Origin of the sequence: Streptomyces sp. NPDC029044, from assembly GCF_040637495.1 — a bacterium.
In the GTDB taxonomy this organism is placed as follows: domain Bacteria; phylum Actinomycetota; class Actinomycetes; order Streptomycetales; family Streptomycetaceae; genus Streptomyces.
Window position 1 is genome coordinate 1 of the sequence record NZ_JBEZWN010000059.1, and the last position, 46,601, is coordinate 46,601.

The following is a 46,601-nucleotide window of genomic DNA, read 5'->3' on the forward strand; positions in this document are numbered from 1 at the left end:
GTCAGCGACATCTGGGGGCGCGGGTCCAGAGCGGCGACGCGCTCGACGATGCCGACCAGGCCCGGGCGCAGCAGCGGCTCGCCGCCGGTGAAGCGGACCTCCTCGATGTAGGTGTCGATGAGCGCTGGGTCCTCATACGGTCAGGAGCGCGGCCGGTGACGACACCCGGGCGACAGGGACGGAACGGTGAATGGGGCCGGGGACTCGGGACAGGGGCAAGCCGGTGCCCCCATGGGTGTGGGCGATGATCTCGGCAGTGATGGAGATCGCCGTCTCCTCGGGGGTCTGAGCACCGAGGTCGAGGCCGACAGGTGAGTGCAGGCGGGCGAGAAGCTCTGCGGGCACGCCGGTCTTACGCAGACGTTCCAGACGGTCTTCGTGGGTGCGTCGGGACCCCATCGCGCCGATGTAGCCGACCGGGAGTTCGAGGGCCGTGCGGAGCAGGGGGACGTCGAACTTGGCGTCGTGGGTGAGGACGCAGATCACGGTGCGGGCGTCGACCTCGGCGCCCGCCAGGTAGCGGTGCGGCCAGTCGGCGACGACCTCGTCGGCGTGCGGGAAGCGCTCGCGGGTGGCGAACACCGGGCGGGCGTCGCAGACGGTGACCCGGTAGCCGAGGAAGCGCCCTGCCTGGCTGAGGGCGGCGGCGAAGTCGACGGCGCCGAAGATCAGCATGCGGGGCGGGGCCGCTTGGGTGTGAACCAGGAGCGTCAGCTTCTCCGGGCAGGTGTCGGCGTCCCCACCGACCTCGACGCGGCCGGATCTGCCTGCCCGCAGCAGGGCGCGGAGCCGCGTGGCCACCGAACGGTCCGTCGGCTGGCTGCCAAGAGTCCCCTCGTAGGTGCTGCCACCCCCGAAGACGGACAGAGTGCGGCCGAGAAGACGCTGCGGTCCGTCGATCACCTGTGCCACGGAGATGGGAACACCGGCCAATACCTCTTCCAAGGCGGTGGTGAGGTGCGGCTGGTCAGCGGGACCGATCCGCTGGACCAGCACCTCCAGTTCACCGCCGCAGGTCAGGCCCACGGCGAAGGCGTCGTCGTCGGAGTAGCCGAACGAGGCCCGTATCGGGGGCTCGCCGGACGTCAGCACCTGTTGGCACAGCTCGTAGACGGCTCCTTCCACGCACCCTCCGGAGATGCTGCCGACCGCTTCGCCGTCGGCGTCCACGGCCAGTGAGGTGCCGGACGGCAGGGGTGCGCTGCCGCTGACCTGGGTGACGGTGGCGAGGGCGAAGGGACGGGCCTCGCGGCACCAGCGGTACAGCGTGTCCGCGATGTTCAGCATGAGTGGTCTCCTGGGGGAGGTGAGGGAACCCGCCGCCGCGCCGATGTGGGGGGATCGAGGCGCGGCGGCGGGCCGACCGGACGGCTGCGGGCCCGCCGGGGGGAAGGAGGCCCGGCCGTCCGGGGTTCAGAGCAGGGCTTCGGCGGTGATGGGCAGTTCGCGGACACGTTTTCCGGTGGCGTGGAAGACGGCGTTGGCGATGGCGGGTGCCACGCCGATCTGTACGAGTTCTCCGAGGCTCTTCACGCCGATGGGGGCCGCCTTGTAGTCCTCCCCGTCGAGGTAGACAGCTTTGAGGTCGGGGATGTCGGCGTTGACGGGGACGAGGTAGTCGGCGAGGTTGGCGTTCACGATGCGGCCGTCGCGGTGGTCGGTGACCGTGTGTTCCAGCAGGGCGGCGCCGATGCCGCCCACCATGCCGCCGAGGGCCTGGCTCTCGGCGAGCTTGGGGCTGATGATCCGGCCGGCGTCATACACGCCGAGCATCCGCCGCACCCGGACAAGACCGAGCCGGGCGTCGACGGCGACCTCGGCGAACATCGCGGCGTAGCCGTACATCGAGAACCGGCTTTCCTCCTCCGGCGTGTACGACCCGCGCGCCTCCAGGTGAGTGCGGTTGTTGCGGGCCAGGAGCTGCCGGTAGGTCTCCCCGCGCGCGGTGTTGCCCTTCACATGCAGTCGGCCACCGCGGACGACGACATCGTCGGCGTCGACGCCGTGCAGCGGTGAGCGCTCGTCCTCCACCGCGAGCTTGATGGCCTGCTCACGCAGTGTGTCGCAGGTGTCCTGAACGGCGGATCCCACGCTGAGCATGGTCTGCGAGGCGCCCTGGGCCGGGGCCGGCGGCATGGCGGAGTCGCCGAGCCGGAAGGTGACGTTGCGTACGGCCAGGCCGAGGGCGTCGGCGGCGACCTGGGACATGGAGGTGTACGTGCCCGTGCCCGTGTCATGGGTCGCGGACTGGACCACCACGGTGCCGTCCGCGTCGAGCCTGGCGTGGGCCTGCGCGTGTCCCCGGAAGACGTCGTAGCAGCCGGTGGCCACGCCGGTGCCGATGAGCCAGTCGCCGTCCCGCCGGGATCGCGGCCGGGGGTTGCGCCGGTGCCAGCCGAAGGTGCGGGCGCCGACGCGGAAGCACTCGCGCAGCCGCCGCGTGGAGAAGGGCTGCTGCGTCGACGGGTCCTCACCGGGTTCGTTGCGCAGCCTCAGCTCGATCGGGTCGATACCGAGCTTGTAGGCGAGTTCGTCCATCGCGGTCTCGATGACGAAAGCGGAGCTGCCGTAGCCGGGGCCGCGCATCCACAGCGGGGTGCTGACGTCCAGCGGCACGATCTGGGGATTCTGGCTGACGTTGGGCACTGCGTAAAGCATCTGCCCGAGCGCCAGGTTGGCCTCCCAGAACTGCTCGTAGCGGGAGGTCTCGTACGTGAAGTCGTGGGTCATCGCGGTCAGCCGTCCGCGCCGGGTGCTGCCCACGCGCAGTCTGTACTCGTAGGCGGGCCGGTAGCCCACCGTGAAGTACATCTGCCTGCGGGTCAGCACGAGCTTCACCGGTCGGCCGATCTCGCGTGCGGCGAGCGCCGCGATGGTGACGTGCGGCCATGTCTTCAGGGCGCTGCCGAACGCGCCGCCGATGAAGGGCGAGAGGACACGCACGTTCTCCAGCGGGATGCCGAAGACCGCGGCGAGTTCGTTCTGTGTGCCGATCACCCACTGGGTCTTGTCCCACACGGTGAGTTTGTCGCCGTCCCAGCGGGCGATGGTGGCGTGCGTCTCCATCGGATTGTGGTGGTTGCGCGAGAGCCGGTAGGTCATCTCCAGCCGGACGTCCGCGGTGCCCAGCGCTTCCTGGGCGTTGCCCCGTGCGTAGGGCCGCGCGAAGGGCGCGGGACCCTCCTGGGCCGGACCGCGCATGAGGTCGGTCGACGGCTTCTCGGCGTCGTAGGAGACCTTCACCAGGCTCGCGGCGTGCTGCGCGGCCTCCAGCGTGGTGGCCACCACGACGGCGACCGGCTGGCCGAAGAACCGGACGGCGTCGTCGTGGAAGACGTGCAGCCGCTCACCCGGGAAGGCGTTGCTGACCTGGTTCTGACGGTAGGCAAGCCTGGGCCTGTCGAGGTGGCTGATGACCCCCAGGACGCCGCGCTGGGCATCGGCGGCGCGCGTGTCGATGCCGGTGATCCGGCCGCGGCCGATACTGCTGTCGACGACGACAGCGTGCACCACGCCGTCGATGTCGTGGTCGGCGGCGTACTTCGCCTGACCGGTCACCTTCAGCCGACCGTCCACCCGGGACAACGGCGCTCCGACGGCTGACTGCGGCTGCGGGCTCACTTGCCACCTCCTACGACACGCAGTTGGCGCTCCACGGTCCGTGTGAGCAACTCGACCTTGAAACGGTTGTGCTGGAGGGGCCTGGCTCCGTCCGCGGCCCGCTCGGCGGCCTTGGTCCACAGGGCGTTCGACGGCCGCTTGCCGACGAGCGCGTCTTCGACGGCGGGCAGCTTCCACGGCACGGTGCCCACGCCCCCGGCGGCCACCTTCGCCTCCCGGATCACCCCGCCGCGGATGTGCAGGGCGACGGCCGCCGAGGTCAGCGCGAACTCGTAGGACTGCCGGTCGCGCACCTTCAGGTAGCCCGACCTCAGCGGGCGCGGAAGGGCCGGGATCTCGACTGCCGTGATCAACTCGCCCTGGCGCAGGGACTGTTCGCGGCCCGGGGTGCTGCCCGGACGGAGCAGGAAGTCGGCGAAGGGAACGGTCCGCTCCCCTGCCGGCCCCAGCAGATGCACACTGGCCTCCAGCGCCGCGAACGTCACGGCGACATCGGAGGGGTGGGTGGCCACGCAGTCGTCGGAGGTACCGAGGATCGCATGGGTGCGGTTGACGCCATGCAGGGCCGCGCAGCCCGAGCCCGGCTCACGCTTGTTGCAGGCGGCTGTCACATCACGGAAGTACGTGCAGCGGGTGCGCTGCATGATGTTGCCGCCGATGGTCGCCATGTTGCGCAGCTGCGCCGACGCGCTCAGCTCCAACGCCTGCGAGATGACCGGATACAGCGCGCGCACGCCCCGGTGGGCGGCGGCCTCGGACATCCGCACCAGCGCGCCGATGCGCAGGCCCCCGCGGCGGGTGACCATGATGTCGCGCAGGGGCAGGTCGCTGATGTCGACGATCGCGGCCGGGCGTTCGACGGTCTCGCGCATCAGGTCGACGAGTGTGGTGCCGCCGGCGATGTAACGGCCGCCGTCACGGCCCGCGTCGAGAGCTTGCCGAGTGCTCGCGGCCTTCGTGTAAGAAAAGGGATGCATCGGTCCTCACTTCCGGCCGGCGGCTTGCTCGACCGCCTGCACGATCTTCACGTAGGCGCCGCAGCGGCAGATGTTCCCGCTCATGAACTCCCGGATCTCCTCCGGTGAGCCGGTATGGCCCTCGTTGATGCAGCCGACGCCGGACATGATCTGGCCTGAGGTGCAGTAACCGCACTGGAAGGCGTCGTGGTCGATGAACGCCTGCTGCAGCGGGTGCAGCCGTTCGCCCTTCGACAGGCCCTCGATGGTGGTGACCTCCGCGCCGTCCAGCCGCACCGCCAGCGTCAGGCAGGAGTTGACCCGGCGGCCGTCGACCAGCACGGTGCAGGCGCCGCAGGCACCGGCGTTGCAGCCCTTCTTCGAGCCGGTCAGGCCGAGGTGTTCGCGCAGCAGGTCCAGGAGCGAGGTCCGGTTGTCGACCGTGACGGTGCGGCGCTCGCCGTTGACGGTGAGGGAGACACGGCTGCTGGGCGATGGCGTGGCGGCGTCCGCGGGCTCGGCGCCGAACACGGACGGACCCGCTATGAAGCCGCCAGCGACGACCGCGCCGCCGACAGCGGTGGTGGTCGCGATGAACGTGCGCCGGGACGGGTCGGACGCAGTCGCCCCGGGAGAACCCTCGGGTGGAGCGACTGTTGACTCGGGGGGTTCGATGGACATGTCACTCTCTCGGTCGGCGGAGAAGGGCTGTGACGGGGGCGGTAGCCACTGGTACCGCGAGCGGCTGTGCGGCGGACTCGGGTCGTGTGCAGCTGTCCCGCCGGGCGGCGTCGTGGCCGCGGTCTCCGGCAGTACCGATGGAAGGGCGTCCAGGGACACGACCACCACCCCGGCGGACAGCGTGGGCCGTCGGCCCGGAGGGGTGCTGTACGGCGTCCACTGTGCGGCACCCGGCGCCGGACAACGAGCAGACGGTTTTGGGACGACGCGGGGATGTAGCACCGCCGTTGGTACGTCTGTCAGTAGCAGGCAGAGCGGTTCGCGTGGGGGTGTACGTCTGGCTGGTGTCGTTCCTCCGGCAGGGCGAACCGGCGGACGTACACCCCGAACATGCCCGGCTCGGCCCGCACCGATGCGCCCCCTGCCGGAGGCACGATGCCCTGCCGCGGGGGCCGGGCCTGGCCGTTGGCCTCAGCCCCCACTGCTCACTCTCCCCGTACCCCGGCGTGCCGCGTGACCGAGCGCAGCAGGGGACGGCTCAGGCCGCCGGCCGCCAGGATCCCGCCGACGCCGGCGGCGCAGCACAGCGCGAGAACGAGCAGGCCGCCTCCGTCGAACGACGCGTCGCCGCCCGCCAAGGTCATCGATCCCCCGCACAGCAGCCCCGTCGCGACGGCACCGCCCGCCAGCACCGCGACCGGGATCAGCGTCTCCCGGCTGCGGGCGGCGTCCAGGACCCGCAGCGGGGTTCCGGCCAGGTGCAGCAGGGCGTAGGTGCGTCGACGGTCCAGGACGGCGGCGGCCGCCGTGATCCCGGCCGAGGTGATGGCGACCGTGAACGTCACCACGAGCACCACCCGCGTGATGGTGGTGAAGTCCCGGGTGAACTGCGCCTGGGACCAGTTCACGTCGATGGTGGTGAGCGGGTACTGGTCCGGCGTCAGGCCGGTCAGCGCGGTGCGGGCGCGGTCCAGTTCGGCCGGGCCGCCGGAAACGGTTGCGGTGATCTGGCGACTGTCGTAAGGGGCTGTGGCCACGAAGCCGTCGTCCACGCCGACCGTGGCGCTCACCCCGGCGGCGTGCAGGCGCTGTTCGGCCTGCGTTCGCATCTGCGTCACCTTGTCGGCCGGGGCGGCGATGGCGAGCTGGTCGGGCCGCCCTCCCCACGGGGGCGTGCTGTCCATGGTGAGCAAGGCGAAGAACCCGGCGACGAACCCGGCCAGGGTGAGGCCGGAGACGATCCGCCAGGCAGCCTTGGGATCGTCCAACAGCCTGCGCCCGGCCAGCAATGTCGCCGGCCGCTTGGCCAGGGCGGTGACGATCCTGCCGAGCAGCCGGACCAACCAGGGCCCGATCACGGTCAGGGCCAGGAAGAGCGCGGCGAACGCGTACAGCGCCACGACGTCGTCGCTGCCGTACTCCCTCGTGATCCAGCCGTAGGCGGCGACGACAGCCACGAAGACCACCGCCCGCACGGCGCTCGCCCCGCGACTGCGGGAGCGCCGTGCCACGCCCAGCGGGCCGACGACCACCTGACGCAGTCCGGCGAGCGCGCTGGCCACGACCAGCACCACCACCCCGGCCACCACCGCCAGCAGTGGCGGTGCGCCGATCCACAAGTCGCTCATGAACCAGGAGCCGCCCGCGAGCGGCAGGCTCGCCGCCACCGGCAGCAGCAGCCCGTATCCCACGGCGCCGAGCACCGCCCCCGCCGCCCCGGTGAGCAGCGCTTCGGCGGCCGCCATTGCGGCGATACGGCCCGGCGTGGCACCGATCAGGCGCAGCGCGGCCAGGCGCTGGTCGCGGCGGGACACCGACAGCCGCGCGGCGGAGGCCGCCAGCACCAGCAGCGGAACGATGACGAGGACGGTGGAGAACCGGGCCAGGAGCGTGTACATGCCGCCTGTGCCGTCGGTGAGTGGCGTGCCGGTGAAGGACGCGACGCGGGTGGGGGTGGCGATGTCGCCGACCCGGCGGGGGTCGGGAGCGCGCTCGGCGGTGACCGCCGGGTCGGTGGGGCGGTGTCCGATCACCGCGACGAGTTCGCCGGGGTGCGCCAGTGCCGCTCGGCCCAGCGTTCCGGCGGGCGTGCCGGGGACCGGGTGGCGGCCGTCGGGCAGCCGGTCGAGCAGGACGCCGAGCGCCGGGGAGACCCACAGTTCGCCGGGGGCGGGGAAGCGGTCGAGGCCGGGCGGGGCGGGCGCGGGGCGTCCGGACAGCCGTGCGACGTCCACGACGGTGACCGGCTCACCCCGGGTGAACGTGGTCCCGACCGCCTGGACGGCCACCGGATGGGAGGACTTCACCGGTGTGCGCCAGTCGGTGCGGTCCGCGCGGTGCTGGAAGCCCAGGTTCATCGCGACGCACAGCAGGAGCAGGGTGGTGGACACGGCCGCCGCCGCGACCGCGAGGCCGGTGGCGAGCAGACCGGTGCGGCCGCCCGCCCGGGTCAGCCGCCAGGTCAGAGCCCAGGTGGTGCGGTCCAGTGCCCTCATCGCCGGTACCCCGCCGTCGCCTCGGTGCCGGTCTGAGCCGCAGCTCGATCTGTGGCCAGTCGACCGTCGCGGACCTCCACCGTGCGGTCGCACCAGCGGGCCACGTTCGCATCGTGGGTGACCACCACCAGGGCGGCGCCCTGGCTGCGGCTGACCTCCACCAGCAAGCGGATCACCTCCATGCCGGTGGCCTGGTCCAGCGCGCCGGTCGGCTCATCGGCGAAGATCACCTTCGGGCTCCCCACCAGGGCCCGTGCGATGGCCACCCGCTGCGCCTGACCTCCGGACAGCTGCCCGGGACGCCTGTCCTCCAGGCCCGTGAGGCCCAGAGGGCCGAACCACTGCCGGGCCTGCTCGACGGCCGCCCGGCGCGGCGTGCCGCCGAGCATGAGCGGCAGAGCCACGTTCTCGTCGGCGGGCAGTTCCGGGAGCAGCTGGCCGGACTGGAAGACGAAGCCGAACGCGGTGCGGCGCAGCTCGCTGCGGGCCGGTTCGCGGAGCTGGTCGATCCGCTTGCCGTCCAGGAGCACCTCACCGGAGTCGGGCCGCTCGATGGCGGCCAGGCAGTGCAGCAGAGTGGACTTGCCGGAGCCGGACGGTCCCATGACGGCCAGCGACTGGTCGGACGTCACGTCGATGTCGACGCCGGCCAGTGCGCGGGCCAGGCCGTAGGACTTGAACAGGCCGGTGCCGGTCAGGACGGCGGAGGTGGTGTTCATCGGGTGCGCTCCCCACAAAGGGCGGTGATCATCGGATGCATGCCGTCCACGATCGGGGCGCACGGCCCCCGGCGGGTTCGGCCGGACGGCCGGTTGTGGGGGGGGGGGGCGGACATCGGCCGTTCGGCCGAGTCCGCGGGGAATCGCCTCTTCCGTATCCTGCCGAGCGTGTACTCCGAGACTTTGCTGCGCCGCCGGGCGCTGGTCGCCGTCGGCTGGCTCGTCCTCGGCCTGTTGGGGCTGCTGGACGTGTTCGCCGGCCGGGAGCCCGACTACCGCTGGACGAGCTGGCTGCCGATCGTGTCCGGCCCGTTTGCCTGCGCGGCGCTGCTGTGGCCCGACCGTGGGCCCAAGATGCAGGTACGTGCCCTACTCGTCGCAGCCGGCTCGCTGGCCCTGACGGTTGGGATCGTCGTGTTCGCGGGCCCGGACGGTGCCGGTACCTGGGGAGTGCTGGAGGGCGTCGCGCTGCTGGTGCTGCTGTCCCGTGCGGTGTGGGCGGTGCCGCGCCCGAGGACCGCGGCAGCGGTGTCGGCCGCACTGGCCGTGGCGGCCATCGCGATCCCACTGCGCTGGCTGCCGAGAGACATCCAGAACGACAGCCAGACCGCCATCAACTGGTGCCTGCTGATGACGCTCGGCGCGGGTACGGCTCTCGCCTGGGGTCTGCGGGCACGGCTGCTGGAGGAACAGCGGGCCCGCGACATCGCCGCCGTACGCCAGCGCCAGCGCCTGGAACTCGCCCACGACCTGCACGACTTCGTCGCCCACCACGTCACCGGCATCATCGTCCAGGCCAATGCCGCGCTGACCCTCCAGCACACCGCACCGGAACAGGTCGGGCCGCTACTGGAGAACATCACCCGGTCCGGATCGGAGACGCTGGACTCGATGCGCCGCCTGGTGCGGGTGCTGCGCGAGGACGACCATGCGGACGTCCGGCCCGGCGAGGTGTGGGCGGAACTCGCCCGCCTGGTCTCGGCGTTCTCCGAAGACGAAGCGGACGTCCAGTTGCAGGTCGCCGCGGCGGCCCGCGAGGCGCGTCTCGCCCCCGAGGTGGAGACCTCCGTGCACCGAGTCGTGCAGGAGGCCCTGACCAATGTCCGCCGGCACGCGCCCGGCGCCGTAGTGGCCGTACGGGTCGACACGGACGGGGCCCGGCTGCGGGTCGAGGTGCACAACACGGCACCGGCCGCAGGCCGCCCCGGCCCGGTCGGCGGACGCGGCGGCTTCGGACTGGTCGGCCTGCGCGAACGCGTCGAAGCGGTGGAAGGCACGCTGACCGCCGCCCCCACCGACGACGGCGGCTGGCGGGTGACCGCCACCTTCCCCGTGCTGGCCGCCGTGGCAGGATCACCGGCGTGAACGACACAGCGATCCGCGTACTGATCGCGGACGACCAGGAACTGGTCCGCATGGGCTTCCGGCTGATCCTCGACGCCCAGCCCGGCATCGAGGTGGTCGGCGAGGCCGCCGACGGCGCCGCCTGCGTGGAACTCGCCCGCCGAATGCGCCCGGATGTCTCCCTGGTGGACATCCGGATGCCGAAACTGGACGGCCTGGACGTCACCCGCGCCCTGGCTGGCCCCGGAGTCCACAGCCCGATGAAAGTCGTGGTGATCACCACCTTCGACCAGGACGACTACGTGCACACCGCGCTGCGCAACGGGGCGTGCGGCTTCCTGCTCAAGGACGCCCCGCCCGGTCTGCTGATCGAGGCGGTGCGAGCCGCCGCCCGCGGCGACGCTCTGGTCTCCCCCGCCGTCACCGTCCGGCTGCTGAAGCACCTGTCCGCCACCCGGGACGAGCCGTCCGCCGCCTCCCCGCTGACCGAACGCGAACTGGACGTGGCCCGGCTGGTCGCGGTGGGCCGCACCAACCAGGAGATCTGCGCGCAGCTGGTGGTGTCCCTGTCCACCGTCAAGACGCACCTGGCCAACATCCAGCAGAAGATCGACGCCCGCAACCGGGTCGAGATCGCCGCCTGGGCGTGGGAGTCCGGGATGGTTCGGGAGCGATAGGAGCGGCCGCACAGCGCTCACCGATCGGGCAGAGGCACCCGCACCCGCACCCGCACCCGCACCCGCACGCATCGCACCGGGCCCGGCGCGGCGCGAGATGGCCGAGGAAGGGCTTACCACCGCCCCTCATCACCGTGGCGACCTTCGCCCCTGTCCGGGCGGAGATCAGCAAGTCGTTGTCGGGGGGCGCTTGACGAGCGCGTCGGTCAGCGCGGCGCCGAACGCCGCGCCAACGCCCAGGGCTCCGGCAGGCGTCCGGGTTTACGGCGCGTGCCCCCGGACGCCTGCCGGGGCGACAGGTCGCACCTGACGTGTCCGACGTCGGACCACACGCGCTGGTACGGCAGCCCCCTTGGGCCTGCCGCCCGTGGCTGGCCCCCCAGTCCTCCATGTACACCTGCCCCGTCCACGCGATCCCCGTGGGAGCCGGGCCCTCGTCACGGGGGCCGTCGTCCACCGCACCGCACCCGGTCAGGCAGGCCGCGAGCACGACGCACAGCACGAACCTTCTGCGTCGCATCGCGTACTCGTCCCGTGGGGCGGGTCTGTAGACAGTGGTGGTAGGAGGTGTCGGGACCAGGGGCGGCAAGCCGGTGAACAGGTTTGCGGCACACCGGGTCGGGCGGTCCCCGGTCGTGCAGAGGCACCAGGGAGCGTGCAGGTTCCAGTGGTCAGGCCGTCGAAAGCGCTGACCTCGTCGGCTCGACCGGGCGCCCCAGGAGACACGCTCGCGGCTGCACCACCACGGCGTCACCGTAAGCACCCTGCGGGCCCGGTCGGATCGGCCGAACGGCCGCCTCTTCCGAGTGAGAACCGCGCCGACGTCGGCCGAATGGGCAGGGCGTCCGCTGGGTCCGCGAGGAAACAGGCGATGTCCGCCGCAGTTGTGGTTCGTCGCACGCTCGTGGTGCTCTGCGCCCGGGAAGGCACCGGCCGTCGTGCGTCAGGCGGGTGCGGGATGACCCGATCCGGCACCCGCAGACGTCGACTCCGGCACGCGCAGACCGCCGGCGTTCCTCGCCGCCACCCGCGGAACTCACTCGTTCGCGCCGCGGAGCACACGCAGGATGCGCTCCAGGTGACGACGGTCCTCCGCCGAGAGTGGTCCGGTGACGTGACTGCGGAGATGGGATACATGGGCGGTCAAGGCTCGATCGAGTGCCTCGGAGCCCTTGTCGGTCAGTACGGCGAGGGCGGCTCGTCGGTCGGCAGGGTCCGGATCGCGTCGGATCAGCCCCTCCTGCACCATGCGGTCGGCGAGCCGGGTGAAGCCGCCCGAACTGAAGGACACGGCCTCCGCCAGGTCCGTCATGCGCAGCCCGTGCCCGGGGGTGCGTCCCAGCCGCAGCAGCACCTCGAACCAGGTGTCCGGGACCCCCAGGTCGTGGTGCACGAGGGGCCTGAGGCGAGCGAACGCTTCCACGAACAGTCCGTAGAGCGTCACGTCGTCGTCGTTCAGCAGTTGCTCGTTCATCTCATGAGGATGCCAGAAAGCCGACAGCAGAAGAAGCTGCCGTTGCAATATCTGCGGAAGCAGCTATATTAGCTGCGTCGGCAGCTATTTCTGGGACAACGGATACGGAGCCCGATCATGCGCAAGCGTCTCCTCCCCGCATTCGGCGTCGCCGCCGCCACGGCCGGAGCCCTCAGCCTCGGCCTGTCCCTGGCGCCCGCTGCGGCGGACGCCGCCCCCGCGTCGCCGAGACACCGCACGACCATCGAGGCCGTCGAAACGGGCACCGCGATCAACATGGTCGACGTCGCCCCGGCGGACTCGGCCCTCGGCGACCAGCTGATCGGGACCGGCCGTCTCACCGGCAACGACGGCCGCGAGCTGGGCACCAGCAGCTTCGTGGGCGTCTCCACCGACGCCAAGCCGCGCACTGCCGAGCTGCTGACCTTCGTCTACGAACTACCGGGCGGCAAGATCACCACGGCTGGAACAGCCAGGCTCGCCTCTTCGAGGCCCGTCTTCGACGAGCGGTTCGCCATCACGGGCGGGACCGGCAGGTACCGGAACGCCGTTGGCGAGGTGCGCGTCCTGCAGGAAACGGTCGAGCGGGCCCGGATCACCTTCGATATCCAGCGCTGACGGCACCCACACATCCGAAACCAGCACGAACGGAGTCACCTGTGAAGATTCTCCTCGTCGGCGCGACCGGCATGATCGGCTCCCGCATAGCAGCGGAAGCGCTGCGCCGCGGTCACCAAGTCACCGCCGGGACTCGCTCGGGCCGTACGGACGCCCTGCCCCGGGATCCCGCGCTGACGGCCCTCGCCCTCGACGCCACGGTGCCCGCCCAGGTGGCCGAGGCCGCGGCCGGTCACGACGCCGTGATCTCGGCCGTCTCCCCACCCCGCGACGGCTCCGACCCGTCCGCACCGCTGCTGGCGACGTACCGCTCCTTGATCGAAGGGCTGCGCACCGCGGGCGTACCGCGACTTGTCGTGGTGGGCGGTGCCGGCAGTCTCAAGACCGCATCGGGTGCGGACCGCGTCGACACCGCCGATTTCCCCGCCGTCTACAAGGACGAGTCACTCGCCCAGCGTGAGGTCCTGCGACTGCTGCGCTCCGAGGTGACCGACCTGGACTGGACGTACGTCTCCCCGGCGGACGAGATCGCCCCCGGCGACCGTACGGCCCGGTTCCAGCTCGGCGGCGACGAGCTCCTCTTCGACGCGAACGGCCGCAGCTTCATCAGCGCCGAGGACTACGCCGTCGCCCTGGCCGACGAACTGGAGAAGAACCAGGCCGTCCGCCGTCGTATCACCGTCGCCTACTGAGCTGCGTCCCCGGCCTGCCACCCCTTCGGTCTCAGATCATCTACCGCGAGTACCTGTGCTGGGGCTCTGCACGGCGCCCCGGGAGGAGTGGGCCATCAGCTTGTTCACCAGCTCGCGCAGGATCAGACGCTCGACCGGGGTGAGCGGCTCCATGAGGTCTGCGGTGACCTGCGGAATGTGCGCGGCGAGGGCGCGTCCCAGTCGTTCACGACCTTTCGGGGTGGCTTCCAGGAGTGCGGCCCGGCGGTCGTCGGGGTGAGGGTGCCGCGCGAGCAGCCCGGCCTCCTCCATGCGGGCGATGAGCCGGGTCAGCCCGCCGGAGGTGAACGACAGGTCCTCGGCCAAGCGGGCGCTCGTGGTCCGGTTCTGCGGGTGCCTGGCCAGGCGCAGGAGCACCTCGAACTCGGAACCGGCCAGCCCGGAGGCCTCGCGCATGGTGCGCTCGGACCGGCCACCGATCACGTCCGTCAGCCGCAGTATGTCGCCGTACAGGACCACCGCCTCGTCATTCAGTAGCTCATCCATAAACCTGACGATACAGCTGCCGTAACCCTGCGCAGGAAGGTATCTGGCCCCTTCCCGCCGATCACACGGCAGCACCACAGTGAAGGGGAGAACGACCATGCCGGTCGGACGACGTCAGATACTCGCCGCGGGTTCACTCACGGTCGCCGGGGCCGCGCTGGGCGCCGGTACGGGGTACGCCGCGAGTCCCGGCGAGGAGACCAAGAGCCTCAACCAGCTGTACCGCGAGGCGAAGGCGGAGGGCGGGACCCTTACCGTCTATGCGGGCGGCGACACGGCCACCCAACAGGACGCCAACAAGGCCGCCTTCGAAAAGGCGTTTCCCGGTGTCACCCTGAACATCGTCGTGGACTACAGCAAGTTCCACGACGCCCGTATCGACAACCAGCTCGCCACCGGCACCCTGGTCCCGGACGTCGTACAGCTGCAGACCCTGCAGGACTTCCCCCGCTGGAAGCGCGTAGGGGCTCTGCTCCCCTACAAGCCGGCCGGTTTCTCCCGCGTCCACTCGGCGTTCAAGGATCCCGACGGCGCGTGGACCGGCATCTTCGTCGACGCCTTCTCCACCGTCTACAACGTCGACAAGGCCGGTGCAACGGCTCCCGCCTCGGCACGGGACCTCCTCGACCCGCGGTGGAAGGGGAAGATCGTCTCGACATACCCGAACGACGACGACGCGGTGCTGTACCTGTACAGCCTCATCGTCGACAAGTACGGCTGGGAGTGGCTGCGGCGGTTCGTCGCCCAGGACGTGGCCTGGGTGCGGGGTACGCAGGAACCCGCGGACCGGGTCGAGGCGGGCCGCGCGGCCCTCGCGCTGGGCACGGACGGCATGCTGATCCCGGCGGCGGGTGTGAAGACCCGCTTCGTCCTCCCGAAGCACGACCCGTTCATGGCCTGGGCCCAGCGCGCCGCCATCTTCAGGCACGCCAGGCATCCCGCCGCTGCGAAGCTGTATCTGAACTGGTGGCTGTCGAAGCGGACGCAGTCCGACTTCTACATGTGGTCGGTGCGCACGGACGTCCAGCCGCACGAGGGTTACCGCCCCGTATGGGAGTACCGCAACGCCCACCTGGACGGCTTCGAGGACTTCATGGCCGACCGGGACCTCGTCGAGCGCTTCAGGCAGCAGCTCGCTCTCTACGTCGGTGAGGTCACGGGAGCTCCCTCCCCGGGATGGCTCGGCCTCCATCCCGGTCGCTGATCACCCGTGGTCGGACACGCTCGAACTTCCAAGTGATGCTGGTGGCGTCGGCCTTGACGACGGTGACGGGGATGGAGAGGTCCTTGCCGTCGTCGTCCTTGGCGGAGCAGATCACCTTCGCGCCGGCCACCGCCTTGAGGTCCGGGCACTTCACGACGGACGTGTCACCGCCGATCCATGGCAGCGGACTGTACTTCGACGAGGTGCGGCCGGCGACGACGGTTCCACTGGGCGCCTTGTGGCCGTCCACGGTCACGGGGTGGACTTGTCGAGCCCTGTGGTCGACTCCGAGCCCGTGAGCGGCAAGGCTGAGACCGGATAGTCGGCCTCCCAGCAGATGTTGTCGATGCCGATGTCGTGACGGAGCTTCACTGCGATCGGGTCGCTGATGAAGCAGGTCAGGAAGTGCTCGCGGAAGATCTCCGAGGGCTGCTTCCCGCCGAAGTCCTGGAGCGTCCAGGTGGCGTGCATCTCGTAGGTGCGGTCCAAGCGGTCCAGGAAGTAGGGGATCCAGCCGGTGCCGCCCTCGGACAGCCCGATCTTGATGTCCGGGTATTCCTTGACTGCTCGACGCCTCCCTCCGCGGAGACACCTCGGTCCTGCCCGCCCAACCACCTGACAGCCTCCCGTGACGCCCCGCGCGCCATGCCCGTGACGAGGTTCCCGCACGGTGACCGGCGGCCGCGCCTGAAATGCACAGGCCCACCATTCCGTTCACCTCAGACCTGATCCCCACGCTCCCGTGCCTCAGCTTCATGCAGGACCAAGCAACGGCTGCTGCCCGGTCGGCCCCACATGACCGAGTTCGACGCAGCGTAGGCAGCACCAAGTCAGCACGGGAGAGGTGAGAACGGGTGATGACATGGGCTTTTAGTCAGCACCAAACCAGCATGGGAGTCAGCACCCCACCTCCAGATCCTGCCCGAGCAGTGCAACTCGGACAGCGCTCTCGCGGGCTCGACCGGAGCTCTCGTAGGGGCGTCGGCGACGCAGACATGGTGGTCACACGCACCTCCGTACGCAGAACTATGGTGCCCCACCACATACGCCTCTGACCTGCACGTTCCTACGGTATGGCGACACACAAACGTCCCCGCCGAACAGCAGGAAGTGGTGCCGATGTCCACCCCCGCGACCGCTCCCCCACCCCCCGCCAGCCTCAAACGCATCGTCGCCGCCAGCCTCATCGGCACCACCATCGAGTGGTACGACAACTCATTCGATCGGGGCTAGGACGTGCGGCTTTTCCTTTTCGACGGCCTGTGAGCCAGCACGGAACCAGCACCGGAACTGGAGCGTGCTGGTTCGGGCGGTAGACGCGGGATCTATCAACCCGCAGCAGTCAGGACACCGCCCAGCTGGAGTCACAATCCGTAGTCAGTCCCCGATCACTGCACGCGGCCCCCGCGCGCCAAGCAGTCCACATCGACGTGTGCGTCACCGTCGCGGACGCCGCGCCTCGTACCGCCCCGTCGGCGAGGCGCGCTGCGCCGCCCAGCAATGCTCAGGTGCCCTTCAGGCTGATCCGCGATGCCGGGCTACTAGACCCCCGCGTGTTCCGCCGAGTAAGTACCCCGCCTGGATCCGTAGCGTTCCCTCATGCCACGAACCGCACCAAGCCGCGCCGATCAGCATCTGATGAACGCGGCAGCCGCCGCCGGTCACCCGGTCAGCGCCACCCGGCTCGAACGCTGGCGACAGCATGGCCTCCTCCCCCGCCCCCGGGTCGACTACATGGGCCGGGCCGGCACCAGGACGGAGTACCCGCCCGGTACCGAGGAACTGGTGCTCTCACTGGCCCGACATGCCGGCCCACGCCGCGGTGTGGACGACCTCGCCCTGATGGCATTCTTCGATGGCGCTCCCGTACCTGAGTCCGCGCTCAAACTCGCGCTGGCCCGTGTCTACTTCACCAGCCGGTTCTCCCAGGAAGACGAGGTCGCGAAAGTCGCGGCATCCGTGCCTCAGGAGTGGCGAGGCGAGCTAACGCCGCAATACGAAGAAGCTGAGGCCGAAGCCCGCCTCGATCTCGAACGAGGAGGAAGGGCCATCCGGCAGATGCGCATCAACCTGCGTCGCGTTCCCGAACTCTCCCGCGCACCCCGGGCGGAAGTCGACGAGCGCCTTCTTGGAGTACTCACCGGCCTCAACCTGCCGGAATTACCCGAAGACGACCTCGCCTTCATGGCCGACCTGGAAGCGGCGCTGGCCCTGGACTCGGATGTAGAGAGCAACGACCCCTTCCCGGTCTGGGAAATGGCCGCCATCAACCACGCATCCCAGATGGCGCGCCGGGAAGAGACGTCGCCCGAGGAGCGACTGGATCGCCTCGTCCACGCAAGCATGGACGAACTCGACGCCTTGCGTCAGGTCCGAACCGCGCTCGACCAAACCTGGACGCGGGCAACCGGCGGCCGGGAGGATCAGGCCCACCTCGACCGGCCCCGGACCGCTCGCGGGGCAGGATCCACCCTGGTGGAGTGGATGAGCGCGAAGCTCGCACACCCACCGGGATCGTCACTCTCCGACCGGTACTTCATCGAGAGTCTCGCCGACCTGCGGCTGCGCTGCTTCATCGCCACTGCCCATCGTATGTCGGACGGTACAGCCACGGGAGAGGGGAGGGCAGAGTTCATTGCCCACACGACTGGGGCAACCGGCAAGCGCCGGCGGCAATGACTGGCGTCGTGCCGACTGCCTTCACTCCATGTCGGGATGGGACATCAGCCGGTACGACTGGCCTGTAGCGCCCGGCCAGTACCAGGTGTAGCTCACCGGCAACGCGCACGACGTCATCGTCGCCGCCACCGTGATGTTGCTACAGGCCGCCGAGCGGGACTGGGAGGAGCGGCAGGACATGGCGTGTACGGGGCGCTCGCGGTGACCGATGGCTTGGACACCCGTCTCACCGGGGCCCGTCGGATCATCCGGAACCTACGCCAGCAGTCAGACCGACGCCCACGACACCGCGCACAACTGCCGCCTCTTGGCGTCCAGGCAAGCCCACTGGCCGCTATGCAAAGCGATGGCCCCTCAGCAAGACAACGCCCTGCGGCCTGTACGGGAGGACGACTGTCACTGGTCGGGCCTAGCCTTCTGGGGAGTAGGTCATGGCCCGAGGGAGCGGCGTGTGCAGCTGGACCGTTATTGCACTGTGGAGGGCGACTTTCCGCGCCTTGACGAAGACGGCTTCCTGATCGATCGCTGGAGAGGCCCCCTCTCCGAAGGGCTATCGCCTGGGCTCATCCCTCTCCTCGATGCGTGCACCGAGTCTGCAGTGCTTCTAGGCGAAGCCGGAGCGGGCAAGACCTATGCTCTCCAGACGGTCGTGGACGCCCACTCTGCCCGGTCAGCGACCGGCCCCATCGTGGCCCATCGCTGGGTAGACCTCGGCGAGGTGAGGACCTGGGAGGATCTGATCCGGAAGGCGTCTCCCGCCCTGAGCCATCTTCTCCAGCGCACGCCGGTTGCAGGCGTGGGGCCAGTTCCCGGCCCGCGGCCTTCCGGGCGAGTGCTGCTGGTACTGGACGGTGTGGACGAGTGCAAGGCCAGGCCCAAGGAGATCACCGGCTGGCTGACCGACCTTTCCGAGTACTTCGACTGCACACAGCTCCAGGTACTCATCGGTTGCCGAAGCATGGCATACACCGATGCGATGCGTCGGGCCGTGAAGAAAGCCTTCGGAATCAGTCACGCGCACGTGCTTGCCCCGCTGAGACGCCTTGACCTCGACCAGGCAGCGTTGTCACATGGTCTGGATCCGGAACGCTTTCGCACGGCAGTAGCCGAATCGGGGGCGGGCACTCTGGCCCGGACGCCTCTGACCTTGTCCTTGCTCCTCAACCTGTATCTGGCGGAGCGGCGCCTTCCAGCCCGCCGGGTTGAGCTCTACGGCCGTGCCCTTCCGCTCATGGTAATGGGGCAAGGTGACAACCGGAATCAGGTTGAGCTGGCGGGCAGTCACGAGCAGCGGTTCATGGTGGCCGCCCGGCTGGCCTGCTACAGCCTGCTGACCGGAGCATCGGCTGTCGACACCACCCGTCGGCCGTTCACGGACGATCACCACATTGCCATCGATGACTTGATCGGCGCCGTGGAAAGCGCGCCCCAAGGAGCATTTACATTGGACCCATTGCTGGTGGAGAGTGTGCTCAGCAGCCCACTGTTCGTCAGTAACGGCCCCGGTGTCGTAGGCGTCGCACATGCTTCCATCGCTGCATACCTGGCTGCCCGTTACCTGGCGGATCATCACCTGCCTGACGCTCAGCTGCGCGGACTGTTCATCCAGCGCGGCGAGATCGGCTCTCCCGGTATCCGCAGTGATTTGCGGGAAACGGCTGCCTGGCTGATCGCGCTCCGACCGGGCCTCGCACCGTGGCTCATCGAGGCAGACACCGAAGCTATCGCCTCCTACAGCGCATACATTGACGACTCTAACTGCCACCACTTGATCGTCGAACGGCTGCTGCGCCTGGCTCGTGACGGCAACCTCCACGCAGAACCATGGTGGAACCGCCACCGGTATCGACTCGACCACCCGAGACTGACGCACCAGCTTCGAACGGCTCTCAAGTCTCAGTTCGCCGATCAGCAACACGCTGCCGAATCTTCCTCCCGATATTCCGACGAGGAGGCCGAGCTCGCCCTGATTCTGGCTGCTCAGAATGAGCAGTCGGCCCTTCTGCCTGAGGTGATTCGGCTAGCCCTCGATACGCGACGGACCGCAGACATCCGGCGACTGGCGGTGAACGTAGCTGCTTCCCTCGACCCGCTGGCCACCGGCCCGCAAATGAAGCCCGTCCTGCGTGAACTCATGGATCACCCAGAGCGGGATCCCAACGACGGGCTGCGCGGTGCGGTCCTGCAAGCCTGCTGGCCCAATTGCCTTACGGTCAGCGAAATGCTCACCGCCCTCACTTCGCCTCGAAGGAAGAACTACAGTGGCGAGTACGCCCGGTTCTGCTCCGCGCTGCCCGATCAACTGGCCGAAGACGATGTGATCCCGGTGCTGGAGTGGGCTGGCGAGACTCTGATCGGTAGCTCGTCGGGATCGGTAACACGGGCTTGGGCGGGATGGGCACGCGCGGACGAAATGACGCAAGGACTCCTCGACCGGTGCCTCGACGGTCCGGCGGCAGTCGAGCGCATTCCCGCAGTTGCGCGTTGGCTGCATCGGGCCTTGAAGTTGTATCCATCGCTGTCGGTTCCTGCGCCTCTGTGCGTTCCTCTCAACTCCCCTACCGCGGACCAGGCTCGGGCTCTCCGACGCCTTCTGGCGGCAGAACTTATCAGTTTGGCGCAGGATGATGAGGACGGATACCTGCTGGTACAGGGGTGGAGCCGACGCTCCGCGTACCAGTTGCACCGACAACGCACCCAGCCTGGACCACTGCTGGATGACGAACGCGACCATCTGCTTGACGGAGAAGACCTCAGTTGGCTCCTGGACCTGGAAGCCGGCCTGAGTCTGGAGGCGGCACCGCGGGCATGGTCAGTCATCAGGTGGATCTGGTCATCGCAGGACTCGGAAGCTCAGGAGGCGGCTTGGGCCCGAGAAGGGACCCGGGTGTGGAAGGAAGTCTTCGCCTGGCATCTTGAGGCGGTGCCCTTGGACAGCCCGCGTGCTGAGGCTGAGCGTGAGAGCTACCTGACGCGCGCTGCGAGAAAGCCGGCCCCTCGTACCTGGGACGGCTATGAAGAGTACGTCCAAAGCACAGCCGACTTGCTGAAGGACGCTGAGGCAGGGATGACCGACAGCTTCTGGCGTCTGTGCACTCAGCTGCGATTCCACCCCGACACGGGTCGGGCCGGCACGGACATCGGCCACGACATTCTTGCCCTACCCGGCGTCCGCGTCCTTCCCGCAGGTGCCGACGACCGGTTGAGGACCGCTGCCGTGCACTATCTCACCACCGTTGAGCCTTCCCCTGAATGGATCGGCACGGACACCATCTACTGGCCGGCATGGGCCGGTTACCTTGCACTCGACTTGCATTCGCGACACCCAAGCGGTCCCACATCCATCTCTCCTCAGACGTGGCGGCGATGGGCACCCCTTGTTCTCGCCTTCCCTGCCGGTCTCGGTGGGACGGACGGGACAGAGCGCCAAGCTGACCTGCTCAGGCACGCCCGAACTCATGCGCACCAGGAACTGAGCGACACCTACCTGCACCTGATCCGCACTTGTCTTCGGGACGGCAGCCCATGCATCGAGGCAGCGCTGGCCCAGCACATGTGGACGCAGCACCTGGAGGACCAACTATCCAATTCCTTGGCCGGAATTATTCGGTTGGCGTTCCAGGCAGAGGGGCACTGCGACAACGACAGGCAGCGAAACGTCGAGTACTCGGTCACCACTGTCCTTCGCATGCTTCTGGCGCACTCCGAGCCAGCTGCACGGACCAGATCACTCAAAGCTGTCAGCGAGGCACTATTCGAGGGTCCACCCACCCCCGTTTCCAGACTTCACGCCGCACTCATGGCCGTGCTTCTCAACGAAGCACCGGAGATATACTGGCCCTGCGTAGCAGCGAGAATACGTGCCGACGACAGCGGGCTGAATCTCATCATCGCCCATCTCTTCGATCGTGCGGGGTCGGCATGGCTCATCGGACTGCCCACTTCATACCTGGCGGAACTTGCCGGTCTGCTGGTCGCTCAGCATCCTTTCCCTACACTCCCCATCGAGCCAACATCTGGCTGGATCACATCCGAAGAGCGAGCTCGGCAGCACCGGGACACCACCCTGGAACGCCTGGCAGCCAGAGGGACCGCAGAAGCAGTTCAGCTCTTGGTGCGCCTGTCGGCTACACAACCGCACAGCAAGGCACTTGCTGCGCTGGTACGGGAATCCGAGCGGACGCATCGGGAGAAGTCCTGGAAGCGCCCCACACCGCAAGAGCTGGCCGCCCTCATTCGAGACCCCCGCACACGCCTCATCCAGGACGGAGATGACCTCACAGACCTCGTCATCGAAACCTTCGCGGCCCTGCAGAATGACCTCACACAGGGAACTCACCCAGCCGCGATCTTGTGGAACGAGGTGCCGGGCGAAGCCCAGGGCAGCAAGGGCGCTCGGCAGCGCCTGCGCTTCCCCAAGGACGAAAATCTCATCTCGGACTACTTGGCCGACCTCCTTCGCCGCAAGCTCACCGACCAGGGAATCCTCATCAATCGCGAGGTGCAGATAAACCGCAATATCGGGGGAACCGGCGACCGAATCGATCTCCTTCTCCAGATCCCCGCATCATCACAGCCTCAGCCTGGACGCTCCGAACGCCCAAATCCCCCAATTGCTTCGGTGATCATCGAAGTCAAAGGGAACTGGCACCCCCAACTAAGCACCGCCATGGAACACCAGCTCGCTAACGACTATGTTGCCAGCGTGGAGACGGGACATGGCCTGTATCTCACGCTCTACTTCCCCGCGTCGCAGTGGACAGCCCCGGACAAATACAGGAGGCGCCCGGCTTCTATCAGAAAACAGACAGTCGCAGAGCTGCGTCGGACTTTGCATGACCAGGCTATGCGACTCAGCGCTATCTACAATATAAGACTGCGGTCCTTCGTCTTGGACCTCACGATCCGGGAAACGGCCGAGCGCAACAACTAGAACGTTTCCGGGCGTGTTCCCGCTTTAGCGCCGCGTCCTAGGTTGTAAAGGCTCTGACCTCAGGATTTCTCCTAGGTTCTCCTTCGATCTCCCCAGATCACTCCTGCGCTCGGGCCTCCGGGTCGTGCATCGGGACCCTTTTGAAGTGGTCCTTGGACACGTCCTTGGCTGGGCGCACGTACCTCTCCCGAGGGATGCGCGAGCCCTTCTTCCAGCGACCGGCCTCCTCGAGTTCTTCATCCGTCGCCCCGTTCGTACCTAGGTCCGTTGCTCCGCCGGCTCGAAGGCTGTGTGAGGACACGGGACGTCCGTCAGTCTTGAGCCCAGCCGCTGAGAACCACAGCTTCACCCGCTCGTTGACGGTCTGCGGACGCAGGTTGTCACCGCGTTTGGTGGCCCCGCGCTTCAGCCGAGTCTCCGACGACGCGACCTTGCCGCTGCGCAGGACCTCACGGAAGACGGGCCCATTGATGATGCCTTGCTCTGCCAGGTAGCCAACCCAGCGACGCATCCGGAACACGAGCCGCAAGTCCTCACGGTCGTGGAGGTAGATGGTCTGTTCCTCGCCCTTATGGCTCTTGTCCTCGGCGAGCCATACAACGAGCATGTCGTCGAGGATCGTCAGGTCCTCGAGGTCCAGGTCGACGTCTTCGATGCTGCGTCCGAGGAACCGGTACCCAAAGGCGAGCATCGCCGAGTCGCGCCAGCCGATCGGCCGGTCGTCCGCCTCCGCCTTCTCCATCATCGGGACCAGGTACGGCAGCGTGATCGGGAACGCTTCCTTCCTGCGCAGCGCCCGTTTGTTCTTCTTCCGGTACTGCGCCAGGACCAGCAGGAACAGGCTGTTGTCCGGCTTCTTCCCTGCCGGCATTGACGTCCGGACCAGCGACATGTAGTGCCGGATCGTCGTGGCCTTGAGGCCTTTCGCCATCAGGTGACGGCCGTACTCGGTGTACGTCGCCGTCGTGCACGGCATCGCCACCCGGCCCTGCTCCGAACACCACGCCTCGAACAGCCGCATCGCCGTACGCCGCTGGAGTGAACCCTCCTCCTCGGCCTCTTTGATCGCCTGGGCGGTCTCCTCGCTGACGTACAAGTCCCGTTCCGTGTACGTCGTGCGCGGATCCTCGCTGGTCGGGATCTCCTCGCCGGGCATCAGCACCGTGTGCGCGTCGACGAGCGGGCGGGCAGCCGGCACAGTGCGCCCCAGCTCCGCGTCCTCGACGAGTTCGGCGTCGACGGTCTCCTCCTCCGCGGCGTCAACACTCACGGCATCCTCGGGTCAGCGCTGGCCATCGGCCTTCTCCTCGCATATCGCGGCACAGTTGAAGCAGATGGCAAGGTTTGTCGTTTTCTGGGCGGCAGTGCTGGCGCCCATCACCAAAGTGTCCGCGCCTCCGCAGTTCGGGCAGCTCGTAACGGCTCCGTTGTCCTCACCGAGGACGCTCCACACATACTGAAGTCCCCCCAATTCAAGGCCGTAACTACCCAGGCAGAAGCGACAGGAGATAGGTTTCCAGCTCGCGTCATCGTTGACGACCAAGGCCCACTTGTGACACTCAGGGCACAGCACCGTGCGATGTTGGACTGAGGCTAGCTCGCCAGATATATCTTGCATGCGCTTTTGGACGAACTTCTGGATTCGGCCCAGCTTCACGCGCAGCTCATCCATAGTCTCGTCGACCTGATTCCGTTCGTTATGCGCATTCGCGAGCTCAACGCGTCGCGCGAGCGCCACCGTTTCCGGAATGTCGGAATTCAGGGGATCATGTGCTTCTAGTCGCCTCTTGAAGTCGGCGACTAGCATCGGCCTCAGATGCTCGGAGATGAAGTTCAGCAGAAAGCCGAGAACTTCTGCCGCCCTGGCCTCCACCCGGAAAGCATTAGCGGTATGGCCGTAGTGAGTGAGTGCATTTCGGTCGTCTGTCAAAACCTTGATCGCGCTGCGATCATCGAGGGATATTTTCACCTGCGCGATGCTGTCGAGCCTGTCCATGGTCGCGTCGATGGTACAACTCTCGAACTTTCCCTTTTCGAAGTCCTCGAGGGTTGCGCCACCAGGGTTCTTAAACACCAGGCTCCAGTGTTCACCGATCAGTCGCGCTTTGAGTAGGACCTCCGTCGCAGCGTGAAGGTGGAGCACGGCGTACTTCAGATCACGCTCGCTAGGGGGCGAGGCGCCCATGGTCAAGTCATCGACGGCCCTCGCGAGGTAGTCCATGCCATTGCGGATTGGGGTGAAGTTCAGGTCGGGTCGAGGGTTGGGTCGAACGGTCCGCTTGCCTTCGGTCTCAGTCAAGAACCTCACCGCCGGGGGTGTCGGCAGGGATTGGGTCGACGTGGGCGAGGAGGATGCCGCCCGTCTCCCCCTCGACCTTGACGACCGGGGCGCCGTGTCCGAGGGTCCAGGCTACGGACCGTGTGACGGTGTCCAGCCTCTGGCACGGGTCCGCTCCCCCAAGACGCAGGAAGCGTGCCAGCGGCGGCGCGCTCCTGGTACGCGACCCCGCGAGCGGGCCCTCCGGCCGCACGCTGGGGTAAGCCATCACACGCGTGCCGATCGGGTAGGGGGCGTTCCACTGCTCTGCGTCCACGGGGTTCCTTCGGTCGGGGAACTGACGACTCGGCAAGGTTACCGACAGCAATCACAGTTGTTGTCGGCTACTCACCAGTAACGCCATGGGCCCCTTTTCGAAGAGCGGAGAGCAGCGCCTGAACCCGTACGAAGCAGCACCGATTCCAAACGAGCAGGCTGCCCTGAAGTGCGAATTCATGGCAATCGTGTCGCTCGATCCTATTGGGAAGGGCCAGGCCCACTGAACCACGCGCTGGAAGACCGCGCTGCCGTCGACATCACTTCCGACTGCCGCCTGTCGGCGGCCCGTCAGTAGTCCCAACTCACGGAGCGACAACTTCCGTTCGACAGTCGCCATGTGTTGAAACGATCTCTCCTTTAGCGGCTGGTCTCGAGGTCGTTGAGAACGGCGAGTACAGGTCCCCAGCACATGCCGACGGTGTCTCGGTCGGGGACGACGCCGCGTTCTCGTTGTTTGCGCAGGTGGACGAAGTTCCGGTACTCGCGGACGATCGCCATGAAGTCGTGGGCGTCCATCTGGATCCAGCCGCGGGTTCGGGCCGTGTCCAGGAGGAGGGCGAAGCTGGCGCGCTCGGGTGCGACGCGCTTTCCGTTGTCCTGAGGGAAGCCCTGCTGCAGGGTGGGGTCGCGGTGGGTGAGGACGTCGAGAAGGAGGGCTTCGGTGAAACTGCCGATTCCGATGAGGGCCATGCCGTAAGCGCCGTGCTGTTCGCAGATCCGCGTCTCGGTGACGCGTGCCATGAGCTGTTGGAGGAAGTCTTCACTGCTGACGAGGGGGCGGATCCGGTCTTCGAGGTCGTCGGGGACGGTGAAGACAGTGGTGTGGCCGTCGGTGCCGAGTTCGCCCAGGACGGGCCGGTGGGATACGTAGGTGATGGCGAGGTTCTCGGCGGCGAGATGTGTGTTGAGTTCTTGGCGTACGGGGTCGGCGGAGGCGATGCCGTCGTCGTATTCGAGTGGGTCGCAGATGCGACACAGCAGCCTGGTGACGGCGGCGGGGTCGTCGGTGCCGGTGAGGATGTCGGTGAGCCATGGGATGCGGGGTGAGCCGTCGTACTCGGCGGGAGATGGCCAGGCGGCGCGTTGCAGGAGCTGGGCGAGTTGGTAACCGCGGCGTTCGAAGGGTCCGTCGATGTCGACGATGAGACGGGCGATGCGTTCGAGGGTGAGGGGGTCGAGGGGCTTCATCGCGTCTGTTCCTTGTCTGCAGTGTTTTGGGCTTGTTCGAAGGCGCGGGTGAGGCGTTCGACGATGACTCGGCCGCGCTTTTTGAAGCCCAGTTCAGTCAGGGCCTGGCTGATACGGGTGTCACGGTCGAGTTGGAATCCGTCGCTGAGCAGCCAGGTGGCGAGGTTGAGCAGGTCGGTGTCGGTGTAGTCGCCGATGCGTTGCCCGTCGGGGAGGACGGGACGCGAGCCACGGGTGTCTGCTGCCGGAGGGGGTGCGGCGTGAGGTGCGACGGGCTGGGGTTCGCGGGCGGGTGGGACGTGGTCGGCCTGTCGTGCGGCGTCGTGCCATGAGGTGAGCAGGCGATCGAGTTCGGTGTGGGGGTTGGAGAACCAGTCGGAGGCCCAGATGCGGTGGAAGCGCCATCCGAGCCTTTCCAGGTGCTCCTGGCGCAGACGGTCGCGGTCGCGGGCGCTGGGGGCGCGGTGGTAGCGGTCGCCGTCGGTTTCGACGGCGAGGATCATCTGGCCGGGGCGGTCGGGGTGGCCGAGGGCGAAGTCGATGCGGTAGCCGGAGACGCCCCACTGGGGTGTGACGGGGACGTGGGCTGCTTCGAGGGCGGCGAGGACCTGCTGTTCGAAGCCGTTGAGGTTCCAGTCGGTGCGTGCGGTCCCTGTGCGGTGGAGGTCGCCTCCGTGGGAGCAGTATTCGAGGTAACCGCGCAGCATTTCGGGGCCGCGGTTGCGGGTGGCTTTGAGTTTGCTGGGGTCGAAGTCGTGGTGGGTGAAGGAGCTGACGACGGTCATCGACTGGCGGGCGCGGGTGATGGCTACGTTCAGGCGGCGCTCTCCCCCGTCGTTGTTGAGCGGGCCGAAGGTCATGGACAGTCGGCCGGCTGCAGTTTTGCCGTAGCCGATGCTGAGGATGATGGCGTCGCGTTCGTCTCCCTGGACTTGTTCGAGGCTCTTGATGAAGAAGCGGCGGCGCGGGCCGGCGTCGGGACTGAAGTAGGCCTGCAGGTCGGGGTGATCTTGGAGGGCCTGGCGCAGGGCGAGGTCGATGCGGTCGGCGTGGCGCTGTCCCATGGTGATGATGCCGAGGCTGAGGTGGGGAGCGTTGGTGGCGTGGGCGAGGGCGAGGTCGACGACGCGGTGTACTTCTTCGTCGGAGGAGCCGTGGTGGCCCGGACGGGTGTGGGCGTCGACGGTCTCCAGGCGCAGGGGGCTGGCCTGGGTGGTGCCCGGGAAGGTGACGAGAGCGTTGTTGTAGATGGTGTGGTTGGCGAAGGCGATGAGGCGTTCGTCGCGGCTGCGGTAGTGCCATTTGAGGGTGTGGACGTGGGGCAGGTGGCTGCAGAGCATGTCCAGCAGTGATTCGAAGACGTCCGGTGTTGCTTCTTCGTCGTCATCGTCGTGGGCATGCTCGTCTGTTCCGCTGAGCAGTCGGTGGAAGAAGGTAGTGGGCGGCAGTTGGTGCGGGTCGCCGGCGACGATGACCTGCCGGGCTCGCATGATGGAGGTGATCGCGTCGTGCGGCAGGACCTGGCTGGCTTCGTCGAATATGACGACATCGAACAGGCGCGTGGCCGGCAGGACGCGGCTGACGACGAGGGGGGACATGGCCCAGCAGGGTTTGGCGGCCATGAGGACGTCGGGGGCTTTGTCGACGAGCCTGCGGAGCGGCAGGTGCCGGGACTTGCGGTGGGCCTGGGTGCGCACGAGGGTGCTTTGGTCGGGGTGGGCGTCGCGGGTCTTCCTGAGGCGGGTTGCGACTTCGTAGCGGACGCGTGCGGGGTTGGTGTCGCGGTGGGTGCGGTCGAGGCGTTGGAACTGCTCGATCGTGTGGTCGTGTTCGGTCCGAGTGAAGGAGCGCAGGTAGGGGGAGCTCATGCGCGCTTCATCGAGGACGGATGACCACCACAGGTGGTGAAGGGTGCCGACGGCTGTGTCGGGGGCGGCGTCCGCTTGTGCCAGCTCGTCCAGAAGGCCGCCGAGTCCGGCAGCTTCGAGGCGGTCGGTGAGCTGGTTGAGCTCGGGCATCCGCAGCAGGGTGTCGCGGTCCTGGTCGAGTCGCTGAATGGTTTTGTCCACCTCGTCGGTTGCGGTGGTCTCCCAGTCGCCCCAGCGTACGCATAGGGCTATCGCGGCCAGTTGGTTGCGCAGCTCGGTGAACGTGGCTGCGACACCGGTCAGTCCGGGAACGGTCCAGGGGCTTGTGTCGCGGGTCGTGGCGTGTGTCTGCCAGCGGGTGTACTGGTCGGCAGCCTGGAGAAGGGCGGCGTGCAGGGCGGAGCGGTCGCGCTGGCCGTCTTTGGACAGGCCCCGTGCTGTTTTGATCAGCTTTCGGCGTTGCCACCAGCCGATGTTCCGCTGGTGCTCCTTGCGCCAGCTTCGGTCGGCGGTGGCGGCGATGAGGTCGTCAAGGCCGGGGGCGAAGACGGCCGCCTCGAAGCGGGCCAGCGTCTCGGTGACGTCGTGCAGCAGCGTGAGCAGCGCGTGCCAGCCTTCGATGTCGTCGGCTCGGCGCAGTCCGGCGGTGTCCACCAGCGTCTCCAGGGCGCGACGGGTGTCGGTCAGGGCCCGGCCGGTCAGCTGGTCGAGGCTGGTCACCACGGCGTGCAGTTCGTCGTCGGTGCGGGCGGGCAGGTGGGACCAGGGTGACTCTCCGCGACGGACGGCGAGGCCCTTCTTGGCGACGAAGGCCCGCAGGTCCTGTTCGGCCTGGTGGAAGTAATCGCCGTGAAGGCGGTGCAAGTGGTGGCCGCGCAGGCGCAGGCGGGTGTGGTGATCGGGTGGGCTGCCCATCAGGCGGGTGATCAGCGAGTGTGCGCTGATCTGCCAGGGCTCAAGCGGCTGGTGGAACTCCTGTATGTGCTGCAGTGCCTGCTGGCGGTGATGGGCCAGGTTCGTGTGCAGCTCGGCGGGACGGGGCGGGGCTTCTTGGCCGGCGCGTTCCAGCGCGTCGTGCAGTTGCTGGGCGATCTGGCGGCGGCTGAGTTTGTTGCCGTGGAGGTCGAATACGAGCCCGCCCAGATTTACGCGGGCGAGGCTGTCGGTGACCGCCTCGATCGCAGCTCGTTTCTCAGCGACAAACAGCGTTCGTTTGCCCTGTGCCGAGAAGGCGGCGATCAGGTTGGCGATGGTCTGGCTCTTGCCCGTGCCGGGCGGGCCCTCGATCACTAGATGGCAGCCTGCAAGGGCCGCGTTGATGGCCTTTTGCTGGGAGGCGTCCGCGTCCAGGACCAGGTACTCCGATCGGGGCGGGATGTCGTCGGCACCGGCTGGCCGACTGGGACCTGAGTCTTCGACCAGAGTGCGGCTCGCTTCCCTGTCGCCAGCGAGAGCCGCGATCACCGGGTGGCTTGCGAGCAGGTCGGTGGCGCTGGTGAGGTCCTTGACCATGGGGAGCCGGTCGAAGCTGAAGACGCCCGCTACGACGCGCTCTTCCAGCTCCACCGTCAGGTTGCTGCGCGCGCAGGCGGCCTGAAGAATCCCGTAGGTAAGGCGCATGTAGTCGGCCGGATCCGCGCACTCCTCGAGGGCAGTGGTGATTTTGTCGGCCAGTTCCTCCGTGTCGCCGTCCAGGCCGTACTGGCGGTTGAGGGCATACAGCAGGACTGGGTTGGTCTCCGTCTCGCCCGCCGCCTCGAGAACAAAGTCGTTCTCGGTGGCGGTGCGCGGCTCGATGCTCAAAGGCTGCAGGAGTAGTGGGGCACGCAGGGCAGGGACAGGCGTCCTGCCGCGGGTGGGCGGGGGCTCGACTCGCAGCAATCCCAACGCCAGGCGGCCGGCCTCGATGCCCTGTTCCTCATCGAGCTCCACCATCTTGCGGCGCAGGCTGCGTGCCCGGGTACAGGCCACCATGTGGTCGGCGGTATCAGGGAAGAGGGCAGCCAGCCGGGTTCTGCGGCCTGCCAACAGCGAGGTCACAGACTGCGGTGCAGCACCAGTGACATCCAATGACGCCGTCTTGGCGTCCTTGAAGTGTAGGAGGGTGTTGTAGGGCCCGAAGTCGACAAGCGCGTCTGCCCACTGCCGCGCTCGGGTGGCCACCGTCTGCCGGCGTATGTGCCCCGCGATCGCTTCCACGTGTCGCCCCTTGAGTTGAACCGGTAAGACGATCCGGCCCACGCCGCACCGGAGCCCGCCCCCTGTTGAAGCGAACAGACCAACGTAAGAGACAAAGCCACCTTGAGGTAGGCGGAGTTAAAGCGTTCGTGGGGCGCAAAGGGAGCACGCACGGCGCACTACAGGCGCCCGGAGGAGATGACTCCGATGTTCGTCTCCGAGAAGTCAGGGATGCGGAGGAGGGGACCATGCGGGCTGATCCCGCCGCCAAGGCATGGGTGTGGCCGTGGGTCGAGTACTTCGCCCTGCGATGCGGGGGCACGCGCCGCACACTCAGATGCGCTCCCCACGCTGTGCTTCAACTCCCGGAGGAAACCCAGGGCATTGTGCTCATTACCAACGGCAGTGACAGGCCGTGTTCGACGAGAGCGGAAGGTGTCTGCAGACGCCTTTCGCTCTTGCAGACACCTTCGCGCGTCGCTGTTCGAGGCCGCCCGCGCGTGTTCACGGCAGGTCCTCAAGCCACCAAGCGGTAGCCGGTCAGAGCATCAGAGACTGGACCGGGCTATGCCGCCTCGACAACCGCTTCGAACTCGAGAGGCAGACTCAGTTCCGTCTCCAAGCTGAAGACCGCGTCCATGACCGAACGCAGGCGGTCCGGGGCATCGGGCATGACGTGAGCGTACGTCTGAAGAGTGATCTTCGGGTCCCTATGTCCGAGCCACTCAGCCATGTCCGTGACAGGCACGCCTCTGGCGAGCCCAGCCGACGCAAAGAAGTGGCGCAGCCAGTGCGTCGTAATCTTCCTTGTGATACCTGCAGCTTGCCTGGCGTTCCGCCACAACCGGTCCACCAGCGAGTACATGAGGATGTTGGTCCGCCCGACGTTGGCGAAAAGGTAGTCGCCCTCCATGCGGTTCAGTCCCTTCTCCACACGGAAGGTGCCGTACAACTGCAGGTGCTCCTTCACCTTCGCCTCGATCGTTCGTGGAAGCGGCACGGCACGCCCTTCGTCGTGGTCGCGCCACTTGAGATGGCGGATGGTGTGGGCTCGCCCGCGGCCCTTGGTGATGGCCTTCTGCCGCTTGGACTTCGGCTCCTCGTTCGCTCCGTCCTGCGTGATCTGACGATCGACGTGGAGAATGCCAGCTTCAAAGTCGAACTGCTGCAAGGTCACCGCCGTGGCCTCGCCAACGCGCAGGCCGCATCCCGCCATGAGCCAGACCAACAGCTGATACGGTCCCGGCAGGTGAGTCGCTATCGCCGCGATCTCGGCAAGGGTCGGAAGCCGGATGGTCTTCTTCGCTCTGCGCTTGACGCGCTGGCGGCCGACCCTCAGGTGATGGCATGGGTTCTTGGTGATGTAGTCGTTGGCGACGGCGTAGCTGAAGACTCCGCTGAGAGTCTCGTAGCGGTTGACTGCCGTTGACTCTTCGTAGCCGCATTCCTCGACCATCCACCGGAGCCAGTCCTTCAAGTCTCTGGGCTGCACGGCCCCGATGGGCTTGCTCGTGAAGTACGGCTCGACATGCAGCCGCAGGCTGGTCTCATACTGATACCGGGTTCCGCCAACACGGTCGCCGGACTTGATGAACTCCCGATACACCGCCACCAAGGGAGTCAAGAACCCCGTTGGTGCAATGTAGGTTCCGAGGTCCTTCTCACGTTCGACCTTGGCCGCGAACTTGTCAGCCGGACCGTACTTGTCGAACGACTTCTCCCGCTGGCTTCCTGTCCTGCCGCCAGGCTCCCGGTATCGCACAGTCCACGGGTGGCCGCACCTACGAGTGAAGCACGGATAGTGCTTACTCTTCTCGTCTTCCTTGCACTTCTGGAAGACCCGAGCCAATTTTTCTCCCTTGCCAGGCGGAACTACGTGCAGGCTTAGCCGTATTTATTTTCCAGGTACGCGATGACATCTCGCTCCCGAAACCGCAGCAACCTTCCAACCTTCTGCGGCCTGATCCCCCAGGCCCTGTACTTGTTCTTGATCGTCATCTCGCTTACCTGCAACCATTCGGCGACCTCCGCCGGGGTCAGCAGTCGATAGCTCCCTCCCTGAGGCAAGTCACACCCCCTTCTGCATGGCGAGCGACAGCAGTTGCATGGTCATCGGCGAGCCCCGGAAGGATCCGGGGGAGTCAACAGCCCGTCTACTGGCCACCAGGAGACGCGAGCCCGGAAATTGGGCAGGGGGTATCGAGAATCGGCGCATTAATGGGAGTTTTCTTCTCGGAGACGAGGAACAACAGGGCGGGATCGACAGCATCAGACCCACGCGCAGCGCGCGGTAGGTCGCCGCCTCAGAGAGGGCGGATGCTGTCGATGTCAGAAGGCACGGGCAAGTGCTGCTCCATACCTCCTCTCGTCTTCGCAGCGCCGCCCCTCCGTCCGCATGCGGATCCACCGCCAAGCACAGCCGAATGCGAACACCCTCAATGGTCGCGACGATCGCCGGTTTGGCTAACCGGTGATCGTCGGCTATGTTCCGCTCGTGCCCTGCCGGCTCCTCCTCGGCTGCTGGCCCTGAGGTTGCCCCGCAGTTAGAAGGGGCAGTGCGCGGTTCACCCGCAAGTGCGCCCAGGGCGCAGAAGGCAGGGGGCAACCAGCCAGACAGATCGGTGCACGTACATTGACAGAAACGACTCCTCATCGGGTCACCCGGTAGGCCGCTTGCCGACCTCGTTGCTGCCGGGGTGTTGTACGTTGACATAGCCCCGGAAGGGGTTCCAGTCCTGTGAGGATCTTTCTCGTCTGCCGTAGGCGAATTCTGATGCGAGGCGACTTCGACCCTGAACTCGACGGCAGTTCCGTACTCTCGGACACAGCAGACAGTGCTCATCCTAGAGGCAGACGGGTGACCAGGCGTTCTTCGCCGGTTGCACAACGACCAACCCGAGCCCGTGGAGCTCAACCGCGTAGGGTTCTCGACCTGGCCGGTCCGGGCAAGGCCGCTGTGGAGCTGTGGACGCCAACCACGGCAGCGGCACCCCCTCTCGGCACTATTCAAGTCGTCCAACCGGGCGAGCCGATCCGCTGCTACTTCGCAGCCTTTGAACCAGTCAGCGTCAGATCAGGTGGTCGCGTTGCGCCCGTCGTGGGGTAGATAGACGCTCTGAACAACGCGCCATCTGTACGAAGCACTCTCGCGTCGCATCTCAACGAGGTCGACATGGTCAATTAGCACCGCCGTGGGGGGCAGTGAGCGTAAGGACCTCACCGCGTCGTGCACGGGTCCGACCGGAAGCGGCCTTCCGCAATAACCGATGCCAATGTGCGGACGAAGTCGACTGCTGCTCTTCATGGGCGGGAGTCCACAGCTCGCCGACGCTGCGACCAGTAGCTGAGGGAGCCCGATGACGGGCGTCCACGGAGCGACGCTGTAGCGAAGTGCGCCACGCGATCCGGTGAGAGGTAGCGCTGAGAGCGTGAAGGCAGCCGGTGCGCTGGCTTGCACGGCTTCGGCGAGGCGGAAGAGCAGAGAATCGTTCACAGTATCGACGTCGGAGATCCGCCCGAGTTCAGGTGGAAGCTCTCGCTGTCGATCAGATCGAACGCTTGAAGGTGACGTACAGCCTGTTGGCACTGACGGGCCTGGGCGACGAATGCAGGCTCATCAGAGATGCCCCCCGGGGTCGTCAAGGTCCGGTGGAGGGACGGAAGGAAACGCGTCCGGGTGCGACGTGATCAGTGGGGGCATCCCGCGGCGTCCTTCCCAAGGCGCGAGGTGACGGAGGCATTGTGGCAGAGCAAACCAGTTGCCGCACGCGAGGGGTCGCAGACCATGCCTTGGGGTCGGCCACCCGCGGCTAGATAGGGTCGCGGTACCCGAGTTGGAGAGGTAATTGCATGGCCAACGAGATTGTGATCGCGCAGACGACCAGCGACAACGAGGATCAGGCGAAGGCGCTGGCCCGTGGCGCGGTCGAGAGCAAGCTGGCAGCGGGCGTTCACATCGATGAGCCGATCACCGCTTTCTACTGGTGGAAGAATAAGGTGGAAACGGCGCAGGAGTGGCGGATCTCGTACATGACTACTACGGACCGCCTCCCGGCACTGGAAGCATGGCTGCACGAGAAGCACCCGTACGACATCCCCCAGTGGATCACTCTGCCAGTGACCGGTGGGTCGGAGGCGTATTTGTCCTGGGTTGTTGAGGAGACGGCCCAGGGCTGAGAAGCGACGGGACTACGACGGCGTTCGCGTCCTGAGTTTGGCCCTGTATCGGTGCAAGGGGGTTCAGGAGGCGAACTGCCGCAGGTAGACGGCAAGGTCCTGTTCTCGGTCGGGGAGCCACGCTGCGATAGTCGATGCGCGCTCCTTGCCCATCGTGTTGGGTTTGGCCTGTGCCGCTGCGGCGAACTGGCGTGACACGTAGACCCCTTGGTCGACGTCACCTCCACGCAGAAGGGCCGAAGCGAGATCACCGAGGACCACGACGCCTCCGTCCGGGAGTTCGTCTCCGAGGCGGTCGACTGCGGTGTCTGCTGTAGCGGTGAGTTCGGGACGCCCCAACTGCCCGTACACAGAGAGGGCCAGCGAGTCCATGCGGTACGGGGTCACGAACCGGACCCACGCCTGCTCGTTGGTTTGATCCGCGAAGTCGTAGGCGAAGCGCGCTCGTTCCAACGCCCGGAGCGCCCCAATCTCGTCGCCGACCGCCGCAGCCTCCTCGGCGTGCCTGCCGAGGACCCAAGCGGCAGCAGTAGCGTTGCCGTGGCCTCGCACATCGCTGGCCGCCTGGGAAAGGGACTCCAACTTCGCCTTCGGCGTCGCGGCACCGTAGCTGCTGTAGGTCAGGGCCAAGGCTCGGAGCGGAGGGTGCCCGGCGGTCGTCGCGCACTGCAACGTCACCTTGTAGTAGGCGTCGGCTTTGTCGTGCTCACCCAGGTCCCAGGCAACCCAACCGGCCAGGGCGGCGGTCTCTCCGGCGGCGATAGTGAGAGCCCGCTCGTGCTCGCCGGCACGAGGCAGAGCCGCGCTGATCGCGTCAAGATGCAACTCGACCGTGCTTTGTAGCCGCCGGGCGCTGAGATTGAGTTCCTGGACGTGTAATGCAGCGGCCCGGTCGATGAGCGCGACGGCGGAGGACGAATCGATCTTGGACCCCTTGCTGAGGGCGAAGGCGAGGCGCCCCCAGGGCTCGGCAGCCGCGCTCACGCCGACAGCGGCGCCACCCAGCAGCGTGCGACGCTTCACGGCGTCCTGGTCCTCCTCTGCATTGGCATGCCCCTTTCTCTTCCGAGCTCGGGCAGCCTTGGCCTCCCGCTGTAGCTCCTCGAAGGGCACACCGCAGGCCGCCGCGATGTGGGCGATTGTGTGATTGGTAGGGACGTTCTCGAAGTTCTCATAGCGGCTGATCTCTCGGCGGGTCATGGTGTCCCGGCCGGAGACAGCGTTGATCGCGTCTGCCTGCTCCTCCTGCGTCCTGCCCGCCTCCTGCCGGAGCCGGAGGAGCAGGTCGGCGAACGGATCTGGCATGAGTGTGACCTCTGTTGGTGGGCGGAATCCAATCATGGCCTCAATTCCCCCTCCAACTTTCCCCCTTGACAGATATTTCCCCCTCTGGATTCCCCTGGCCCACGGCGTCGCCACGCGGTGCGATAGCCCCCATGAGCAGGCTCCAAGAGGAGACCCCGCCCGGCGGGGGCATCCGTACCTTTGCCGACGTGGCAGGCGTGTCATGCGCGAGGTCGGTTTACGAAGACCGGCACAGCACATCGGCGATGGCAGGCATACCGGCGGCATCCCATGGCTGTCAGGCGGCCTTTCTCCCTGATCTCATGAAAGTTGGCGAGATGCGGCAGACAGCCGGGGCGTTCCTTCGGCGGTGCCGTGTTTCGGAGCCGGTGGCGGGGGTCGTCGTACTGGCCGTCTCGGAGCTGGTCACCAACGCCGTGATTCACGGTGAGGGAGAAGTCGAGCTCCGGATCACGGTGGCCGTCGACGTGGTGCGCGTCTCGGTCACCGATCACAATCCGGCCTCAGCCGTGCTCAAGGAAGCCGGACCCGACGGTGAATCCGGTCGCGGGATCCGGCTTGTCGATGCGATCTCAGACGCGTGGGAGAGCAGCGGCAAGGAGACGTGGTGTGAGTTCCGGTACGCGAGGGCTGCGGGTTGAGCCAGACTTCCAAATGGTTCCCGGCCATGCGGTTGACGAGTCGGGCAGCTCAGCCACTTCCCCTACAGGGGATTCTCGGAGGGCCGTTCGCTTGCCTTCGCCCAATAGTTCGGTTCAAGCATCTCGCCAGGCCATGCGGGCTGACGGATCGGGCCCTGAGGCCCCATCTGTTCGAAGTACGGTGCCAGGTCGATCACGGGCGTCCCGTCGACGGCGTCGAGATCGGTGACCAGGAGGTCCCTGCCTTCGACCTTGAGCAACCGCGGGTAACTGACCGCCAGTTGGTTGGGGCGCCGGTGGTTGCGGTGGACGAACGTACCGGTCGCCGGCCAGTTCTGGTTTCCCCTTGGGCTGCGTGCGTGGAGCTGGACGTCTTCGGTTCGGGCCAGATGGAAGCGCCAGGTCACGGTCAGGTGGGAGAACTCCTGGATTCCTTGAAGTGTTTCGAGGGGATACGCGTCGTCGAGCCGGATGATCGATTCGACCCCGCCTTGGTAGTCGTCCTGTACGCGGGTGTGGCCGCCGACGACCGTTGCGATCGACTTGACCTCGTAGGTCGGCATCAGCGCTCGTTCCTCTCCCTGGGCGTAGCGTGCGCGGCGGCCTCCGGTCGGCGCCGCGAAATCGTTCTGTGGTCAGCCTATGGCGCGCAACATGCCTCGCGCGCGACGGTCCAGTTCGGCGACGTGGCGACCACCGCGCTGCCGGACGGGCGAGATGTCGCTCTGCATCCGGACGATGACGTCGCGGGCTCGCCCGGACTGGATACCGGCCATGGCGTCGAGTGCTTCGTTCCAGGTTGCGCATGCCTCGTCGAGGCGTCCCTGCTGGACTTGGACGGCGCCGAGGTAGCCGAGCGTCACGCTGTGGGTACGGGCGAACTGCTGGCGTCGGCGCGTGGCCACGCTGCGCTTGAAGTGGATCTCCGCATCCCGAGGCTGGCCCATGTCGCGCAGAGCGCAGGCGGTCTCGTGGGCGAGGGAGGCTTCCTGGAAGAAGCCAACACGCGCTGGCGCCTCGTTGGTGTCGGCGCGGGCGAGGTCCCGCTCCGCGCGGCTGATGGCCGCGAGAGAGCCGGCCCGGTCGCCGTCGGCCGCGAGTGCGCGAGCGTGGACGATCGCCAGAAGTGCCTTTTCGCGATGGCTGGCTTGGCCGTAGCGATCGCGGGACATCGAGGCGTCGGCCAGGGCGAGCGCCCTGCGTGGATGCCCAAGGTCCACAGCCTGGTGGGCGAGGGCGCGCAGGACATGGCCGCCGAGCGGTCCGTCTCCCGCTTCCGCCGCGATCCGGGCGGCGATGGTGAGGTAGCGCTGGGCGGTGCGGTGTTCACTGGCGTCGAACGCCATCCAGCCGGCGAGGTAAGTCATCTCTGCCACGGCCGAGTACGTGTCGCGGCGCAGCTGATCTGTGCGGAATCGACCGCCGAGCAGCGGCACTGCTTCGTCGAGCAGGTGGCTGGCAAGGGCTTTGCGGCCGGAGGCGCCGCCTCGCTGCTGGTCGCGCGCGGAGTAGTAGACCGTGAGGTCGCGGACGTCGTCGATGTCTGCTTGGGTCACCGGGCGCGGGGATGCAGGTCGGCGCTTCGCCGCTGTTGCGGGGGCGGCTGCCCACCACGAGGCTGTGGGCAGGGCGAGGCCGGCCGCGGAGTAGGCGGCGGTGGACAGCAGCTTGCGTCGGTGCATGTCGAGATCGTCGCTTCCCAGCTCGGCCAGTGCGGTCAGAGGGTCGACGCTCCAGTCGGATCCGGTGTCGGTCGTGCCTGTTGGCTCTTCTTCCAGCCCGAGGTCGGCCAGGGTGAGGTGGCGGCCGAGTCTGCGGGACAGCGTCTCGCGCAGGATATGCGGCGCTCTGCCACTCGGCTTCGTGCCGAGCACCCACATGGAGATGTGCGAGCGGGAGATCGCCTCCAGCTCACGCACTCCGCTCTCCGCGGCCACTCGAGCAACGGCAGCGGCTGCTTGTGGCTGGGACCAGCCTGCTTCGCGCAGGAGTGCGGCGAGGGCGACGTTTCGTTCACGGGCCATGGACTGCCCCTTGGGTCCGAAATGATCTTTGGCGCCTTTGGCGGCCTTCCGGTCCGCACAGGCATACCCCTCAGACGGGATTCACGGTTCGCTCAACGTAGCTGCCAGATCACTCACTTCGCACGCCAGCCGTCGGTGCCAACCGGCGATTTCGGCTCACTTTGGCTTGATCCGAACAGGAGTTGTGTCATGCGCCTTTCGCTGGTTTCTCGCGGAGGAGACATCCAGAGCGTGGGCGGGAGCGGAGCGCGAGGGTCCGTCACCGTGAAGCGGGCGCCGCAGCGTGATCACGTGGTGGCCGCATCGGAGACGGTGACGCTCGTGCTGGGCGAGGATTCACCGCTACCCGAGAGCGCTGCTGATGTGGAGGACCTCGTTCGCCGTCTGCGCGGTCATGTTGCTCAGTTGGGAGCACGAACCGCTTCGGGCACCCCCGTCCTGCTGCGCGCGCAGCGGCTCTGCTCGGACAGCGTCCCTGAGGGATACATGCCCAGCCGGGTGTACTTGGTCGAGCTCGCCGAAGCGACGCAGGAACTCGTCACGCATGTGGAGCGCGGTGATCCCGGGTCGCTGCGCCCGGAGCGCAGGCGGCGTTCGTGGAAGCCCCGGATCAACATGCTGCGCGGGGCGGTTTTCGCAGTCGCCCTCGCCTGTTTGGTCTGGGCCGCTTCGGTGCCACGGACGTGACAGTAACCGGGGTCGTCGTCATCGGCCTGATTCTCGGGCCGACGGCCTGGCTGGTCCTCCGCGGCGAGCGCGCAGCCAGTCCTGTCGCGGCCAACGAGGACTCCCCGCCGACCCTGAACGACCCGACCTCACCCCGGTGACCACAGGTGCCCCTCCTTCTCAGTGTTCCCGGCCGCCGTAGCGGCCCCCGATACCCCCCGGCCTGCGGGGTCAATGGAGATTCACAAGCGATGGAACGTCTTCCGCGTATCGAGCAGTACGGCCTGATCGGCGACATGCAGACCAGTGCCCACGTCTGCGACGACGGTTCGATCGACTGGCTGTGCCTGCCCCGCTTCGACTCTCCGGCCGTTTTCGCCGGCCCACTCGGGACACAGAAACACGGCACCTGGCAGATCACTCCGGCCTCGCCGCATCCTGGCCCGTCCGGCTTCGAAGCGGAAGCCAAACGCCAGTACTGCGGTGACTCACTCGTCCTCGAATCGGTGTGGCACATCCCGACCGGTTCGGTCCGCGTCCTGGATTTCATGCCGCCACGCGACGGGGCACCTCAGGTGATCCGGATCGTAGAGGGTCTCACCGGCGAAGTGCCGATGATTTCTGCCATGCGTCCGCGGCCGGGATACGGCAGCGTCAGCCCGTGGATCCACGAGGTCGGGGGCCGCATGGTCGCGGAGGCCGGCGCGGACGCTCTGTGGCTCGACACCTGCGTCCAGCAGGTGGAGAAGGACGGCGCCATCGTCGGCGCCTTCGCCGTCGCCGCCGGGCAGAGCGTGGCTTTCGTGCTCAGTTGGTGCCCATCCCATGCAGCCGCGCCTGACGTTCCCGACCCGGAGGTCGCGCTCACCGAGACTCTCACCTTCTGGCAGGAGTGGGCGCAGGAATGCACCTACGACGGCCCCTTCCGCGAGCCCGTGATTCGTTCCTTGATCGCGCTGAAGGCGATGACCTATGGGCCGAGCGGCGGGATCGTCGCGGCGCCGACCACATCACTGCCTGAGGAGATCGGCGGCGGACGGAACTGGGACTACCGCTTCACCTGGCTGCGCGACGCCTCCACGACCCTGGCCGCGCTGCTGGGGACCGGGTACCGGCAGGAGGCGCAAGCATGGCGGCGATGGCTGTTGCGTGCGGTGGCCGGTGATCCGGAGAACCTGCAGATCATGTACGGGATCACCGGAGAGCGTGATCTGCGGGAGCGGCAGCTGGCGTGGCTGCCGGGGTACGAGGACTCGGCCCCGGTGCGAGTCGGCAACGGGGCGGCAGACCAACTGCAGCTCGATGTGTACGGCGAGGTGATCGAGACGCTGTACCTCGCGCACCAGAGCGGTGTCGCCCACTGCGCCGACACTGCGGTCCTGCACCAGCGACTCATCGAGCACCTGGCGCAGCGCTGGCAGGAGCCCGACGAGGGAATCTGGGAGATCCGCGGGGCACGCCGGCACTTCGTGCACTCCAAGGTGATGGCGTGGGTGGCGGTAGACCGCACGATCCGCCTGGCCGAAGTCGGTGCCCTCGACGTGGACCTGCCCCCCTTGGTCGAACTGCGGGCCACGATCCACCACGAGGTCTGCACCAAGGGCTTCGACCCGGCGCGCAACACCTTCACTCAGTCCTACGGCTCCCAGGAACTGGACGCCGCCACGCTGCTCATCCTCCGCGTCGGTTTCCTGCCGCCGAACGACCCGCGCGTCATCGGCACCGTGGACGCGGTACGTCGTGAACTCTCCACACCGGACGGGCTCGTGTATCGGTACCCGACCCGCGGCAAGCGCACCGGAGTGGACGGCTTGGCCGGCGATGAGGGCACCTTCCTCCTTTGCAACTTCTGGCTCGTCGATGCGCTCGCCCTGACCGGCCGCCTCGGCGAGGCCCACGCCCTGTTCGAGCACCTTCTCGCGCTGCGCAGCGACCTCGGGCTCCTGGCCGAGGAGTACGACCCCGTCCAGCAGCGCCAGCTCGGCAATTTCCCGCAGGCGTTCAGCCACATGGGCCTGATCCAAAGTGCCCGGCTCCTTCATCAGCTGGCGACGCAGTCTTCCTGCCAGCGAGGCCCGGTCGAGGTTCCGGCGCCTCGCTCGACCTCACCGCTCCAGACCGGCACAAGCCTGACGCCGCAGCACGCCTAGCAACCCCGCCCCCTGACGAGGATTCCCATGCCTGACAGCGCCTTCCCGGCACGGCCGGCCGCTCCCGGCCACCGCAGACGTCGGCCTCCACGGATCGACCCGATCACGCTGCACCATGTCCGCCGCGCCGTGGCCTTGCCCATGGTGCTTCTGGCCACGCTGTTGGGTGCCGTCTTCGCCCTGTGGTCGATGTCTGCGGTAGGTCCCGGCTGGCTCCTGGCCGACCTTGTCTGTGGGCTGGCCGGGGTCGCGCTGGTGGCGGCTCGCGGAGTGCGCACGGCCGCAGGGGCCATGCAGGCAGCGGTGGAGGAGGCCCAGGCAGCGGCGCTGACAGCGGTCGCCGAGGCAGGGGCGGCCGTCGAGAAGTCGGTGCAGTGGTCGGCGGACGAGCTGTGCCGCGGGGGACGCCCGGCGCTGCCGGACATGCACACGCCACCGTCGGCCAGTCCGACCGTCGAGATCAACAAGGCGTTGAGTTCCCTCCAGGCCCAGGCCATCGCGTCGCTGATACGCGTGCACGACGAGTCACAGTCCGTCGTTCTCCTGGAAGTGCTGCGCCGTCTGGCGATGCGCGAGCACGCACTGGTCGGCAAGGCGCTCGAGGCACTGAGCCAGCTGGAGAAGCTGACCGACGACCCGGAGCTGCTTTCGAAGATCTTCGAGATCGATCACCTCGTGACGCGGATGCGCCGGCAGGTCGAGAGCACGGCGGTGCTGGGCGGGCAGTCCCTGCGCAGCGTGCGTCGGCCCGTCCCCGTCGCGACGGCGCTGCGCGGCGCGGTCTCCGAAGTTGTGCAGTATCCGCGTGTGGCCGTCGCGGCTGGTTCCGTGGGCGCTGAGCTGGGGCTTCCGGGACATGTGGGTCCGGACCTGACCCACCTTCTGGCCGAGCTGATCGAGAACGCCTGCGAGTGCTCCGATCCGGCAACGAAGGTGACCGTGCGAGCGCAGCGGGTTTCCAACGGGCTGGCGATCGAGGTCGAGGACCGGGCCATCCCTATGCATCCGCAGACACGCGCGCAGATGAACCACCTGCTCAAGGCCCCTGACGAGGTGGACGTCAGCGGTCAGGTACGAGCGGGACAGCTCGGCTTGCTGGTCGCCGCGAAAATCGCCCAGTCGCACGGGCTGTCCGTTCTCCTCCAGGAGAACGTGACGGGAGGCACCACCGCCCTGGTCGTCATTCCGGCACGGCTCATCGTCGCGATTCCCTCGCTCGAGGACTCGGGCGCGCTCCCCAGGAGACCCCGCCCCTCCGCGCCGCCTCGGCAGAGTGCCACGGCTCCAGCCGTCCCGGCGGGCCAGGTACCACGCCCGGACACCGCAGGGGCGCCGAGAGCCGGAGAGGCAGGTCACTCGGCTGATGCGCCCGCCCTTCCCACGCGTACGCGTCAGGCCGGCTCGTTCCGTCCACCACGCGAGCGGGAGCAAGCCCCCGTGACCGCGGCGACGCCAGGGCTCGCAGCCGCCTTCCGCAAAGGCATCCAGGCCAGTGGGACCGCTGGTTCTTCGCCCGCTTCGCCAGAGCAACCCGGGCCCTGATTTCGCCCTTCCTTCACGTTCCCGGTGGCCTGTTACATCCGCTGGCCCTTCCCCCTTCTGGAGCGATCCCTATGAGCACCCACCCCGCGATGAACAACGTGACCAGCGACGCGCCCGCATCCGAGACGACGGCAAGCGGTCAACGGGACAACATGGCCTGGCTGCTGCGTCACTTCACCTCCGAGACTCCGGGCGTCACGCACGCCGTCCTGCTGTCGCGCGACGGACTGCGGCTGCTGGACAGCGACGTCGACAAAGACTGGGCGGACGAACTGTCGGCCGCGCTCAGCGGAGTGGCCTCCCTCGCGACGAACATCACCGGCCCCAGCCACAAGAAGAGGCCGGCCAAGCAAGTCATCATCGAGCGAGACGACTGCCTGTTCTTCGTCCAGAGCGCCGGGTGCAGCGCAGCGTTCGAGGGCCATCCCGGCAACGAACGCGGTGAGGTGGACACGATCCTCGCCGTCATCGCCACCACGGACGCCGACGCGGGCACCGTCGGGTTCGAGATGGGGCGCCTCGTCCAGAAGTTCGCCCCTTACATGCAGATCCCCGTCCGCGTCGGCACGGGTGCTGAGGTCCGGTGACCACACACGGCCGCTCGGCCGAGGAATCGACGTTCGTGCGGACCTACACGCTGACGCGCGGGCGCACCAAGCCGCGGCACCTGCTGGGCTTGGAGACCGTGCTGAACGCCGGGTCGGGGCGCCCGGGCCCGGGGCAGGCCGCGGAGTGCGAAGAGATCCTCGCCCTGTGCCGAGAGCACCGGCGTTCCGTAACCGAGCTGGCGGGCCGACTCCGCCGCCCCGTCACCGCCGTCAAGATCCTCGTCTCGGACCTCTTGGACGCCGACGCACTGGTCATCTCCGTCACCGGTGCCTATGCCGCCTCCGACGCAGACGCGGATGAGCGTCCCACCACCCACCTATTGGCGGCCCTCTCCGTGGGCCTGAAGAGGAAGTGGCCCGATGCCATCGCCTACCCCCAGGCCGGATGACCCGACCGTGGCGCTGCGGAGTCCGTCGCGCCCGCAGGCCGGTGTACCGTCTGTGCTGAAGATCGTGATTGCCGGGGGCTTCGGCGCGGGCAAGACCACCGCCGTCGGTGCTGTCAGTGAGATCACGCCGCTGAGCACGGAGGAGTATCTGACCGAGGCAAGCGCGCACGTGGACAGCCTGGAAGGCGTCGAGGCGAAGCAGACCACCACGGTCGCCTTCGACTTCGGCCGACTCAGCCTGCCGGACGCGCCCGTGCCCCTGGAACTGTTCCTGTTCGGCACGCCCGGCCAGGACCGGTTCGTCGACCTCTGGTACGACCTCTCCCGCGGAGCCGTCGGCGCAGTCGTCCTGGTCGACACCCGCCGCCTGGAAAGCAGCTTCACCCCCCTCAGCTTCTTCGAAGACATCGGCCTGCCCTTCGTCGTCGCAATCAACCAGTTCGACGGAGCACACCGCTACCACCCCGAACAGGTTCGCACCGCCCTCGAACTCCCCACCTCTGCGCTGGTGGTCACCTGCGATGCCCGCGACTCGAACCACGTCGCCGGCGTCCTGCTGGCCCTCGTCGGCCACGCAGTGAAGAACGCATCGGCAGGCCCCGCTCGCCCAGCAGCCACTACCACTCTCCAGGACGCCTGATGTCATATCAGCCCAACGACCCCTACCTCGTGCCGCAGACCGCCCCAGCGACGCGGTCACTGCCGCGACGCAACATGCGAGACATCGCGCTTGAGCCGTCCGTCTCGGCCGACGTTGCCGTCACCGGCCCGCAGGACCTGCAGACGACCGAACTGGCGCTGCGGTATGAGCTGCTCGAGCGCCTGGGCGTGCCCACCGCTGCCAGCCAGGACTTCGACGAGCTGGCACGCGACATGGCCACGCAGGCCGGATTCCTGTACGGGTTCGTCAATCTCTTCCTGGAGGAGCAGACCTTCGTCGGGCTGCACCAGCCGCCCGCGGACAGCGGGTACGTCATCGTCGGCCGCACCATGAGCCGCGACCACGGCTGGTGCCCGGAGGTCATGGCCCGCAAGAAGGCCCTCCCGCTGCACGACGTGCACGCCAGCCCGCGCTTCAGCGGCAATCACGTGGTCGACGCAGTCGGGATCCGCTCCTACTTCGGCGCACCGCTCATCCACGACAGCGGCACCGTGCTGGGCACGGTGTGCGTCATCGACCCCGAGAAGCGGCCCCTGAGCGAGGCCCGACGGCTCAGAGACATCGTCATCAACGCCGGCGCCCAGGTGATGGACCACATCGCCCACGCGCCCGTCCGCTAGGCCGTTCCACCACCCCCACCCGGGAGCCGCAGGCGATCCCCGGCCGCTCCACTGTGCGACCTTCCCCCAGGGAGAGGGAGACGACCATGCCCGCCACACCCACCGCTCCGCCACCGGCGCTGCGTCCCTACCTCACCGCCCGCCACGAACTGCTGTGGGACGAGGCGGACGCCTTCGCGGAAGAGCACATCGCGCCGCGTGCTGCACGTATGGAGGCCGCTCCGGGCAGGGTGGAGCGCAAGGTCGCCGATCTGATGGCCGCACGCGGCTGGTTCGCCGTCACCGTCCCGGCCGCCTTCGGCGGTCTTGGCGCCGGCCATGTGGCCAAGACGGTCCTGGTCCACCGCGTCGCCTGCATGTCGGCGGCTGCCGCGGCCATCCTGCAGGCCACCCTGATCCCCGTCGGCGGGTTGTTGCACTTCGCCACTTATGAACAGAAGGGCCGCTGGCTGCCGCAGGTGGCGGACGGGTCACTTCTTTTGTCGATCGCCGTGACCGAACCGCGGGCCGGCGGACACATCGGCGGCATCGAAACCACCGCCGAACGCGCCGGCAATCAATGGGTGATCACCGGCAGTAAGGTCCACATCGGCAACAGCCATCTCGCGGGAGCCCACCTCGTCGTCGCCCGAACCGCCGAGGCGGGCGTAAGTACTTCCCAGGCGCTGACCGCGTTCATGGTCGAATCCGACCGACCCGGGCTCTCGGTTTCCGACCACCGCCCCGGGCTCGGCCTGCACGGCTTCTCCGCCGGCCGCCTCGACCTCGACCACGTCCGCGTCCCCGAGGACAACGTGGTCGGAGAGATCGGCCAGGGGCTGAGCGTGGCCCAGAGCAGCAGCATCCTGTACGGCCGTCCCAACCTGGCAGCGCTCAGCCTCGGGATCCACGAGGCGGTCGTGACCACCACGACTGCCCGCCTCAAGGCGCGCGCCCGCTACCGGGGCGCCCTGTCCGATCTGCCGGTCCTGCGGGACCGCATCGGTGACATGGAAGCCCGCCTGCGCGCCGGACGAATCCTGGCGTACCAGTCCGTGCACCTCCTCGACCAGGGCCTGCCCTGCGACGCCGACCTGATCAACGCCAAGTATCTCGGCCACCAGTGGGCCATGAAGTCCACCCAGGACGCCATGGAACTGCACGGCGCCCACGCCCTCGACCGCGACTACGTCCTCCAGCGCCTGTGGCGCGACATCCAGCACACCTACCCACCGGCCGGAACCGGCGAAGTCCAGCGCATACGCCTCGCCGACGCCGCCTTCGACGAGGACCACATCCAGTGGTCCGAACGCCTCGCCGCCGAAGCGGCCTGGGCACGCCCCGACCCCACCGCCGCATGAGCCCCCGTGCGCGGCACCCCGTAAAACCGCC

General features: G+C 67.7%; 39 protein-coding genes and 2 pseudogenes. 19 read left to right on the top strand and 22 right to left on the bottom strand.

Annotated features, from left to right (window positions below):
- From AB0E85_RS31885 to AB0E85_RS31915, 7 genes and pseudogenes are all read right to left on the bottom strand, one after another.
- Positions 1-107, bottom strand: a pseudogene (locus tag AB0E85_RS31885) (GTP 3',8-cyclase MoaA); the annotation flags it as partial.
- A gap of 25 nt (positions 108-132) precedes the next feature.
- Positions 133-1,287 carry an XdhC/CoxI family protein gene (locus tag AB0E85_RS31890; protein ID WP_361934541.1) on the bottom strand — a complete coding sequence of 385 codons (1,155 nt, stop codon included), beginning with the start codon at positions 1,285-1,287 and terminating at the stop codon, positions 133-135.
- A gap of 126 nt (positions 1,288-1,413) precedes the next feature.
- Positions 1,414-3,621 carry a xanthine dehydrogenase family protein molybdopterin-binding subunit gene (locus AB0E85_RS31895; protein WP_361934544.1) on the bottom strand — a complete coding sequence of 736 codons (2,208 nt, stop codon included), beginning with the start codon at positions 3,619-3,621 and terminating at the stop codon, positions 1,414-1,416.
- Complete coding sequence (locus AB0E85_RS31900) at positions 3,618-4,598, bottom strand: xanthine dehydrogenase family protein subunit M (RefSeq protein ID WP_361934547.1); 981 nt, start codon at positions 4,596-4,598, stop codon at positions 3,618-3,620. The genes AB0E85_RS31895 and AB0E85_RS31900 overlap by 4 nt, the downstream gene beginning before the upstream one ends.
- Positions 4,599-4,604: 6 nt before the next feature.
- Positions 4,605-5,258, bottom strand: coding sequence for a (2Fe-2S)-binding protein (locus tag AB0E85_RS31905; protein WP_361934549.1), 654 nt, complete (start codon positions 5,256-5,258; stop codon positions 4,605-4,607).
- A gap of 485 nt (positions 5,259-5,743) precedes the next feature.
- Positions 5,744-7,753, bottom strand: coding sequence for an FtsX-like permease family protein (locus tag AB0E85_RS31910; protein ID WP_361934551.1), 2,010 nt, complete (start codon positions 7,751-7,753; stop codon positions 5,744-5,746).
- Positions 7,750-8,472: an ABC transporter ATP-binding protein gene (locus tag AB0E85_RS31915; RefSeq protein WP_361934554.1), complete on the bottom strand. Its 723-nt coding sequence runs from the start codon at positions 8,470-8,472 to the stop codon at positions 7,750-7,752. Before AB0E85_RS31915 ends, AB0E85_RS31910 begins: the two co-directional genes overlap by 4 nt.
- A gap of 168 nt (positions 8,473-8,640) precedes the next feature.
- Here AB0E85_RS31915 and AB0E85_RS31920 point away from each other — a divergent pair, with 168 nt between their 5' ends.
- A complete protein-coding gene (locus AB0E85_RS31920) occupies positions 8,641-9,837 on the top strand; it encodes a histidine kinase (protein WP_361934557.1) in 1,197 nt (398 codons plus the stop codon).
- A complete protein-coding gene (locus AB0E85_RS31925; RefSeq protein WP_361934560.1) occupies positions 9,834-10,493 on the top strand; it encodes a response regulator transcription factor in 660 nt (219 codons plus the stop codon). Before AB0E85_RS31920 ends, AB0E85_RS31925 begins: the two co-directional genes overlap by 4 nt.
- 1,036 nt (positions 10,494-11,529) lie before the next feature.
- Here the strand turns inward: AB0E85_RS31925 and AB0E85_RS31930 are convergent.
- On the bottom strand, positions 11,530-11,967 hold the full coding sequence (locus AB0E85_RS31930; protein ID WP_361934563.1) for a MarR family transcriptional regulator: 438 nt from the start codon (positions 11,965-11,967) through the stop codon (positions 11,530-11,532).
- A gap of 117 nt (positions 11,968-12,084) precedes the next feature.
- Here AB0E85_RS31930 and AB0E85_RS31935 point away from each other — a divergent pair, with 117 nt between their 5' ends.
- The gene (locus AB0E85_RS31935) at positions 12,085-12,585 is read left to right on the top strand and encodes a hypothetical protein (protein WP_361934566.1); all 501 of its coding nucleotides are present in this window, start codon (positions 12,085-12,087) and stop codon (positions 12,583-12,585) included.
- Between the two features lie 41 nt (positions 12,586-12,626).
- Positions 12,627-13,277, top strand: a complete 651-nt coding sequence (locus AB0E85_RS31940) for an NAD(P)-dependent oxidoreductase (protein WP_361934569.1) — start codon at positions 12,627-12,629, stop codon at positions 13,275-13,277.
- A 36-nt stretch (positions 13,278-13,313) separates the two neighbouring features.
- Here the strand turns inward: AB0E85_RS31940 and AB0E85_RS31945 are convergent, their stop codons facing one another.
- On the bottom strand, positions 13,314-13,802 hold the full coding sequence (locus AB0E85_RS31945) for a MarR family transcriptional regulator (RefSeq protein WP_361934572.1): 489 nt from the start codon (positions 13,800-13,802) through the stop codon (positions 13,314-13,316).
- 97 nt (positions 13,803-13,899) lie between these two features.
- Here AB0E85_RS31945 and AB0E85_RS31950 point away from each other — a divergent pair, with 97 nt between their 5' ends.
- On the top strand, positions 13,900-15,006 hold the full coding sequence (locus AB0E85_RS31950) for an extracellular solute-binding protein (protein WP_361934575.1): 1,107 nt from the start codon (positions 13,900-13,902) through the stop codon (positions 15,004-15,006).
- Here AB0E85_RS31950 and AB0E85_RS31955 read toward each other — a convergent pair.
- Together AB0E85_RS31955 and AB0E85_RS31960 are read right to left on the bottom strand one after the other, a co-directional pair.
- Positions 14,957-15,256, bottom strand: coding sequence for a hypothetical protein (locus AB0E85_RS31955; RefSeq protein WP_361934578.1), 300 nt, complete (start codon positions 15,254-15,256; stop codon positions 14,957-14,959). The genes AB0E85_RS31950 and AB0E85_RS31955 overlap by 50 nt on opposite strands.
- A gap of 2 nt (positions 15,257-15,258) precedes the next feature.
- On the bottom strand, positions 15,259-15,495 hold the full coding sequence (locus AB0E85_RS31960; RefSeq protein WP_361934581.1) for a hypothetical protein: 237 nt from the start codon (positions 15,493-15,495) through the stop codon (positions 15,259-15,261).
- A gap of 1,110 nt (positions 15,496-16,605) precedes the next feature.
- Between AB0E85_RS31960 and AB0E85_RS31965 the strand changes: the two genes are divergently transcribed.
- Positions 16,606-17,685 carry a hypothetical protein gene (locus AB0E85_RS31965; RefSeq protein WP_361934583.1) on the top strand — a complete coding sequence of 360 codons (1,080 nt, stop codon included), beginning with the start codon at positions 16,606-16,608 and terminating at the stop codon, positions 17,683-17,685.
- 21 nt (positions 17,686-17,706) lie between these two features.
- Here the strand turns inward: AB0E85_RS31965 and AB0E85_RS31970 are convergent, their stop codons facing one another.
- Complete coding sequence (locus AB0E85_RS31970; RefSeq protein WP_361934585.1) at positions 17,707-17,865, bottom strand: hypothetical protein; 159 nt, start codon at positions 17,863-17,865, stop codon at positions 17,707-17,709.
- A gap of 271 nt (positions 17,866-18,136) precedes the next feature.
- On the opposite strand from AB0E85_RS31970, the gene AB0E85_RS31975 reads away from it, so the two are divergent.
- Positions 18,137-22,618: an NACHT domain-containing protein gene (locus AB0E85_RS31975; protein WP_361934588.1), complete on the top strand. Its 4,482-nt coding sequence runs from the start codon at positions 18,137-18,139 to the stop codon at positions 22,616-22,618.
- A 97-nt stretch (positions 22,619-22,715) separates the two neighbouring features.
- On the opposite strand, the gene AB0E85_RS31980 is transcribed toward AB0E85_RS31975, so the two are convergent.
- Both AB0E85_RS31980 and AB0E85_RS31985 read right to left on the bottom strand, forming a co-directional pair.
- Positions 22,716-23,888 (bottom strand): tyrosine-type recombinase/integrase, encoded by a 1,173-nt coding sequence (locus AB0E85_RS31980; RefSeq protein WP_361934590.1) that lies wholly within the window; start codon positions 23,886-23,888, stop codon positions 22,716-22,718.
- Positions 23,889-23,900: 12 nt separating this feature from the next.
- Positions 23,901-24,917 (bottom strand): hypothetical protein, encoded by a 1,017-nt coding sequence (locus AB0E85_RS31985; protein ID WP_361934593.1) that lies wholly within the window; start codon positions 24,915-24,917, stop codon positions 23,901-23,903.
- 440 nt (positions 24,918-25,357) lie between these two features.
- On the opposite strand from AB0E85_RS31985, the pseudogene AB0E85_RS31990 reads away from it, so the two are divergent.
- Positions 25,358-25,509: pseudogene (locus AB0E85_RS31990) on the top strand (IS256 family transposase); the annotation flags it as partial.
- Between the two features lie 62 nt (positions 25,510-25,571).
- On the opposite strand, the gene AB0E85_RS31995 reads toward AB0E85_RS31990, so the two are convergent.
- From AB0E85_RS31995 to AB0E85_RS32015, 5 genes are all read right to left on the bottom strand, one after another.
- Positions 25,572-26,402, bottom strand: coding sequence for a hypothetical protein (locus AB0E85_RS31995; protein ID WP_361934595.1), 831 nt, complete (start codon positions 26,400-26,402; stop codon positions 25,572-25,574).
- Positions 26,399-30,469 (bottom strand): AAA domain-containing protein, encoded by a 4,071-nt coding sequence (locus AB0E85_RS32000; protein WP_361934598.1) that lies wholly within the window; start codon positions 30,467-30,469, stop codon positions 26,399-26,401. The genes AB0E85_RS31995 and AB0E85_RS32000 overlap by 4 nt, the downstream gene beginning before the upstream one ends.
- Before the next feature lie 544 nt (positions 30,470-31,013).
- A complete protein-coding gene (locus AB0E85_RS32005) occupies positions 31,014-32,297 on the bottom strand; it encodes a site-specific integrase (protein ID WP_361934601.1) in 1,284 nt (427 codons plus the stop codon).
- Positions 32,298-32,332: 35 nt separating this feature from the next.
- Positions 32,333-32,515, bottom strand: a complete 183-nt coding sequence (locus AB0E85_RS32010) for a helix-turn-helix domain-containing protein (RefSeq protein ID WP_361934604.1) — start codon at positions 32,513-32,515, stop codon at positions 32,333-32,335.
- A 1,006-nt stretch (positions 32,516-33,521) separates the two neighbouring features.
- Positions 33,522-34,034 (bottom strand): 2'-5' RNA ligase family protein, encoded by a 513-nt coding sequence (locus AB0E85_RS32015; protein WP_361934607.1) that lies wholly within the window; start codon positions 34,032-34,034, stop codon positions 33,522-33,524.
- Between the two features lie 263 nt (positions 34,035-34,297).
- Between AB0E85_RS32015 and cutA the strand changes: the two genes are divergently transcribed.
- Positions 34,298-34,624, top strand: a complete 327-nt coding sequence (gene cutA / locus AB0E85_RS32020) for a divalent-cation tolerance protein CutA (RefSeq protein ID WP_361934609.1) — start codon at positions 34,298-34,300, stop codon at positions 34,622-34,624.
- A gap of 63 nt (positions 34,625-34,687) precedes the next feature.
- Here the strand turns inward: cutA and AB0E85_RS32025 are convergent, their stop codons facing one another.
- Complete coding sequence (locus tag AB0E85_RS32025) at positions 34,688-35,929, bottom strand: helix-turn-helix transcriptional regulator (RefSeq protein WP_361934612.1); 1,242 nt, start codon at positions 35,927-35,929, stop codon at positions 34,688-34,690.
- 131 nt (positions 35,930-36,060) lie between these two features.
- Between AB0E85_RS32025 and AB0E85_RS32030 the strand changes: the two genes are divergently transcribed.
- Positions 36,061-36,570 (top strand): ATP-binding protein, encoded by a 510-nt coding sequence (locus tag AB0E85_RS32030; RefSeq protein ID WP_361934614.1) that lies wholly within the window; start codon positions 36,061-36,063, stop codon positions 36,568-36,570.
- A gap of 62 nt (positions 36,571-36,632) precedes the next feature.
- On the opposite strand, the gene AB0E85_RS32035 is transcribed toward AB0E85_RS32030, so the two are convergent.
- Complete coding sequence (locus AB0E85_RS32035) at positions 36,633-37,133, bottom strand: SAM-dependent methyltransferase (RefSeq protein ID WP_361934617.1); 501 nt, start codon at positions 37,131-37,133, stop codon at positions 36,633-36,635.
- Between the two features lie 72 nt (positions 37,134-37,205).
- Positions 37,206-38,594, bottom strand: coding sequence for a Tat pathway signal protein (locus AB0E85_RS32040; protein WP_361934620.1), 1,389 nt, complete (start codon positions 38,592-38,594; stop codon positions 37,206-37,208).
- A 189-nt stretch (positions 38,595-38,783) separates the two neighbouring features.
- Between AB0E85_RS32040 and AB0E85_RS32045 the strand changes: the two genes are divergently transcribed.
- From AB0E85_RS32045 to AB0E85_RS32085, 9 genes are all read left to right on the top strand, one after another.
- Positions 38,784-39,281 (top strand): DUF6415 family natural product biosynthesis protein, encoded by a 498-nt coding sequence (locus tag AB0E85_RS32045; protein ID WP_361934622.1) that lies wholly within the window; start codon positions 38,784-38,786, stop codon positions 39,279-39,281.
- Positions 39,278-39,421, top strand: a complete 144-nt coding sequence (locus AB0E85_RS32050) for a hypothetical protein (RefSeq protein ID WP_361934625.1) — start codon at positions 39,278-39,280, stop codon at positions 39,419-39,421. The genes AB0E85_RS32045 and AB0E85_RS32050 overlap by 4 nt, the downstream gene beginning before the upstream one ends.
- Before the next feature lie 90 nt (positions 39,422-39,511).
- Complete coding sequence (locus AB0E85_RS32055) at positions 39,512-41,410, top strand: glycoside hydrolase family 15 protein (protein ID WP_361934642.1); 1,899 nt, start codon at positions 39,512-39,514, stop codon at positions 41,408-41,410.
- A 27-nt stretch (positions 41,411-41,437) separates the two neighbouring features.
- Entirely contained in the window at positions 41,438-42,952 is a 1,515-nt protein-coding gene (locus tag AB0E85_RS32060; RefSeq protein ID WP_361934628.1) for an ATP-binding protein, read from the top strand.
- Positions 42,953-43,023: 71 nt separating this feature from the next.
- Entirely contained in the window at positions 43,024-43,539 is a 516-nt protein-coding gene (locus tag AB0E85_RS32065; protein ID WP_020271951.1) for a roadblock/LC7 domain-containing protein, read from the top strand.
- On the top strand, positions 43,536-43,949 hold the full coding sequence (locus tag AB0E85_RS32070; RefSeq protein ID WP_361934630.1) for a DUF742 domain-containing protein: 414 nt from the start codon (positions 43,536-43,538) through the stop codon (positions 43,947-43,949). Before AB0E85_RS32065 ends, AB0E85_RS32070 begins: the two co-directional genes overlap by 4 nt.
- A gap of 52 nt (positions 43,950-44,001) precedes the next feature.
- On the top strand, positions 44,002-44,589 hold the full coding sequence (locus tag AB0E85_RS32075; protein ID WP_361934633.1) for an ATP/GTP-binding protein: 588 nt from the start codon (positions 44,002-44,004) through the stop codon (positions 44,587-44,589).
- Entirely contained in the window at positions 44,589-45,230 is a 642-nt protein-coding gene (locus AB0E85_RS32080; protein ID WP_361934636.1) for a GAF domain-containing protein, read from the top strand. Before AB0E85_RS32075 ends, AB0E85_RS32080 begins: the two co-directional genes overlap by 1 nt.
- Before the next feature lie 86 nt (positions 45,231-45,316).
- Complete coding sequence (locus tag AB0E85_RS32085; protein WP_361934639.1) at positions 45,317-46,570, top strand: acyl-CoA dehydrogenase; 1,254 nt, start codon at positions 45,317-45,319, stop codon at positions 46,568-46,570.
- Positions 46,571-46,601: the final 31 nt, after the last annotated feature.

Excerpts from the sequence above, each read along its gene's own strand:
- AB0E85_RS31890 (WP_361934541.1), bottom strand. The coding sequence starts at position 1,287 with ATGCTGAACATCGCGGACACGCTGTACCGCTGGTGCCGCGAGGCCCGT.
- AB0E85_RS31900 (WP_361934547.1), bottom strand. The coding sequence starts at position 4,598 with ATGCATCCCTTTTCTTACACGAAGGCCGCGAGCACTCGGCAAGCTCTC.
- AB0E85_RS31905 (WP_361934549.1), bottom strand. The coding sequence starts at position 5,258 with ATGTCCATCGAACCCCCCGAGTCAACAGTCGCTCCACCCGAGGGTTCT.
- AB0E85_RS31910 (WP_361934551.1), bottom strand. The coding sequence starts at position 7,753 with ATGAGGGCACTGGACCGCACCACCTGGGCTCTGACCTGGCGGCTGACC.
- AB0E85_RS31915 (WP_361934554.1), bottom strand. The coding sequence starts at position 8,472 with ATGAACACCACCTCCGCCGTCCTGACCGGCACCGGCCTGTTCAAGTCC.
- AB0E85_RS31930 (WP_361934563.1), bottom strand. The coding sequence starts at position 11,967 with ATGAACGAGCAACTGCTGAACGACGACGACGTGACGCTCTACGGACTG.
- AB0E85_RS31935 (WP_361934566.1), top strand. The coding sequence starts at position 12,085 with ATGCGCAAGCGTCTCCTCCCCGCATTCGGCGTCGCCGCCGCCACGGCC.
- AB0E85_RS31945 (WP_361934572.1), bottom strand. The coding sequence starts at position 13,802 with ATGGATGAGCTACTGAATGACGAGGCGGTGGTCCTGTACGGCGACATA.
- AB0E85_RS31950 (WP_361934575.1), top strand. The coding sequence starts at position 13,900 with ATGCCGGTCGGACGACGTCAGATACTCGCCGCGGGTTCACTCACGGTC.
- AB0E85_RS31965 (WP_361934583.1), top strand. The coding sequence starts at position 16,606 with ATGCCACGAACCGCACCAAGCCGCGCCGATCAGCATCTGATGAACGCG.
- AB0E85_RS31970 (WP_361934585.1), bottom strand. The coding sequence starts at position 17,865 with ATGTCCTGCCGCTCCTCCCAGTCCCGCTCGGCGGCCTGTAGCAACATC.
- AB0E85_RS31995 (WP_361934595.1), bottom strand. The coding sequence starts at position 26,402 with ATGAAGCCCCTCGACCCCCTCACCCTCGAACGCATCGCCCGTCTCATC.
- cutA (WP_361934609.1), top strand. The coding sequence starts at position 34,298 with ATGGCCAACGAGATTGTGATCGCGCAGACGACCAGCGACAACGAGGAT.
- AB0E85_RS32025 (WP_361934612.1), bottom strand. The coding sequence starts at position 35,929 with ATGCCAGATCCGTTCGCCGACCTGCTCCTCCGGCTCCGGCAGGAGGCG.
- AB0E85_RS32030 (WP_361934614.1), top strand. The coding sequence starts at position 36,061 with ATGAGCAGGCTCCAAGAGGAGACCCCGCCCGGCGGGGGCATCCGTACC.
- AB0E85_RS32035 (WP_361934617.1), bottom strand. The coding sequence starts at position 37,133 with ATGCCGACCTACGAGGTCAAGTCGATCGCAACGGTCGTCGGCGGCCAC.
- AB0E85_RS32040 (WP_361934620.1), bottom strand. The coding sequence starts at position 38,594 with ATGGCCCGTGAACGAAACGTCGCCCTCGCCGCACTCCTGCGCGAAGCA.
- AB0E85_RS32045 (WP_361934622.1), top strand. The coding sequence starts at position 38,784 with ATGCGCCTTTCGCTGGTTTCTCGCGGAGGAGACATCCAGAGCGTGGGC.
- AB0E85_RS32055 (WP_361934642.1), top strand. The coding sequence starts at position 39,512 with ATGGAACGTCTTCCGCGTATCGAGCAGTACGGCCTGATCGGCGACATG.
- AB0E85_RS32060 (WP_361934628.1), top strand. The coding sequence starts at position 41,438 with ATGCCTGACAGCGCCTTCCCGGCACGGCCGGCCGCTCCCGGCCACCGC.
- AB0E85_RS32065 (WP_020271951.1), top strand. The coding sequence starts at position 43,024 with ATGAGCACCCACCCCGCGATGAACAACGTGACCAGCGACGCGCCCGCA.
- AB0E85_RS32080 (WP_361934636.1), top strand. The coding sequence starts at position 44,589 with ATGTCATATCAGCCCAACGACCCCTACCTCGTGCCGCAGACCGCCCCA.
- AB0E85_RS32085 (WP_361934639.1), top strand. The coding sequence starts at position 45,317 with ATGCCCGCCACACCCACCGCTCCGCCACCGGCGCTGCGTCCCTACCTC.